Raw genomic sequence first — 57,249 nt, 5'->3', positions numbered from 1 at the left:
TCGCGGTGGCTCTCGAGGCGGCGGTGGCCGGGCAGCGTGAGCACGCCGAACGGATCGGCGCCCTGCGCGACGATCTGGTGGCCCGGGTGCTGGCGGTCGCGCCGGGGTCGGTGCTCAACGGCGACCCGGTCGACCGGCTGCCGGGGAACGCGCACTTCTCCTTCCCTGGCTGCGAGGGCGACGCGCTCCTGCTGCTGCTGGACGCCCAAGGCATCGCCTGTTCGACCGGATCGGCCTGCTCCGCCGGCGTCGCCCAGCCCTCACATGTGCTGCTGGCCATGGGCGCCGACGACGAGCGGGCCCGCGGTTCGCTGCGCTTCTCCCTCGGTCACGACTCCACCCGGGCCGATGTGGACGCCCTGGTGGCCGCGTTGCCGGGCGCGGTGGAACGGGCGGGGCGCGCCGCGGCGCTGCGCCGCTGACCAGGTGGCCTCATCGGGCTGGCCTCACTGGGCGTGAGACGGCCAGCGTCCCTCACGGGTGGGACAGCGCCGGCGGCTGTCCGGGCTCCACGACGACGAACTGGCCCATCATGCCGTGGTCCTCGTGGGTGAGCTTGTGGCAGTGGTACATGTACGGGTGTTCCGGGTCGGCGGCGCCGTCGAATCGGATCGCCAGCCGCAGCGTGCGCCCTGGCGGCACGTACACGGTGTCCTTCCAGCCCCGGTAGGACTCGTCGGGGGGATCGAGCACCCGGAAGCGCACGTCGTGGATGTGGAAACTGTGCGGCATCCCGTCAGTGTTCTCGATCTGCCAGATTTCCACGGCGCCCCGGGTGACGACGGTGTCGATCCGGTCCATGGCCATCTGCCGGCCGTTGATGGAGTGGCCGGCGAGCCGGAACCTCCGGGTCTGGGCGGCGGTCGCCGGGTCGATGTCGACCGGCGCCGCCAACCGGTTCGCCAGCGCGGCGGCCGGGCGCAGGGTGGCGGCGGCGCGAAGCTGGAGGACGTCGAGGGTGTCGTCGCCGCCGTGGAAGCGGTCGAAGAGAGCGGGGGTGGAGCCCAGCCGGGGCGGGAAGCTGCGCAGCGTCACCGACTCGCCGGGTCGGACGCGGACGAGGATCTCGGCACGTTCGCCCGGGGTGAGCCGGACATCGGTCACCGTGGCCGGGCTTTCCAGCAGGCCGCCGTCGACGCCGACGAGGGTGACCGGCCGCCGGTCGGCCAGCCCGAACCGGTAGCTGCGGGCGGTGGAGGCGTTGAGCAGCCGGAGCCGGACCAGTTCGGCGTCGACGTTCAGGTGCGGGGTGGGCGTTCCGTTGACGAGGACGGTGCGGCCGAGGACGCCCAAGTCGGTGAAGCTGGCCGGGGTGTCGTCGAGGCCCCTGTCGTCGAGGTTGACGTCGCTGACGATCGCGGGGATGTCGTCGACGCCGTACCGCGACGGCAGTCCGGTCCGCTGGTCGTCGTCGAGCAGGAACATGCCGGCCAGGCCCCGGTAGACCTGCCGGGCGACGCCGTGGTGCAGGTGCGGGTGGTACCAGAGGGTGGCGGCCGGCTGGTCGACCGTCCAGGACGGCGACCAGGTGGCGCCGGCGGCGATGGGCTGGTGCGGCCCGCCGTCCATTACGGCGGGCAGGCGCATTCCGTGCCAGTGCACGGTGGTGGGCTCGCCGAGGGCGTTCCGAATGTTGACCAGGACCTTCTCCCCGCGCCGGGCCCGCAGCGTCGGGCCGAGGTAGCCGCCGTTGTAGCCCCAGGTGGACACGGCGCGGCCGGCGAACTCGTGGGTTCCGGGGGCGGCGGTGAGGTCGAAGACCCGCCGTCCGGCGGCGTCGAGACGCGACGGGGCCAGTGGGGGGATCGCCAGCGGCCATTCGAAGTCGACGGCCCCGGCGGTGTCGAGCCCGGCGCGGCCCCACACGGTGGTGACAGCGGCGGTCGGACCGCCGCAGCAGACCAGCAGAATGCCGATCAGCGAGCCCATGACGACCTTGTGCCGCCTGGCCATCAGCGGGCCGTCCGGGGCAATGCCGGCCAGACCGGCGCCGGGCGCCGTGGGCCGGTCGGGGTGAATCGGGGGGCGGTAGTCGCCATCTGCCGTGTCTCCTTCGGGCGCCCAGGCGAGCCGGGCGCTGGCGACGGCTCGGCTCACCGCCACTATCGGCCATCAGAGCAGCGACCTTATCGGCCATCTGCTCAACGATCGGCTGGCGTGGCCGCGGTCGGGTCCGCCCGGCTTGTTACCGTTGGCCGCGTGAGAGTCCTGGCCGCCATGTCCGGTGGGGTTGATTCGGCGGTGGCCGCGGCCCGCGCCGTCGCTGCCGGGCACGACGTGACCGGCGTGCACCTGGCCCTGTCGCGCAACCCGCAGACGTACCGCACCGGCGCCCGCGGCTGCTGCACCCTGGAAGATTCCCGGGACGCCGGCCGCGCCGCTGACGTGCTCGGCATCCCGTTCTACGTCTGGGACATGGCCGAGGAGTTCCACGCCGACGTGGTGGACGACTTCGTGGCCGAGTACGCCGCCGGCCGTACCCCGAACCCGTGCCTGCGCTGCAACGAGAAGATCAAGTTCGCCGCGGTGCTCGACCGGGCGGTCGCCCTCGGCTTCGACGCGGTCGCCACCGGCCACCACGCCCGGCTCGGCGCCGACGGCCTGCTCCGCCGCAGCGTCGACCACGGCAAGGATCAGTCGTACGTGCTCGCCGTGCTCACTCGCGCCCAGCTCGACCGCTCGATGTTCCCGTTGGGGGACACCACCAAGGAGCAGGTCCGGGCCGAGGCCGCCGCCGCCGGCCTGGCGGTCGCCGACAAGCCCGACTCCCACGACATCTGTTTCATCGCCGACGGCGACACCGCCGGCTTCCTGCGGCAGCGGCTCGGCCAGAGCCCCGGCGACATCGTCGACGCCGGCACCGGCGAGGTGCTCGGCGAGCATGACGGCGCGTACGCGTACACGGTCGGACAGCGTAAGGGGCTGCGTCTGGGCCGTCCGGCGGCTGATGGTCGTCCCCGGTACGTCCTGTCGATCACGCCGGTGACGAACACAGTCACCGTGGGCCCGGCGGAGGCGTTGGAGACCACCGAGGTGCGGGCGAGCCGTCCGGTCTGGAGCGCTGGTGGGCTGCCCGACGCGTCGGTCGGGTGCGAGGTGCAGCTGCGCGCCCACGGCGAGGCCGTTCCGGCCGTCGTGTCCGTCCATAACGGACGTTTTTCGGCCACGCTCCGCCGGCCGGTGCGGGGCGTCGCCGCCGGTCAGACCGTTGTCGCCTACCAGCCGTCGCCGGACGGCGACATCGTGCTCGGCTCCGCCACCATCGACTGACCCCTACGGCGCGGTAACCTGCCGCTCATGAATGAGCAGTGGCCGTGGCCGGCTGGCGCGGCGACCGGGATCGGCTCGCTGCCCGGCGTCGACATCACCGAGGCCCAGAAGATCGTGCTGGGGGAATTGCCGGACCTGCCCCACCTGCCGGAGCTGCCGGCCCGGGGGCCCGGGGCCGACCTCATCGGCCGCGGCGCCGGGCTGCTGGTCGACCTGCCGGTCGAGCTGTACGCCGGGCGCTGGCAGGTGACGTCCCGTCCCGGCCGGGATCTGCGGCGCGCCCACGACCTGCTGGACCGCGATCTCGACCAGCTCACCGAGCAGGCCGACGGCTACCGCGGCGTGCTGAAGATCCAGGCGGCCGGCCCGTGGACGCTGGCCGCGAGCGTCCAGCGTCAGCTCGGCGGCCCGTTGCTCGCCGACCCGGGCGCGGTCCGTGACCTGGCCTCCTCGCTGACCGAGGGTCTGCGTAGGCACGTCGCCCAGGTGCGGGCCCGGGTGCCGGACGCCGCGGTGATCCTCCAACTCGACGAGCCGTCGCTGCCGGCCGTCCTGGCGGCCAGGGTGCCCACCGAGAGCGGGCTGGCCACGCTGCGTGCGGTCGCCGCGAACACCGCCGCCGAACGCCTGCGCGATCTCATCGGGGCGGTGGACGCGCCGGTGGTCGTGCACTGCTGCGCCCCGGACGTCCCGTTGGCGTTGCTGCGTTCGGCGGGGGCGGCGGCTGTCGCCGTCGACCTCGATCTGCTGAAAGACCTGGACGCGCTCGGCGCGGTCCTGGACGACGGGATGGGCTTGTTCGCCGGTGTGCTCGCGCCCGCTGGCGATACGCCTGTCGAACCAAAGGCCCTGGCAGAGCGTGTACTCACGGTATGGCGTGACCTCAGTTTTGCCCCGGATCGGCTCGCTCGTCAGGTGGTGCTGACCCCGTCGTGCGGGCTGGTCGGGGTGTCGGCGCCCCGGGCCAGGGCCGTCCTCGCCGCGTGTCGGCAGGGCGCCGTGGAGCGCGCGACAGGATTGGCGGTTAGCCAGGCAGGCCGCTAATGTTCACGACCGTCTATGGAGGGAGTTGCGGTGATTGGCCGCTTGCACTCGATTGCGCTCGACTGCCCCAGTCTGGGCGGTCTGGCCAACTTCCGCCGCTCGCCCGTCGGACCAACGGTGATCCAGCCCCATCCGGTGCGGGGTGAGCCGTGCGGCGGGTAGCGGGCTCGCTGTTCGGCCTTGCCTACGGGGACGCGATCGGCGGACCGGTCGAGTTCTGCGCCTTCGAGGAGATCGTCCGCAGGCACGGCCCGGACGGGCCCCGGGAGCTGCCCGGCGACCCGGCGCCGGTCACCGACGACACCCAGCTGGCGCTCGCGGTCGGCTGGGCGCTGTACGACGCGGACGGCCCGACGGCCGAGCTGCTGGAGCCGCACCTGCGGGAACGGTTCGTCGCCTGGTTGGTCAGCCCCGACAACGACCGCGCCCCGGGGCTGACCTGCCTGCACGCCTGCGAGGGCCTTCAGGCCGGCCGGCCCTGGCAGGAGGCCACCATCGTGGGCGCCAAGGGCTGCGGGGCCAACATGCGGGCCACCCCGATCGGACTGGTTCCCGACATCGACGAGGAGCTCGTCGCGGCGATGGCCCAGTTCCAGGCCGCGATGACGCACGCCCACCCGACCGCCCTCGCCGCCGCCGAGCTGACCGCGCTCGCCGTCTGGCTGCTGCGCGACGACCATCCGGTGGACCGGCTGCCGGCGATGCTGCGCGAGCGCTGCGACTCACAACGTCAGGTGTACCGGCAGGACTGGCTCGGCGGTCTGTGGGAGCGGGCCGGCGCGGCCAGCGCCGTCGACTTCATCGCCCACGGCTGGGACGAGTGCGCCGGGGCCCTGGACCGGTTGACCGACGCTCTGGGCAAGCCCGACGACGGCGGCGACGCCTGCCTGGCCACCGGCGCCGGCTGGGTCGCCGAGGAGGCCCTGGCCACGGCCCTGTACTGCGCGCTGCGCCATGCTGACGATCCGGTGTCCGCACTGGCCAGGGCGGCCCGTACCAGCGGCGATTCGGACTCGGTCGCCAGCCTCGCCGGCGCCTTCCAGGGGGCCGCCCACGGGATGGGCGCCTGGCCGCCGCAGTGGGCGGAGCGGATCGAGTACGCCGACCAGTTGCGCCGCCTCAGCCAGGCGTGGGAGCCCGCCTGAGCCCTCGGGGGCGTGTCGTACCGGTTGCCTAGGCTGCCCGATGCGGCAAGATCGCCGCTGGCGGGGCCGGTCCGGACGGCCCGTGGTGGGAGGTCTCTGGTGTCTGAAGCCCCGCAGGTTTCTGAAATCGCGCAGGTCGCCGTCCGGCATGCGGCGCTGGCCAGCGAGGTGGCCGACCACCAGTTCCGTTACTACGTCCTGGATGCCCCGACGATCCCGGACGCTGACTTCGACGCCATGTTCCGCGAGCTGGAAGAGCTGGAACGGCAGCACCCCGCGCTGCGTACCCCGGATTCGCCGACCCAGCGGGTCGGCGGCACGTTCTCCACCGACTTCGCCCCGGTCGAGCACGCCGAACGGATGATGTCGCTGGACAACGCCTTCGACGACGCCGAGCTGGCGGCCTGGGCGCAGCGGGTCGAACGGGACGCCGGCCAGCCGGTGGCCTACCTGTGCGAGCCGAAGATCGACGGCCTGGCGATCAACCTCACCTACGAGCGTGGTCGGCTGACCCGGGCGGCGACCCGTGGCGATGGCCGCACCGGCGAGGACGTCACCGCGAACGTGCGCACCATCGCCGACGTCCCGTCGTCGCTGGCCACCGACGATCCGCCGGAGCTGGTCGAGATCCGGGGCGAGGTGTTCTTCCCGATCGCCGGGTTCGCCGACCTCAACGCCGGTCTGGTCGAGCTGGGCAAGGCGCCGTTCGCGAACCCGCGCAACGCGGCCGCCGGGAGTCTGCGGCAGAAGGACCCGCGGGTGACGGCCGGCCGGCCGTTGCGGATGGTCGTGCACGGTATCGGGGCCCGGTCCGGGTTCGCTCCGGCGGCCCAGTCAGTGGCGTACGAGACCCTGCGCGGGTGGGGGCTTCCGGTGGGCGACCGTTGGGCGGTCAGGTCCGACCTGGCCGGGGTGCGCGAGTACATCGCCTACTACGCCGAGCACCGGCATGACGTCTCGCACGAGATCGACGGCGTCGTGGTCAAGGTCGACGCGGTGCCGTTGCAGCGGCGGCTCGGCTCCACCAGCCGCGCCCCGCGCTGGGCGATCGCGTTCAAGTACCCGCCGGAGGAGGTCACGACGCTGCTGCGGGGGATCGAGGTGAACGTCGGGCGCACCGGTCGGGTGACCCCGTTCGCGGTGTTGGAGCCGGTGCTGGTGGCTGGGTCGACGGTGGCGCTGGCGACGTTGCACAACGCGCAGGAGGTTCGCCGCAAGGGCGTGCTCATCGGCGACACCGTGGTCATCCGCAAGGCCGGCGACGTCATTCCGGAAGTGTTGGGCCCGGTGGTGGAGCGCCGCCCGGTGGACGCCCGCGAGTTCGTGATGCCCAACCACTGCCCGGTGTGCGGATCGGCGCTGGCGCCGGCGAAGGAGGGCGACGTGGACATCCGTTGCCCGAACAACCGGACCTGCCCGGCGCAGCTGCGTGAGCGGGTCTTCCACATCGCCGGCCGGGGCGCCCTGGACATCGAGGTGCTGGGGTACAAGGCGGCGGCGGCGTTGTTGGCCTCGGGCGTCATCGCCGACGAGGGCGACCTGTTCGACCTGGACGAGGAGCGGTTGGCGCGCTGTGACTTCTTCGTCAATAAGGACGGATCGTTGCGCAGCAATGCCGCCAAGCTCGTCGAGAACCTGGCCCAGGCTAAAAAACGACCACTGTGGCGGGTGCTGGTGGCGCTGTCGATCCGGCATGTGGGTCCGACCGCCGCACAGGCTCTGGCCAGGCAGTTCGGCTCGTTGGAAGCCATTGAGGCAGCCCCTGTTGACGATTTGGCCGCGGTAGAAGGGGTCGGTTCGACTATCGCGGAAAGCCTCCGGCAATGGTTTGCTGTGGATTGGCACCGTGAGGTGATCGCCAAGTGGCGGGCCGCTGGCGTTCAGCTGGCCGAGGAGCAGGTCGCGTACGGACCTCGCCCATTGGCCGGGCTGACGGTGGTGGTGACGGGGACGCTGGCGACCTACTCGCGGGACCAGGCCACCGAGGCGGTGACGGGCCGCGGTGGGAAGGTCAGCGGCTCGGTGTCGAAGCGGACGAGCTTCGTGGTGGTGGGGGACAACCCGGGCAGCAAGCACGACAAGGCAGTGTCGTTGGGGGTGCCGGTTCTGGATGAGGCCGGCTTCGGGGTGCTCCTGGAGCAAGGCCCCGAGGCGGCGTTGGCGGTCGTTCGCGAGGTCCGATAGGCGTCGTTTTGTCGGCTATCGCATATTGCAATTTTGTCACAGAGGCAACCGCTTAGTCTGTTTATGCCCTTAGATCCGTAATGTTCGGTTGATGGTGCGACGCCCGGGGGCGCGCAGCCGGATGAGGTGTCGGGGGGTCCCATGGAGCCGGAGTCGTCGCGGAACTCAGTGCCCCGCGACCGGGCGGTGCCGTTCTACGGGTTCGCCACGCTCACCGTCGCCGCGGCCATCGTCGTCTGCGCCGGACCCCTGCTGCGGTTCACCCGGTCCGCTGTGGAGCTGCCGCCGGCCTTCTGGCTCATGGCCGCCCTGGCCGTGATCAGCGACGCCCGTCCGTTCACCCCGCCCGGCCGGCGCCAGAGCAGCGCCATCTTCCCGTCGGTCTGCTTCACCTTCGCCATCCTCATGGCCTGGGGGCTCGGCGCCGCGGTCGCCGTCCAGGCCGCCGCCGCGGTCGTCGCCGGCGTGCGCGGCCGGCACACCCTGATCCGGGCCGGCTTCAACGTGGGCCAGTACACCCTGGCGCTGGCCGCGGCCAACGGTGTGTTCCGGCTCGCCGGCTGGTCGCCCGAACCCGCCTTCAACCGGTGGAGCGACGTCCTCGTCGTCGCCGCCGCGGCCGTGGTCTGGTTCATCGTCACGTACGGCGCCGTCACCTTCGCCGTCTACCTACGCTTCGGTGGGCGCTGGTCGCCCCGGTTCGTCGACGGGCTGGCGGTCGAGGCCCTGGCCAGCGGTGCGCTGTTGCTGCTCAGCCCGATCATGCTCGCCGCGGCGCACGCGACCGCGGCGCTCATCCCGCTGGTGCTCGTGCCGCTGTACGCCGTCTACCGGATGACCAGGCTCACCGCGGAACAGGACGAGCTGGCCCGCATCGACAGCCTCACCGGCCTGGCCAGCCGCAAGGCACTGGTCGCCGAGGTCGCCGAGCGGGTCGCCGACCGCTCCCGCCGGCCCCGTGTCGGCGCCGGCATGGCGCTCATCCTGCTCGACCTGGACCGGTTCAAGCACGTCAACGACGCGCTCGGCCACGCCGTCGGGGACCGGCTGCTCATCGAGGTCGGGCGCCGGCTCACCACAGTGGTCGGACCCGGGGACATGGTCGCCCGGCTCGGCGGCGACGAGTACGCCGTCCTGTCCGGCGACGCCGCCGACGTCGCCGGCGCCCGTGCCCTCGCCGCCCGGCTCACCGAGGCGCTGCGCGCCCCGGTCATCCTCGACGGCCTGCCGCTGGACGTGGACGCCTCGATGGGTGTCGCGCTGTACCCGCAGCACGGCACGGACGTCGCCGCGCTGCTGCGCCACGCCGACGTGGCCATGTACGAGGCGAAGCAGACCGGCAACAGCCCTGCCTTCTACGCGCCCGAGTCCGATCACCACTCCGCCGAGCGGCTCGGTCTGCTGGCCGATCTGCGTCGGGCCCTGGAGAACCCGGACTGCGCCGAGATCGCCATGTACTACCAGCCGCAGATCGACATCCCCACCGGCGAGGTCGTCGGCGTGGAGGCCCTGCTGCGCTGGCGGCACCCGCGCCGGGGCCTGGTCGACCCGGAGGTTCTCATCCGGGTCGCCGAGCAGACCGCGGTGATGTCGCTGCTCACCCGCCGGGTCATCGCCGACGTCGTCGCCCAGGTCGGCCGCTGGCACGCCGGGGGCGTCAGCCTGCGCGCTTCGCTCAACGTCAGCGTGCGGGACCTGCACAGCGGCGACATCGCCGACTACATCGTGGCGCAGCTGGCTGAACACAACGCCCCGCCGTACCTCGTCCAGCTGGAGATCACCGAGGGCGCGCTCATGGCCGACCCGCACCGGGTGCTGGCGACGATCGGCCGGCTCGACCGGATCGGAATCGCCATCGCCCTGGACGACTTCGGCACCGGGTACTCGTCCATGCAGCACCTGCGCCGGCTCCCGCTCACCGAAGTCAAGATCGACCGTTCCTTCGTGCTGGGCATGGCGACCGACCCGGACGATGCCGCGATCGTCCGATCGATCATCGAGCTGGCCGGGGCGCTCGGCCTACGGGTGGTCGCCGAGGGCGTCGAGGACGACCCGATCTGGCGGGCCCTGCACGCCGCCGGCTGCCACGTCGCCCAGGGCTGGTTCTACGCCCGACCGATGCCCGCCGACGACCTGCGCGGGTGGCTCGCCCGCTACCGCCCCATCGTCCCGTTGCCGGTCGCCTCCGTGGTGGACAGCGTGCCGACCACCCGTCCGGCGCCCGGGGGCGACACCGGCGCGCCCACCACCCCGACGGTCTCCGGGACACCCCTGAGCCAATAGACTCACCCGGCCGGACACCACTGCGACCCGAGGGGGCCCTTCGATGGCAGCCATCTCCCGCGAGGAGGTCGCGCACCTGGCGCGACTGTCGCGGCTCGCCGTCACCGACGAGGAGCTGGACCAGTTCGCCGGTCAGCTCGACGTCATCCTGAACGCGGTCGCCCGCGTCGGCGAGGTGGCCGCCGATGACATCCCGCCCACCTCACACGCGGTGCCGCTGACCAACGTCCTGCGCGAGGACGTGATGCGCCCCGGCCTGGAGCGCGACGCGGCGCTCGCCGGCGCCCCCGACTCGCAGGACGGCCGCTACCGCGTCCCGCGGATCCTGGACGAGGAGGTCTGACATGACTGATCTCACCACCGCCACCGCAGCGCGCCTCGGCGCGATGATCGCCAGCGGGGAGACCTCCGCCGAGGACATCGCCCGCGCCCACCTCGACCGGATCGCCGCCGTGGACGAGCGGGTTCACGCCTTCCTGCACGTCGACGCCGAGGGCGCCCTGGTCGCGGCCCGGTCTGTCGACGCCCGGCGCGCCGCCGGCGAACGGCTCGGCCCGCTGGCCGGCGTCCCGATCGCCGTCAAGGACGTCGTGGTCACCAAGGGCGTCCCCACCACCGCCGGCTCCAGGATCCTCGAAGGCTGGTTGCCGCCGTACGACGCGACGCTGGTCACCCGGTTGCGTGAGGCCGGCATGGTCATCCTCGGCAAGACGAACATGGACGAGTTCGCGATGGGCTCGTCCACCGAGTACTCCGCCTACGGGCCCACCAACAACCCGTGGGACCTCGGCCGGATCCCCGGCGGCTCCGGCGGCGGCTCGGCCGCGGCCGTCGCCGCCTACCAGGCCCCGTTGGCCATCGGCACCGACACCGGAGGCTCGATCCGCCAGCCCGGCGCCGTCACCGGCACCGTCGGAGCCAAGCCCACCTACGGCGGCGCCTCCCGCTACGGCCTGATCGCTTTCTCGTCCTCACTGGACACCCCCGGACCGTGCGCCCGCACCGTCGAGGACGCCGCCCTGCTGCACGCGGTGATCGCCGGCCACGACCCGATGGACTCCACCTCGATCCCCGCCCCGATTCCCGCGGTCGTCGAGGCCGCCCGACAGGGGGCCTCAGGCGATCTCACCGGCGTCAAGCTGGGTGTGGTGCGCGAGTTCGCCGGAGACGGCGCCGAGCCCGGCGTCCTGGCCGCCTTCCGGGACGCGGTCGAAGCGCTCACCAAGGCTGGCGCCGAGATCGTCGAGATCTCCTGCCCGCACTTCGAGTACGCCCTGCCGGCGTACTACCTCATCGCTCCCAGCGAGTGCTCGTCCAACCTGGCCCGTTTCGACGGCGTCCGGTTCGGCCTGCGCGCCGGCGACGACGGGCAGCGCTCGCTCGAAGAAGTCATGTCGATCACCCGCGAGGCGGGCTTCGGGCCCGAGGTCAAGCGGCGGATCATGCTCGGCGCGTACGCGCTGTCCTCGGGGTACTACGACGCCTACTACGGCCAGGCGCAGAAGGTCCGCACGCTCATCTCGCGGGACTTCACCGCCGCATTCTCCCAGGTGGACGCTCTCATCTCGCCGACGACGCCATTCGTGGCGTTCCCGTTCGGGTCCCGCACCGCCGACCCGTACCAGATGTACCTGGCCGACCTCTACACCATCCCGACCAACCTCTACGGCGGCCCGGCCATCTCGGTGCCGTGCGGTCTGTCCGAGGGGCTGCCGGTCGGTCTGCAGGTGATGGCGCCGACGATGGCCGACGACCGGATGTACCGGGTCGCGGCGGCGCTGGAGGCATCGGTCGGGACACTCACCCCGCCGACGCTCTGATCCGTTACCTACCCGGCGCCATCGGGGTGACCTGCACATCGCCCGCGAGCCGCCCGTGTGCCGGCTCACGGGCCACCTGCCCGGCTCCGACGAGGTGGGTCAGCTCGTGGGTCACATCGACCGCGCGGTAGATGGTTTCGGCGAGCGCGAAGTCGCGCAGCTCGGTGACGGTCCCGCCGCCGGTGACGGTCAGTCTGGCCAGCAGCTCACGCCGCAGCGGACCCGGCCGCGGCGTGAGGCTGATCGCGATCGGGTCGCCGTGCGGATCGGCCGGATCCCGGTAGCGGACCCCGGTGTCCGCGTCGACGGCCCACAACTCGTCCTTGAACGCCGCCAGCCGTTTACCGGCGCCGGTCCCGAACGCCAGCAGCCGTTCCTCGGCTTCGCCGACCAGGCCCACCCCGCAGCTGAGCCAGCCGTGCCCGCGCAGGCTGTCCCGGCATTCGGCCCAGCCCGCCGCCGGCCCCACCAGCAGCGCGTCCGCTGACCGGGCTGGACCCAGCGCCGTCAGCGGCGGCGTCGGAGCGGCGTCGGCGAACAGGAACACCGGCGCGCCCGCCGCCTTGGCGGCGACCAACGCCGCCGGCAGCATGGTGGCGACCGGCCCGGCCAGGGCGTGGACGGCCACCTGCGCCGGCAGCGTCGCCGGGTCCGGACCGGGGACCGCGGCCGGCGCGACCACCACGAGCGTCAACGACCGCCGGCCGAGTCGGTCGGCGAACTCGGTCATCGTCTCCACCGTGGCCGCCACCACCGCCGCGGGCTTGGCGGACCTCTCGTCGAAGCACAGCGCGACCGTGCCGCGCCGGGCGCCGTGGACAGCCTCCGCCAACCACAGGTCCAGACAGCGCACGAGCAGCTCACGGGTGACAGCGGCAACCGACATGGCCATACCGTAACGACCGGCCGGCGAGGCGATATCATCCACGCCGTCCGCCCGTCGCGGCCGGCCTCCGCTGGACCACCGCCCGGCCACCAGCACCCTGACAGGAGCGCCATGCGCGACGTGCCAATCGATGCCGACATGATCCGACTGGGTCAGTTCCTCAAGCTCGCCGGCCTGGTCGACACCGGCGGCGAAGCCAAGGAGCTCATCGCCGACGGCGAGGTCCGGGTGAACGGCGCGGTCGACCTGCGCCGCGGTCGTCAGCTCCACGTCGGCGACGTGGTGGCGGTGGGGACCGCCCGTGCCCGGGTGAGCTGACGTCACCGCGCCGGTCAGGTGACGGTGCGGCCACGGCCTGGGTGGCGTCGCGCGACGTGTGTCGCCGGCGGGCGATTAGGCTGTACCTGTCTGCCGACCACCACCGCGACCTGGAGCGACATGAGCGTGACGACGCTGCCCCCGTACGACTACGTGACCGCCCGCTACGAGCCGGTGATCGGGTTGGAGACGCACGTCGAACTGGGCACGAACACCAAGATGTTCTGCGCCTGCCCGACCGGGTTCGGCGCCGAGCCCAACACCCAGGTGTGCCCGGTCTGCCTCGGCCTGCCGGGGTCGCTGCCGGTGGCGAACAAGGCCGCGATCGAGGCCACCATCCGGATCGGCCTGGCGCTCAACTGCTCGATCGCGTCCTGGTGCCGTTTCGCCCGCAAGAACTACTTCTACCCGGACATGCCGAAGAACTACCAGATCAGCCAGTACGACGAGCCGTTGTGTGTGGACGGCTGGCTGGACGTCGAGGTGGTCAACGACGCCGGTGAGCCGGAGACGGTGCGGATCGGCATCGAACGGGTGCACCTTGAGGAGGACACCGGCAAGACGCTGCACGTCGGCGGCGCCACTGGGCGTATCCACGGCGCGACCGAGTCGCTTGTCGACTACAACCGGGCCGGAATTCCGTTGGTGGAGATCGTGACCAAGCCCGTTCCGGGCATCGGGGCGGCCGCCCCGCAGGTCGCCAAGGCGTACGTCGCCGAGCTGCGGGACGTCATCCGCTCGCTGGGCGAGTCAGATGTGCGGATGGAGCAGGGCTCGCTGCGCTGCGACGTCAACACCTCGTTGAATCTGCCCGGCGCCGAGTGGGGCACCCGCACCGAGACCAAGAACGTCAACTCGCTGCGCAGCGTCGAGCGGGCGGTCCGCTCCGAGATGATCCGGCAGGCCGCGGTGCTGGACGCCGGCGGCGCCATCACGCAGGAGACCAGGCACTTCCACGAGGACACCGGCGACACCACCCCGGGCCGTTCCAAGGAGACCGCCACCGACTACCGGTACTTCCCGGAGCCGGATCTGGTCCCGCTCGCCCCCGACGCCGCGTGGGTCGCGGAGCTGAAGGCCGCGCTGCCGGAGCTGCCCCGGGCGCATCGGGCCCGGATCCAGGCCGACTGGGGCCTGTCCGACCTGGACATGCAGTCGGTGGTGAACGCCGGGGCGATCGAGCTGATCGAACAGACCGTGGCCGAGGGCGCCACCCCGGCCGCCGCCCGCAAGTGGTGGCTCGGCGAGCTGGCCCGCCGGGCGAACGAGAGCGGCGTCGAGCTGTCCGTCGTCGGGGTGAGCCCGGCGCACGTCGCGCAGCTCCAGCGCCTCGTCGACGAGGGCAAGCTCAACGACAAGTTGGCCCGGGTGGTGCTCGAAGGCGTCGTGGCCGGCGAGGGTGATCCGGCGACCGTGATGTCCGCGCGTGGTCTGGGCGTGGTGTCGGACACCGGCGCGCTGACCGCCGCCGTCGACGAGGCGATCGCCGCGAACCCAGACGTGGCGGCGAAGGTCCGCGACGGCAAGATCGCCGCCGCCGGCGCCCTCGTCGGCGCCGTCATGAAGACCACCGGCGGCCAAGCCGACGCCCAAACCGTCCGCAACCTCATCCTCGAACGCCTCACTACCCCCTAAACCTCGTTGATCATGACTTCTGCGCGTGAATTCACCGACATTCATCCGCAGAATTCATGATCAACGCCCAGCCCAGCCCAGCCCCGAGCCGGGGCTGGGATTAGTGGCAGAGGGGTGGGGTCTGGCGGGTGGCGTAGAAGACGACTTCGGCCGAACCGAACGGGTCGGCCCGGCGGACGTCGATGACGAACGTCGCGCTGTCCCGGTCGTTCACCGTCATCGTTCCGGCGGTGTACCCGGTGTGCCGGGTGAGGCCGTCAGCGTCGGGCAGCGGTCGCGGCTGGCGCAGCGGCCGCTCGCTGCGCCAGGTCCGCCCGCCGAACCGGGCGTGCTCGATGCCGCAGTGCGTCAGGAGGTCGAACGGGTAGGCGACCCCGCGCGTCGGCCGGGCCGGGCCGCCACGCAGCCGTTCGAGGTCGACCGGGTCCACCAGCGCGCGTCGGCCGCCGCCGGCCCCGGGTGTGCCGGCGCCGGCCCGGGACCCGTCGATCCCTGACGGGGCGCTGCCTGGCAGGGTCGGACCGGAGGTCGCCGCCGCGATGCCACAACCGGCATTGAGCCCGATGGTCCCGGCGGCGAGCGTGACCACTCCGAGCGCGTGCCCCCATCGAAGCCCTCGTCGCGCCATGACGACCTCCGGGCGAGCGGCGCTCACGGGTAGATGACCCGGCGCAGCAGGTTGAAGTCAGAGGGGTGGGGCCTGGTGGGGTTGGCGTTCGTGTCCTTGGCGAACATGCAGCTCGCCTGGGACAGGTTGTGGCCGACGCCCAGAGCGTGCCCCAGCTCGTGGCAGGTCGACGAGCGTCGGTCGGCCGCGCCGGTGGCGTACCGGTCGTTGAGCCTGACGACCACGGTGCCGTCGACGAAGTTGCGTCCGTAGGTGATCGTGAACGATGTCGCGCCGGACCAGCCCGTCCCGCCGTAGTCGGCGGAGTGCACGTTCACGCAGTGCCGATCATCCGGACAGGCGCCCGTCGTCCAGTAGGAGTCGATGCCGACCGCCTGGTTCCAGTCCCGCACCGTCTCGCGCACCGGCCAGGCCGGTCCGGTGCGGTCGCGGAAGTAGACCTGCGGATCGTAGTACCCGGCCCAGGTCCACCGGATCGGCGGGCACCGGCCGTTGTCCAGCGCGTACGCAGTGCCCAAGAAGCAGCTGTACGGGTCCTCGGTGGCGGTGAGGGCGGACGGATCAGCAATGCCGCGCACGCCGTCGCGGGTCAGTCGCTCGCGCAGTTGGCGGGCGGTGACCCCTGGCGCCGCCCGGTAGGAGGTGCGTTCGAGTCTCCCGCCGGGCAGGGGGCGCACCGCGACCACCTCGACATCCGCGTCGCTGATCGCGGCCGGCGTGGCCACCGGCCCCGCGGCCCGGCCGGCGTCGGCAGTCTCGGCCGTCGCCACGTCCGGCGCCGTGCCGGCCATGAACGCGACTACGAGAGTCGCCACTGCTATCCACACACGCTGCGGGGTGGCCACCCTTACCTCCGGCCGCTGGCTAACGTTCGTCCCGGCGGCCCAGAACGGACCATCAAGCTGCGTGGAATATCCATGTTGGACGCCGAGCACCTGCTGACAGTAATCCTCACGTTGCGCACAGGCAATACCCGGAGGACGTCAGCGACCCGGGGGCGAGGGCGGCCGCCGACCTGCCGGCGACGGGGACGGTCGCCCGTTCGAGGTGGCCGCCGACGTCGGCATCGGCGCCAGCACATGCCGTTCCAGCGTCACCTGTGACTGACCTGTCCCGCCGACCCGGATGTCGTCGTAGGCCTGGATGTTCCGTTCGTCGTCGAAGTAGAGCACCGACATCGCCAGCGGGGTCGGCTCGGCCGCCTCAAGGCCGCGCAGGCCCGCGCCGCCGGTGGAGCCGGAGACCATGAGCCGGGTTTCCGGCGAGCCCGCCGGCGCCGCCAGCGACCGGACTTCGCGGCGGTGGGTGTGCCCGGCCAGCACCAGCGGCGCGCTGCCGACCAGGCCGTCGGCCGCAGCCGGATCGTGGACCAGCGCCACATCGACCGGCTGGCCGCTCGCCGCGATCGCCGCCGCGAGGTCGACGCCGTTGTCGATGACCCGTTCGACCGCCTGCTTGCCCTGGCCCTCGGTCTCCTTGTCGGGAGTGAAACGGGGATCGCCGATGCCAGCCACCCACAAACCCGCCACCTGTTCGACCTGCCCGTCGAGCACGACCGCCCCCGGCTGGCGGGCGACGGCTGCGGCGGTCGCCGCCGAGTCGTGGTTGCCCCGGATGTAGACGTACGGGACCTTGAGCCGGCTGATCGCGGCCACGTACTCGGCCTCCTGCTCCGAGCCCCAGTCGGTGATGTCGCCGGTGTCGATGACCAGGTCGATGTCGAACTGGGCGACGACGGTCTGCATGAGCGACCAGGCGGCGGGGTTGAGATGCAGGTCGGACACGTGCAGGGCCCGGATCGTCCCGGGCGCGGCCTCGTAGACCGGCAGCGTGGATACTGTCGCGTACAGTTTCCCGACGTTTGTCACCAGTTTCTGTAGCTGGCCGGCGTAGGCGTCGTACCGGCCGGCGATCCGTCGGGCGTCGCCGACCACCGCCGGGGCGTTCACCAAGAGCCCTTCGTACCGGGGCTCCTCGATGGCCTGCCGTCGGAAGGTCGCCGCGCCGCTGAGCAGGCCGGCGGCGGTCACGCTCAGCGCCAGGCCGCCGCACCAGGCCGTCCGCCGTACGCTGCGGAACACCAGCGCGCCCAGCAGCAGACCGGCCAGCGTGGCGACCGCGACGACGCGCAGGCCGAGCCGGATCAGACCGGCGCCCAGGTCGGTCAACGCGGTGGCGCTGGCCTGCGCCACTCCGTCGGGGGTGGTGATGAGCTGCTCGGTGCGGCGTTGGTCGAGCTGGGCCAGTCGCACGCTCAGGTGGGCCGGTCCGTCGTGGCTGTCCAGGTGCAGCTTTCCCAGGGGCGGGATGTCGATCTCGACATCGCCGACCAGGGACGGCGTCACGGCGAACTGTGCCCGGAACGGCCCGATGTCGGCGTCGGCGCGACCGGCGAGCAACACCCCGAGGATCGCGCCGAGGATCGCCACCAGCGCCACCGCGGCGCCCGTGCCCGCCCGCCGGGGCCACCGCGAGCGCCGAAGCCACCGTCTGGCCCCGTCCTGCGGTCGCCCGATCCCACCGAGGCGCCGGCCGGCCGTGGCGAGCCGTCGCCGTAGGCGCCGGGCGGTGGCCGGGAGGTCGGGCGATGGCATCAGCTGCGGCCGACCCCGCCGCCGCCGGCGGGAACGAGCCGCAGGATCCGGTCGTCGTCCGGGGCGGGCGTGCCGCGGCCGTCATGGTTGGAGGTGGTCACCCACAGCGAGCCGTCGGGGGCCCGGACCGCGGCGCGGAGCCGCCCGTAGCCTTCGACGAGCATCGGCCGCGGCGCGCCGAACACGTCGCCGTCGGGGGTGAGGTCGACCGCCCACAGCCGACGCCCGCGTAGGCAGGCCGCGAAGATGGTGCTGCCGACGATCGCGGCGCCGGAGCAGGACGCCTCGTCGGTCGTCCAGGTGACCAGGGGGTTGATGTACCGGCTGTCGGTCCCGGTCCCTTCCACGATCGGCCAGCCGTAGTTGCCGCCCTTGTCGATCCGGTTGATCTCGTCCCAGGTGTTCTGGCCGAACTCGGTGGCGTACAGGCGTTTTCCCGCGTCCCACGCCAGACCCTGGACGTTGCGGTGGCCGTACGACCAGATCAGCTTGCCGGGGAAGGGGTTTCCCGGCGCCGGTTGACCCAGCGGCGTCATCCGCAGGATCTTGCCGCCGAGACTGTTGAGGTCCTGGCTCAGGCCGGTGCGACCGGCGTCGCCGGTGCTGGCGTACAGGTGGCCGTCCGGGCCGAAGGCTAGCCGGCCGCCGTTATGCACCCCCGAGATGGGGATCCCGGTGACGATCGGGGTCGGCCGTTGGCCGAGGGTGAGCTGGGCGATCCGGTTGTCCCGCGCGGTCGTGTAGTAGATGAAGATCTTTTTGTCGTCGGCGTAGCGGGGGGAGACGGCGATGCCCAGCAGGCCGCCCTCGCCGCCGGCGTCGGCCTCGGTGATCGTCTGGACCGGGCGGACGACCGGGCCGCCGGCATCCGAGTCCGGGCCGACCCGCAGAATTCGCCGCGTGTCACGTTCGGTGACCACGGCAGCGCCATCGGGCAGGAACGCGACGCCCCAGGGCACCTCCAGGCCCCGCGCCAGGACGGAGGCGGCGGGGTCGTCGTCCGGGGGCGTCGCCGTCGGGACGGGCAGGGCCGGCGCGTCGATCGTCGCGTCGGCGTCCGGCGGGCCGAAGCCACAGGCCGTCGTGGCCAGCAGCATGGCGGCGGCGAGGGCCCCGGCCAGCGGCCGGACCAGGCGTTGTGGCGAAGGGGACATCGGCCAAGCCTAACCCCGATCGCAGCCGACGGGTCCCCCCGAACGGGGCGCACGGGTGGCGCCGACAGCCGTCGCCGGAACCCGGCCGGCCGGCGGCTAGGGTCACCGCCATGAAGGTCTGGATCGCGCACGAACGTGGCCGCCCCCTGCTCGGCGAGCTCCCGTCGTCGGTGACGGTGGAGGTGCTGGCCGATCCGGCCGCGCCGCCGTCGGACCCGGCCGGCGTCCGGCTGTGGACCCCGCCGTTCCTGGCCGCCTCCGGGGCGCTGACCGGCCTCGCCGCCACCATGCCGGATCTGGAGGCCGTCCAGCTGCTCACCGCCGGCGCCGACGCCTGGATCGGCAGGCTCCCGCCCGGCACGCGCCTCTACGACGCCCAGGGCGTGCACGACCCGGCGACTGCCGAGTGGGCGGTCACGGCGACACTGGCCAGACTGCGCCGGTTCGACGCGTTCGCCCGCGAGCAGGCCGCCGGACGCTGGTCGTTCGCCGACCACGTCCCGACCGACGAGCTGACCGGCAAGCGGGTGCTCGTCGTCGGCGCCGGTTCGATCGGACGGGCGATCGGTGCGCGGTTGGCCCCGTTCGAGGTGGCGCTGACCTGGGTGGCGCGCTCGGCCCGCCCGGCCGATGGCGTGCACGGCGTCGAGGAGCTGCCCGAGCTGTTGCCGCACGCCGACGTCGTCATCCTCGTCGTTCCGTTGACCGCGGCGACCCGAGGCATGGTCGACGCGGCGTTTCTGGCCGCGATGCCGGACGGGGCGCTGCTGGTCAACGCCGCCCGCGGCCCGGTCGTCGACACCGACGCCCTCGTCCGGGAGCTGACGCGAGGACGGCTGCACGCCGCCCTCGACGTCACCGACCCGGAGCCGTTGCCGGCGGAGCACCCGCTGTGGCGGTTGCCGAACGTGCTCATCACCCCACATGTGGCGGGCTCGGTCCGGGGGATGTTCCCGCGCGCCTACGCCCTGGTCGGCGCACAGATCCGCCGGCTCGCGGCCGGCGAGCCGCTACGCAACGAGGTCGTCGGCGACTACTGATCGACCGCTGGCGGCCACCAACCGCGGCAGGTCCGCCTCGCGCACCGCGGGCAGCGGCAGCGTGCTGCCGTCGACGAGCCGGACGGACGCCCCGCCGCGACCGTCCGGGCCCAGCGCGGCGACCTGCGCCCAGGCGACCCGGCGCCGCCCGACGACGGCGCGCACGACCAGTCCCTCGGCGGTGCCGTCGACGCCGCTGCGCCAGGCCCACACGATGATCCCCAGCGGAATGAGCAGCAGCGGGCTGAGCGGCCAGGACGATGTCGCCACCGGGGCGGCGCCGACGAGTCCGACGATTCCGGCGGCCGCGATCGCCCCGCTGCGTCGGAACCGGACCGGCGCCGGTCGTGTCGCCTCACCTGCCGTCTGGTCAGTCACCCCCGCATCCTCTCACCAGCGCCTGGGCCCCGGACCGACGGGCGTTCCCCCGGCCGACTGGAGCCGCCCCGCCTGTCGCGCCGTGGCAGCCGGCGTTCGCTAGTCGTGGAGCCGTCGGCTGACGCCGACGGTGGCGGGCCCGGCGAGGCCGGCGAAGGCGGCGAGCGCGGCGGACCAGGGCCGACGGCGACTGACGGGCGTGTACGGGTGGTCCTTCTTCTCCTCCAGCACCTGCCGCAGGGTCAGCTCCTCGGGGGCGAGCACCAGGGTGAGGCTGCGGGCGCTCACGTCCACGGCGATCTCGTCGCCGTCCTGGACCAGCGCCAACGGGCCACCCTCGGCGGCCTCCGGGCTGACGTGGCCGATGGCCAGGCCGTCCCCGTGGTCGCCGAGCCGGCCGTCGGTGATGACCGCGCAGTCGTTGGTCCGGCCCTTGCCGGCCAGGGCCTCCAGAACCGGGCCGATGTCCGGCATGCCGGGGCCGCCGCGTGGGCCCTCATACCGGATCACCACGACGTCGCCGGGCAGGATCTGGTTGTCGGCGATGGCCGCGACGGCGTCAATGGTCGCGTCGAAGACCCGGGCCGGCCCCTGGAGGCTGAGCGGACGGTTGCCCGCCCGCGCGACACAGCTGTCCGGGCTCAGGTTTCCGGTGAGCACGGCGAGTCCGCCGTGCGTGGCGTGCGGGTGGACGGCGTCGCGGATGCAGCCGGAGGTGGGGGCGGTGTCCAGCTCGGGGGAGCGGGCGGAGGTGGCGAACGCCTGGGTGCTCGGCGAGTCCAGCGGGGCGGCCCGGAACAGGTCGACGGCGGCGGCGCCGGCGTGACCGCCGCGCACGTCCCAGGCCTCCAGCCAGGCGTCCAGGTCGGCTGAGTGGGTCGGGCCCACCGCGTCGTCGCCGGCGTCGGCCACCGCCGGGCGTGGCGCGGGCGCCGTCGTGTCCAGCAGCCCGGCCCGGCGCAGCTCGCCGAGGAGCGCCGGCACGCCGCCGGCCCGGTGCAGGTCAGCCATGGTGTGCCGGCGCCCCGGTTTTCCGGCCGGGTCCAGGCGGGCCAACCACGGCGTGTCGCGCGCGATGGCGTCGAGGTCGGCCAGGCTCAGCGCGACCCCGGCCTCCGCCGCGGCGGCCAGGAGGTGCAGAGCGACGTCAGGGTGGCCGCCGAGCGCGGCGTCGACAAGCGTCGCCTGGCGGAACGCGGCCGTGTTGGCGATGAACCGGGGCAGCGCGCCGGGGTCCTGCCGTCGGTGCCAGCGGTCGGCGAGGTCGACGACGAGCGCGCCGCTGGCCTCCACCAGCCGGCGGCGGGCGACGTGGCTCAGCGGCGTGGTCCCATTGCCTGGCACGGCCAGTCCGAGCGCCTCGACCAGGCAGGCCATCGCGTTGCCGGCGGTGTAGGTGGCGCACTCGCCGTAGGTGGGGTAGGCGACGAGCTCCATCGCGGCGAGCAGGTCGTCGCTAACGGCGCTGTCGCCGGCCGCGACCGCGAGATCGGTGCGGGTGACCGGCGCGCCCGGCCCAGAGGAACGGCTGCCCAACTGACCGGGCGCCATCGGCCCGGCGTTGACGATGATCGCGGGCAGGTTGAGGCGCAGGATCGCCTGGAGCATTCCGGCGGTCGTCGCGCCGCCGGCGGCGACGCAGATGACCGCGTCCGCGTGATGGGCGGTGACGGCCTGTTCGATCGTGTCGGCCACGTTCTCGCGGCTCGGCAGCAGGTGGCGGGCGGCGTCGTCGCCTACGGCTATGCCGGCGTCGATGGCCGGGACGCCGAACTCGCGTCCGGTCCCGCCGGCGCGGGCGATGGCGTCGGCGGCGAGGTCGCCGAGGTGTCGCAGCGCCGCGTGGGCTGGGGAGAAGGAGGTGAAGCTGTTGGCGATGGCCACGATGGGGCGGTCCGCGGCCGGGTCGATCCCGGTCGCGCGTTGGCGCGCGCGGGCGCCGGCCATGCTTCGGCCGGTGAGGATGGTCCTGAAACGCAGTTCAGGCATCACGACAGTGTGGCATTATGTCTAGTTTTATCCGTTTATAAGGGTGTGGCGTGGCGACCGCCCGGACGGGTGAGCCCCCGCTGACCGCCGGCCCCGCCACCGCTGGCGCAGCGCGGAAGCCGCCCGTGTCCACCAAGCGACACGCGTGGTTGGTTAGTGTGCGCAGTGTCCCGCGCGCCGGCCGAGGCGCGCCGGCGAGAAGAGGACCGATGAGCACGCCTGTCTACCACGACGATGACGCCGACCTGTCGGAGCTCAACGACCGCAAGGTCGCCATCATCGGCTACGGCGACCACGGCGCAGCCCAGGCGCTGTCGCTGCGCGACTCCGGTGTGGACGTCCGGATGGGCCTGCCGCCAACCTCGGTCAACCGCGCCAGGGCCGAGGACCAGGGGCTACGCGTGCTGACCCCCGGCGAAGCCGCCGCCGAGGCCGACCTCACCGTCCTGCTCGCCCCGCTGGCGTTGCAGCGCTTCGTCTACACCCAGTCCATCGCCCCGGGCCTGGCTGAAGGCGACGCCCTGCTGTTCACCGACGCCTTCCCGATCCATTACGGCCTCATCGACCCGCCCGCGGGCATCGACGTGCTGTTGCTGGCCCCGATGGCCGACGGCGAGCAGCTGCGCCGGCAGTACCACGACGGCAAGGGCGTCCCCAGTTTCGTCGCCGTCGAACGGGACGCCTCCGGCGGCGCCTGGCGACTTCTGCTCGCCTACGCCAAAGGGGTCGGCGCCACCCGCGCCGGCGCGCTGGCCACCACGTTCAGCGCCCAGGCCGAGGTCGCCCGCTTCGGCGAGCAGGCCGTCGTCGGCGGGGCCGCCGCTCTCGTGGCCGCTGGCTTCGACACGCTCGTCGGCGCCGGCCTGCCCGCCGAGGCCGCCTACGTGGCCTGTGTGCACCAGCTCAAGACCGCCGTCGACGCCCTCTACGCCGGCGGCCTGGCCGGCTTGCGGGAGATCGAGTCCGACGTGGCCCGCTACGGCTCGCTCACCCGCGGGCCACGTGTCGTCGACGAGCAGGTCCGCCAGGCGATGAGACAACTCCTCGACGAGATCCGCGACGGCCGTTTCGTGGCCGAGTGGATGGTCGACGAGAACGCCAACCGCCCCACCGCCACCGCTCTGCGGGAGCAGTCGGCCCAGCACCCGGTCGAGCCGGCCGGCGATGCGGTCCGAGCGATGTTGCCCTGGCTGGGCGGTCCGATCCGCTGATCAGCCCCGCCCCGGCGCTCCGGGCAGGAGCAGGCTCGCCAACGGCGGGCGTTCGGTGACGCCGACATCGACGGTCTGGGCCTCCCGGCCGGCCGGCCCGTCGGCGTCCCGGACGAACTGGGTCAACAGCCGCCCCGGCTCGGCGTCCGTGCTGACCCACCCCTGCCGGCGCAGCCGGCTCCACGCCGCGAGGACGATCTGCGCGGACATCCTGCCCAGCGCCTGGTTGCTCTGGTTCCGGTGACGGCGCTCGCCCAGATCGACCTGGGCCAGGGCCTCCAGGCCCACCAACTCCAGCAGGTCGATCATCATGGCGGTCTCGACGCCGTAGCCGGAGACGAACGGCACCCGGCTCAGCACCTCCCGCCGGCCGGCGCACTCGCCGCTCAACGGCTGGATGAAACCCGCCAGGCGGGGCCAGAACAGGTTGAGCAACGGCCGGGCGACCAGCTCGGTGACCCGCCCGCCACCGTCCGGGTCCGCATGACCCTCGATCGTCAACGGTCGGTGGTAGAAGCCCTTGACGAAGGCGACGCTCGGGTCGGTGAGCAACGGCCCGAGCAGGCCGGTCACGAAACGGCTGGAGAACGCGCGCAGGTCGGCGTCGAGGAAGACGACCAGATCCCCGCGGCTGGCGGCCAGCCCCGCCCACATGGCGTCGCCCTTGCCGTCCATCGGGGTGAGCCCGCGGGTCACCTCGTCCTGCCGCACGACTCTCGCCCCGGCCGCCGCGGCGATCCGCGCGGTCGCGTCCGTGGACCGGGAGTCCACCACCAGGATCTCGTCGACGAGCCCACCGGGCCCGGTCAGATCCCTGCCGATGGCCCCGACGATCGCCCCGATCGTCGCTTCCTCGTCGCGCGCCGGCAACACGACGCTGATGACGTGGTCGGCCTTGGCGGCGGTCAGCTCGGTGGGCGTCCAGGCCGCCGCGTGGCGGGTGCGTCTGGCCGCCCAGTCCGCCACCACCGGGTCGGTGCCCTGCATCTCGCGCCGCTGCTCCACTCGCCTCCGGGCGCACGGATGGTGGCCCTCCTGGTGTGCCCTGCCCTGCCGGGATGGCCCAGTGTGCCTACGATCGCACAGGCGTCCGGGGCTAGGTGCCGTGGGCGTGAGACCGGGCGGTCCACACCGCCACCCGACACCGAGGAAAGGGCGCCCCCGTGCCGCCTGTTGTGATCGTCGCCGAGGAGCTTGCGCCGTCCGCGATCGAGGTGCTCACCGAGGATTTCGCGGTGCGTCAGGTCGACGGAACCGACCGCTCCGCCCTGTTCGCGGCGCTCGCCGACGCCGACGCCGTCATCGTCCGCAGCGCCACCATGATCGATCAGGCGGCGTTGGTCGCCGCGCCGTCGCTCAAGGTTGTCGCCCGGGCCGGGGTGGGCCTGGACAACGTCGATGTCGCCGCCGCCACCGAGCGGGGGGTGTTGGTCGTCAACGCCCCCACGTCCAACATCATCTCGGCGGCGGAGCAGGCGGTGGCGCTGCTGCTGGCGGTGGCCCGTCACACCGCCTCGGCCAGCGCCGCGCTCAAGCACGGCGAGTGGAAGCGGTCCAGGTACACCGGCGTCGAGCTGTACGACAAGACCGTCGGAGTGGTGGGGCTGGGCCGGATCGGACTGCTGTTCGCCCAGCGGATGGCGGCCTTCGGGGTGCGCCTGGTCGCCTACGACCCGTACGTGCAGCCGGCGCGCGCCGCCCAGCTCGGGATCACCCTGTTGACGTTGCCCGAGCTGCTGGCCACCAGCGACTTCATCTCACTGCACCTGCCCAAGACCCCGGAGACCGTCGGCCTGATCGGGGCCGCGGAGCTGGCGATCTGCAAGCCCGGCGTCCGGATCGTCAACGCCGCCCGCGGCGGTCTGGTCGACGAGCAGGCCTTGGCCGACGCCATCGCTGAGGGCCGGGTCGCCGGCGCCGGGGTGGACGTGTACGTCAAGGAGCCGTGCACGTCCTCGCCGCTGTTCGCTTTCGACGCGGTCGTGGCCACCCCGCACCTGGGCGCCTCGACCGTCGAGGCGCAGGACAAGGCGGGCCTGGCGGTGGCCCGCAGCGTCGCCCTGGCGCTGCGCGGCGAGTTCGTGCCCGACGCGGTCAACGTGCAGGCTGGCGGCGCGGTCGACGAGGAGGTGCGGCCGCTGCTGCCGTTGGCCGAGCGGCTCGGTCGGGTCTTCACGGCGGTGGCCGGTGGGGTCGCCGCCAGCGTCACCGTCGAGGTCCGTGGCGAGGTGGCCGCGCACGACGTGTCGGTGTTGCGGCTGGCCGCGGCCAAGGGCCTGTTCGCGACGGTCACCGAGGACCCCGTCAGCTACGTGAACGCCCCGATGCTGGCCGAGCAGCGCGGCGTCGACATCGCGTTGGCGCCGATGCCGGACTCGCCCGACCAGCACGAGTTGGTGGTGATCCGTGGCGTGCTCCCGGACGGCCGGCAGCTCAGCGTCAGCGGCGCCATCGCCGTCGCCGGGCCGCGCGAGACCCTCAAACTCACCGGCGTCGACGGGTACGACCTGGAGCTGGACGCCGACGGGGTGCTGCTGTTCCTGCGCTACGCGGACCGGCCCGGGGTGGTGGGCACGTTCGGCACGATTCTCGGGGAGGCGGGCGTCAACATCGCGTCGATGCAGGTGGCCCGGCGGGCGGCCGGCAGCGAGGCGCTCATGGCGATCGCCGTCGACGAGCCGGTCTCAGGTGAGCTGTTGGCCAGGGTCGCCGCCAGCATCGGGGCGACCGCCTGGAGCGTCACCGACCTGTCCGACATCTGATCCCCGCACGGCACTGTCCTTTTCGGACGATGTTGTGCGCCTGTCAGTCTTGCGCGGGCCCCCGGAATATCGCTAGCGTATCGACGCGGTTACACCGTGAAGTCTCACTGGCGTCCCGGGCCGAACAACAGGGTCAATCTCAGGGCGCTGGGTCGAGCGACCCGGAGCTGGTGGGCCTGTGCGCGTCACGTCTTCGGGTGGCGTCGTCGGGCACGTTCGGGGTAACCGCGCAGTGTTACTGGCGCGCCTACAGCGCGTCGACGGTGGGTTCTGCCACGCCCAGGCGGAGCAGGGCCCACCGACAACTTTTCCGTGATTTCTCCCATCCGATTGATGGGCTCTGCGCGCCGACTGGGGCATTTGCCGCCCCCTCGGCAGTCGATCATGCGCGCCTGGCGGATGTCCGGGCCAACCCACGCGCGCTATGGTTTCTGCACATTCCCCCAGATCCTGACCTGCTCGGCGTCCCCACGTCGAGCCGCGGCCGATCCCGGACCGGCAGATCAGGCTCCCATGACATGGAGGTCCGCGCGATGAACGGCGGCGACAGTCTTGCCTTCGACGTGCACCCGCACCCCGCGCCGGTGACCGCCGCCGAGCGCGCCGCTCTGCTGGCCAACCCCGGCTTCGGGCGGGTCTTCACCGACCACATGGTCACTGTCCGTTACGCCGACGGGAAGGGTTGGCACGACGCGCGGGTCGAGGCACGCGCCCCGATCCCGATGGACCCGGCCAGCGCCGTCCTGCACTACGCGCAGGAGATTTTCGAGGGTCTCAAGGCCTACCCCACGGCGGACGGCGGCGTCACCCTGTTCCGCCCGGAGGCCAACGCCCGCCGGTTCCAGGTATCGGCCGCCCGGATGGCCATGCCCGAGCTGCCCGAGCAAATCTTCCTCGACTCGCTCACCGAACTGATCACCATCGACGGGCAGTGGATTCCGCAGGCCGAGGGCGGCAGCCTCTACCTGAGGCCGTTCATGTTCGCCAGCGAGGTGTTCCTGGGCGTGCGTCCGGCCAGCGAGTACCTCTACTGCGTCATCGCGTCGCCGGTCGGCTCCTACTTCTCCGGCGGGGTCAAGCCGGTCACCGTCTGGGCCTCCCGGGAGTTCAGCCGGGCCGCGCCCGGCGGGACCGGCGTGGCCAAGTGCGGAGGCAATTACGCCGCCTCGCTGCTGGCCCAGGCTGAGGCGATCGCCGCCGGCTGCGACCAGGTCGTCTTCCTCGACGCGGTGGAACGCCGGTACGTCGAGGAGCTGGGCGGCATGAACGTCTTCTTCGTCTACGACGACGGCACGATCGTCACCCCGGAGCTGACCGGCACGATCCTGCCCGGCATCACCCGTGAGTCCGTCATAGTGCTCGCCCGGCAGGCCGGGCGCCGGGTGCTCGAACAGCCAATCTCCTTCGACCAGTGGCGCGCCGACGCGGCCAGTGGCCGACTACGCGAGGTGTTCGCGTGCGGCACGGCCGCGGTGATCACCCCGATCGGGGCGGTGCGTCACCCGGACGGCGAGTTCGCCATCGGTGGCGGCGAGCCCGGCCGGGTGACGACGTCGCTGCGCCAGTCGTTGGTGGACATCCAGCGTGGCGACGCTCCGGACCCGCACGGCTGGGTCCGCCGGGTCGCCTGACCTAGCCGGTGAGCAGGTGGCCGCGCATCGCGGCCACCTGCTCACCGCTGAAGCCAGCGTGCGTCGCGTATGCCTCGACAGAGCCGTGCCGGCCGCGCAACTCGGCCAGGAACAGCAGGATCGCCTCCGGTGGGGAGTCCAGCCATGCCGGCGGCAGCTCCGGCGTCTCAACCCGGGCCGACCGCGCCCAGGCCAGGAACTGCTCCGCCGCCGCCGCGCTGCGCGCGTAGTCAGCGGCGATCGTCGGATCATCGACACCGAGCAGGGCCAGCGTGATGGCGATGACCACACCGGTGCGGTCCTTGCCCGCGACGCAGTGCACCACCAGCGGCGCGGATCGCTCGTCGGCGATCATCCCGAGCGCCTGTGCGATCCCGAGCCGTCCCTCCTCCGCGAGCGCCAGGTAGCGGTCAGCCAGCCACCGCCCGTGGCCGTCGTCGCCGGGCAGCCGCTCAAGCCGCCAGTCGGTGTGCTCGGGATGGATGTGGTGGTACCGCAGCTTCGCGTGCTCGGGCACCCGACCGTCCCGGTCGATCTCCTTCGGACGACGCAGATCGATGACGGTCCGGACACCGAGCGACTGGAACGCGTCCCAGTCGGCGCCGGCGAGCCGGTGCAGCGAGTCGGAACGGTAGAGCCGCCCGCGGCGCACCAGGCGTCCGTCCAGGCCGGGGTGGCCGCCGAGATCACGGAAATTGAACACTGACGTGAAGGCGAGGGCGCGCGGGTCAACGGTGTCCACGCGATGACGCTACCGAGCAACTATCCCGTTCGGAAGAGCGCCGACGTGCCGGCGGCATCCCGCCGCAGGCGAAGGCGCACCGCGGCCGGCGCGCCTTCGCCACGCCGGTGGTCAGACCTCGCCGCGCCAGGCGCCGGTCGCGGTGCCGCGCTGCTCCACGAATTCCTTGAATCGCTTCAGATCCCCTGACATCCGGTGCTCGACCAGGCCGAGCTTGTCGCCGGCGGTCTCCACGAAGCCCTCGGGCTTGAACGCCATCTTCGCGGTGACGCGGGTCTTGCCCGCGTCTACCGGCTCGAAGGTGACCTCACCGGCATGCGCCATGTCCGCGGACGCCCACGCGATCTTCCGGTCCGGGACCTGCTCGGTGATCTGCGCGTCGAACTCCCGTTCCACCCCTGCGATCTTCGTCTTCCAGTGCGTAGTGGTGTCCGAGATCTGACGAATCTCCTCTACGCCGTCCATGAACTGCGGAAACGACTCGAACTGCGTCCACTGGTTGTAGGCGGTGGTAACCGGAACGTCAACGTCCACAGACTCTTTCATCGTGCTCATAACAACCTCCACACTCTGGCATCAGCGTCCTACACCCTGCGTGCCCCGTGCTGACTTCGCGAAACCAGGCGCCCTCGGCTAGTTCGTACGGCACGGTCCCCGTGACGGCCGTGGCGTCGGGGTCCCGCCGGCCGCTGGCCGTCGTTACCGGCTGTCGCGTCCGGCGACGCTCGGGCACACTTACGGCGATGAACGCCGACCTGATCGTCAACGACCGCCTGGTGGTGCCCGACCGGGAGCTGCGCGAGCGGTTCTCCCGCAGCTCCGGCCCCGGAGGTCAGGGCGTCAACACCACGGACAGCCGGGTCGAGCTGTCCTTCGACGTCGCCGACTCGCCGTCGCTGGCGGCGCCGATCCGCGAGCGCATGCTCGCGCGGTTGGCCGACCGCCTCGTCGACGGCGTGCTCACCGTCGTCGCCAGCGAGAACCGGGCCCAGTTGGCGAACCGGGCGGCCGCCCGCCAGCGGCTGGCGGCCCTGCTGCGGGACGCCGCCGCGCCGCCCGCCCCGCCCCGGCGCCCGACCAGGCCGAGCCGGGGCTCCAAGGAACGACGGCTGGACTCCAAGCGCCGGCGCTCGTTGGCCAAGCGCGACCGCCGCACGCCGCCAACCGACTGACCGGCGCTACCCTGGGCCGGTGGCGCTGGAAGTCCTGGACCGGCCGGCCTGGCAGGCGCGCCAGGCGGCGCACGAGTCGCGCGTTGACCAGTGGCTCACCCCGCACCTGCGCCGACGCGACCGGGGCCTGAAGCACCCCGTCCACGATTTCCTGTTCACCTACTACTCCCTGCGGCCGGGCCAGCTGCGGCGGTGGCAGCCGGGCGCCGGCGTCGTCCTACTCGACGCCGACGGTCTCGGTCCCGGCTACCGCCGGCAGTCCGGCGGCCTGATCCTTGATGTCGGGCAACTCGTGGCCCGCCGGGGCGACTCGCTGCGGTGGATTCTCGATCTGCTGCGTGCCACTGCGGCGCGCCCCCCGCACCTCGGCTGCTTCGGTATGCACGAGTGGGCGATGGTGTACGAGCAGAGCCAGGCCGAGGTCCGCCACAACGCCTGGCCGCTGCGACTGTCGCCGCAGGACACCGCCGCGGTGGTGCGCGAGCGCGGAGTCCGGTGCAGTCACTTCGACGCGTTCCGGTTCTTCACGCCGTCAGCGCGTCCGCTCAACGTTCTCCAACCCACCCGCGAGCGCCAGCGCGACCTGGAGCAACCCGGCTGCCTGCACGCCGGGATGGATCTCTACAAGATGGCCTACAAGGTCGGCCCGCTGGCCTCCGGCGAGCTGGTCGCGGACTGTTTCGCGTTAGCCCGCGACATCCGCGCCCTGGACATGCGCGCGAGTCCGTACGAGCTGGCCGGGCTGGGGTTTCCGCCGGTGCGGGTGGAGACGGCCGAGGGTCGGGCCGAGTACGTGGCCGCCCAGCGGGGTTTCGCCGCACGCGCGGCGCCGATACGGTCGGCCCTCATCGCGTTGGTCGGAGAGGCCCTCGACGGCGTTGGGCTTCCTGGCACGGTCTAGATTCGGTGCTGTTCCGCGATCCCTGACAGTGAGGACGGCCGTCCAGTGCGTATCGCCCGTTTCGCCCATGCCGACACGATGGCCTTCGGGGTTGTCGAGGGCGACCTCGACGCCGGCGCGCAGGCGCTCACCGTCGCCGCGATCGAGGGCCACCCGTTCGGCGCGATTCGGTTCACCGGGCAGCGTTGGGCGTTGTCGGACGTGCGGCTGCTGTCGCCGATCCTGCCGAGCAAGGTCGTCTGCGTCGGCCGCAACTACGCCGACCACGCCGCCGAGCAGCACGCCGCGGCGCCGACCGAGCCGCTGCTGTTCCTCAAACCGTCGACGTCGGTGATCGGGCCGCTGGACGCGATCCGGCTGCCCACCCAGTCCAAGCAGGTCGACCACGAGGCTGAGCTGGCCATCGTCATCGGCGCCCCGGGCGCGCGGCGGGCCGACCGGAGCGCGGCCGAGCGGGCGATCTTCGGCTACACCTGCGCGAACGACGTCACCGCGCGCGACCTGCAGGCCACTGACGGCCAGTGGACCCGGGCGAAGGGCTTCGACTCGTTCTGTCCGATCGGGCCGTGGATTGTCACCGACTTCGACCCGGCCGACCGCGAGGTGCGTTGCGAGGTCGGCCCGGATCCGGAACAGCGCGAGGTCCGTCAGCTCGGTCGGACCCGCGACATGACGTTCGACCCGGTCACCCTGGTGTCGTACATCTCGCATGTGATGACGTTGTTGCCTGGTGATGTCATCCTCACAGGCACTCCCGCAGGCGTTGGCCCGTTGGCCGCGGGAGAGTCTGTGATCGTGCGGATCGAGGGGCTCGGCGAGCTGGTCAATCCGGTGCTTGAGCTGGGTTGACACACGGGGCGATACCCGATTTGGCGGGGACCTTCCGGTCGGGTAAAGTTCCTCCTCGTGCGGGAGGCAAGCCAAGCCGAACCACGTCGCAAGTCCAACGAAGCATCAGTCGCAAGTCCAACGAAGCATCACCAGAAGCGTCGAATTCGTCCGTCGCACGTATACCAGACGGGCGGACGGGTTAGCGTTTCTGAGGCGCCGTAGGGCGTCATTGGGGTATGGGGTAATTGGCAGCCCGACGGTTTCTGGTTCCGTTAGTCTAGGTTCGAGTCCTGGTACCCCAGCGCTGATGCCCGAACGGATCGCCGGTTTTGGCTCTGATAGAGTCCACCGCGTTCCGTTCACGGAGCGAAGCAAAGAAAGTCCTGGCCCCGTCGTCTAGCGGCCCAGGACGCCGCCCTCTCAAGGCGGTAGCGCCGGTTCGAATCCGGTCGGGGCTACAAACACTGATCCCGGTTCATCAATTGATGAACCGGGATCAGTTCATTCTACGGCATTTCTGTTTTCGCCGTTTTCGAGTTTCCCCAAAAGTCGGGTGGTCTGAGCCACGTTGCCGGTGATCGGCGCCGAACGAATCCAGTCGGAGTCGCCCCACTGTCGGTTATGGAGTCAAGCACGGCTGGGTAGGCAGCGGCCGAGGCTGGGTGCTGGGTCGGCGCTGCGCGGGTGTCGGCCACCGCAACCGCCACCGACTGGCGACGGCGGTGGCGGGAGCGGCTCCGATGGTCGCAAGGTGCGGGCCCGCCGGCGGACGTGGCCGGCAGGGGTCAGAGCGCGACAGCGGCGGGCGTGGGAACCCGTTACGACACAATGTATTTTTCGCCCATAATGGTTGTGTGCCTGCCTAATAGGGCATACGGTGCGCGCAGATTGCTTGATTGTTTGACCTAGTTGCAGGAGGAAACGTGAACAAGGCCGAGCTCATCGAGGCGCTCGCTGTTCGCCTGGGCGACAAGCGCACCGCGGCCGAGGCCCTCGACGCGGTCCTCGTGGAGATCCAGACCGCGGTGACCAGGGGCGACCGGGTGGCCATCACCGGTTTCGGGGCCTTCGAGAAGCGGGTCCGAGGAGCGCGCACAGCGCGCAACCCGCGTACCGGCGAGACCGTCAAGGTGAAGAAGACCTCGGTGCCTGCCTTCAAGGCCGGCGCCGGCTTCAAGGAGATGGTCGCCAGCGGCAAGGCGACGAAGGTCGCCGCTCCGAAGAAGACCGCGGCCGCATCACGCACCACCGCAGCGAAGCCGGCGGCCGCCCGCGCGACCAGGGCCGCCACGAAGACCACCCCGGCGGTCAAGGCGACGGCGGCGAAGACCACCGGCCGCGCGGCCACGAAGACGACGGCCGCGGCAAAGGCCACCACCGCACGCAAGGCGAGCGCCGCCAAGACCACCACCGCCAAGACCGCCACGGCGAGGGCCGCCAAGGTGACCAAGGCGACCGCGACCAAGGCGACCGCAACCAAGAGCACCGCCCGCAAGACCGCAGCCGCGAAGCCGGCCGCGGCCAAGAGCACCGCCCGCAAGGCGCCGACCAAGACGGCCAAGGCCACCACCGCGGCGCGCAAGACCACCGCCAAGAAGCGGTGACCCGCGCCGGGGTTCCCGGCGAGGATCCAGACGGGCGCCACCGTATCCCGCGGTGAGCGCCCGTTCGGCGTCCGATGTGTCCGTCCCGGTCCGGAGCCGCCTCAGCCCGGCGGGTGGTGCGCGGTCGGCGTCGGGTCGAGACGGCCGATGGTCAGGGCGATCCGCAGACCGAACGCGTCCCGCGGCTGGAACGGGGAGAGCCCGGTCACGTCGGCGATCCGTCGCAGCCGGTATCGCACAGTGTTGGGGTGGACGAACAACGCCCGTGCTGCGCTCTCCAGAACCCCGCCGGCCGCGTAGAACGCGTCCAAAGTCTCCAGCAACTCCCCACCGGTGCGCAGGAGCACCGCGAAGACATCGTGTCGCAGCATGCGTCGGGCTTCGGCGTCGCCGGCCAGCGCTCGTTCCGGCAGCAGGTCATCGGCCAGCACCGGCCTGGGCGCGTCAGGCCAGGCCGGCGCCGCCCGGAACGCGGCCAGCGCGGCCCGCGCGGACTCCGCGGCCTCGTCCAGCGACGGCGCCGCCGGTCCCACGACGACAGGACCGTCGCCGAAGCTGGCCAGCAGCTTGGTCGCGGTGGCCAACGGATCCAGCGCGCCACCGACAACGACGACCAACCGGTCCCCATGCACCCCGCCGATGACGTCCGCGCCGATCCGACGGGCGGCCCGGGCCACGGTGTGCAGCACCGCGTTCGCCTCCCCGCCGGGGGACCGGCCGACCACCACTGCCACCGGCGGCGCGTCGGTCCACCCGAGGGCGGCGGCCCTGCTGGCCACCACATCGGAGGAGTCGCCGCGTAGCAGGGCGTCGACCAGCATCGCCTGTAGCCGGGCGTCCCACGCGCCCCGGGACTCGGCGGCCCGGGCGTAGACGCGCGCGGCGGAGAAGGCCACCTCGCGCGAGAAGCGCAGCACCCCCTCCCGCAGCGCCGCCTCCTGACCGGGGGCGGCGAGCCGCGGGACGTGTTCCTCGACCAGATCGATGGTCACCTGCACCAACGCGACGGTCTGCGGCAGGCTGATCGAACGCGCCAGCGCCCTCGGGGCGGCTTCGAACACCTCGTCGGCCAGTTCCTCGCTGCCCCCGGCGCCGCCGCTGCGCAGCCAGGTGACGAGCGAGCGCACCCCGGCCTGCGCCACCAGCATCACCCAGGACCGCTGGTCAGCCGGCAGCTCGCGAAACCACGGGAGCGTATCTTCCATCCTGGCGACGCTGGCGGTGGCCAGACCGCCGGCGGATCGTTCGATGGTCCGCAGGGTCGCGGTGAGCTCGCCGCCGGGATGGGTCATGGCCCCATGATGCCGGTAACCTGCGGACTAATCACTCGACAGCGGAGGACGACGCGTGCGAAGCGTGACCAGGGCCCTGGCCCGTGGCGTGGCAGTGCTGATGGCGGCCAGCGTGGCTCTGGTGGGGGGCGCCGGGCCGGCCGTGGCGCACAACACTCTCGTCAGCAGCGTCCCCGCGAAGGGGGCGAAGCTCGCCGTGGCCCCGAAGTCGGTCCGGCTGACGTTCCTGGAGGCCCTCGACCCGCCGTCCACCAAGATCACAATTATCGGCCCGGGTGGCGTCAATGCCCTCGCCGGCGCCCCGAGGTTCACCAGGAACGTCGTCGACGTCGGCCTGACCGCCGGCGCCGCCGGCGGGTATACCGTCGCCTATCAGCTGGCCTCCGACGACGGACACCCGATCAGGGGCAAGGTGACGTTCACCCTGACCCAGGCCGCCGCCCCGAGCCCCACCGCCGCCCCGGTGGCGACAGGAACCCCGTCGGCGGCGCCGTCGTCCACACCCGCCGTCGCCGCTTCTCCCGCGAGCCTGACGGACGACGAGAAGGACCCGTACTCGGTGCTGTGGTCGGTTCTCGGCGCGCTCGCCGCCGCCGCCGCGCTCATGTACGCCCTCAGGCGCCGCCGTAAAGCGGACTCACCGGGCCGCTAGCGGCCGTATCCGGCAACCTCGTAGTCAGCCAGAGCATCCCGAACCGGGCGCCCTGGCCCGTCGTCATCGGCCTGCGCCTCGTGCCGGCGCTGGTCAGGCAGTCAGCTTCTGCCGGGCCGCCCGCAGCCGGGCCAGCGTGCGCTCCCGACCCAGCAGCTCCATCGACTCGAACAGCGGCAGCCCCACCGTCCGACCGGTCACGGCGACCCGCAGCGGGGCCTGCGCCTTGCCGAGTTTGAGACCGCGTTCGGCGCCGACCGCCTCCAGCGTGGTCTTGAGGGTCTCAGCTTCCCAGGCGGCGGTCTCGTAGGCGGTGATCGCCGCGCCCAGCAGTTCGGCGGCGCCGTCCTTCATCGCCTTGGCCCACGACGCCTCGTCGGCGGGCGGCTCGGCCAGGAAGAAGAAGTCGACGTGCGGGACGATCTCGGCGAGCACCCCGATGCGGGTCTGCGCCAGCGGGGCCACCGCGGCGAACAGCGCCGGGGCGAAGTCCTCGGCCCGCCACGGCGGGGCCGCGATCGCGCCGGGGGAGTCCGGCGCCACCGGCGCCTCGCCGACCAGCCACGGCTGACAGGCGGCGACGAACTCCTCGGCGCCCAGCGCGCGGATGTACTCGCCGTTGAACGCCCGCAGCTTCTTCTCGTCGAAGAAGGCCGACGACGGGGTCACGTCGGCGATCTGGAACTCCGTCTCGATCACCGACCATGGCACGATCTCGCGGTCGTCCGAGGGCGCCCAGCCCAACAGCATGAGGTAGTTACGCATGGCCCCGGCCAGGTAGCCCTCGGCCCGGTACTGCTCCAGGGCGACCTTGTCGCGACGCTTGGACAGCTTCTGCCGCTTCTCGTTGACCACCAACGGCACATGCGCCCACGCTGGCGGGGTGTGCCCGAGCGCCGTCCACAGCAACTGCTGCTTGGGCGTGTTCGACAGGTGGTCCTCGCCGCGGATGACGTGGGTGATCCCCATCAGCTGGTCGTCGACGACGTTCGCCAGCAGGAACACCGCCGACCCGTCGGCGCGGGCGATGACGAAGTCCTCGATGAGCTGGTTGTCGAAGGTCGGCTCGCCGCGGATGAGGTCGACCACCCGGGTCTCGCCGTCGTTGGGCGTCCGGAACCGCAGCGCCCGGCCCGGACCCGGGCCGAGCCCACGGTCGCGGCAGTGGCCGTCGTAGCCGCGGTACGCCTCGCTGGTGCGGGCGGCGACCATGTCGCGGTCGCACTCGCAGTAGTACGCGTTCCCCGCGGCGTGCAGCTTCTCGGCCGCCGCGCGGTGCTCGGCGGCGTTCGCGGACTGGAAGCACGGCCCCTCGTACGCGCCGCGGGCGATGCCGATCCACTCCAGGGCGCTGAGGATGCCCTCGGTCCACTCGGGCCGGTTACGGGCCGCGTCAGTGTCCTCGATCCGCAGCACGAACACGCCACCCTGCTGCCGGGCGAACGCCCAGTTCTGCAGGGCCACCCGGGCGCTGCCGACGTGGAACATTCCAGTGGGGGACGGGGCGAAGCGTACGCGAACAGTCACCGGTCCAGCCTACGCGCAGGGGGCGCGGCCGGGACCGGCCACGCCCCCTGTCGAGCCGTCGGAGGGGGCTAGGATTCGCCGCCGGTCTCGCCGACCGGGGCGGCGTGCACGTCGGCGATCGCGTACTTCTGCGCCGCGGCCGCCGGCACGTCGGCCGGCACCTCGCCGCGCCGGGCCAACTGCCGCAGCGTCGCCACCGCGATCGACTCGGCGTCGACGTGGAAGTGCCGGCGCAGCGCGTGTCGGGTGTCCGACAGGCCGAAGCCATCGGTCCCCAGCGAGGTGTAGTCGCCCGGGACCCAGCGCGCGATGAGGTCCGGCACCGCGCGCATGTAGTCGCTGACCGCCACGAACGGCCCTGGCGAGTCAGCCAGCGCCCGCTGCACGTACGGCGCCCGCTGCTCCCCGCCCGGATGCAGCAGGTTGTGCTCCTCACACAACACCGCGTCCCGACGCAGCTCGTTCCACGAGGTCACCGACCACACGTCCGCGGCCACGCCCCAGTCCTGCCGCAGCAGCTCCTGCGCCTTGAGCGCCCACTGCATCGCGGTGCCCGAGGCCAGCAGGTTCGCCCGCGGGGCGCCCCGCCCGGCCGCCCCGGCCGGGCCGTACCCGTCAGCGCCGCTGATCGACGGCGCCGGCGAGTACCGGTACACGCCGCGCAGCAGACCCTCGACGTCCAGGTCCGCCGGCTGCGCCGGCTGGAAGATCGGCTCGTTGTAGACGGTCAGATAGTAGATGAGGTCCTCGGGCGCCTCGCCGTACATGCGCCGCAGACCGTCCCGCATGATGTGCGCGATCTCGAACGCGAACGCCGGGTCGTACGAGACGATCGCCGGGTTGGTGGCGGCGATGAGGTGCGAGTGGCCGTCCTCGTGTTGCAGGCCCTCGCCGTTGAGCGTGGTGCGCCCGGCGGTGGCCCCGATGAGGAACCCGCGCGACATCTGGTCCGCGGCCGCCCACAGCCCGTCGGCGGTGCGCTGGAACCCGAACATCGAATAGAAGATGTACAGCGGGATCATCGGCTCGCCATGGGTGGCGTAGGCGCTGCCGGCGGCCGTGAACGACGCCACCGACCCGACCTCGTTGATGCCCTCGTGCAGGATCTGCCCGGCGATCGCCTCCCGGTAGGACAGGAACAGCTCCCGGTCCACCGGCGTGTACTGCTGGCCGTGCGGTGAGTAGATCTTCAACGTCGGGAAGAGCGAGTCCATGCCGAAGGTGCGCGCCTCGTCCGGGATGATCGGCACCCAACGGTGGCCGATCTCCTTGTCCCGCATGAGGTCCTTGAGTAGGCGCACCAGCGCCATGGTCGTGGCGACCTTCTGCTTGCCGGAGCCCTTGGCGACGTCCTGGTACGTCCTGTCCGCCGGCAGGTTCAGCGGGATCGTCGTCGTCGTCCGGGACGGGATCGGCCCGCCGAGGGACTTGCGGCGCTCGCGAAGGTACTCCATCTCCGTCGAGTTCTCCGCCGGCTTCAGGTACGGCGGCAGGTACGGGTTGGCCTCCAGGGTGGAGTCCGCCACGTCCAGGTAGAGACGGTCCCGGAACGTCTTGAGATCGGCCAGGGTCAGCTTCTTCATCTGGTGGGTGGCGTTGCGGCCCTCGAAGCCCGAGCCCAACGTCCAACCCTTGATGGTCTTGGCGAGGATGACCGTCGGCTGACCGGTGTGCTCGGTGGCAGCCCGGTACGCCGCGTACAGCTTGCGGTAGTCGTGCCCGCCGCGCTTGAGGCCCCAGATGTCGTCGTCGGACAGGTGCTCGACCATCTTGCGGGTGCGCTGGTCCCGGCCGAAGAAGTGCTCCCGCACGTACGCGCCGGACTCGGCCTTGTACGTCTGGAAGTCCCCGTCCGGGGTGGTGTTCATGAGGTTGACCAGGGCGCCGTCGCCGTCAGCGGCGAGCAGCGGGTCCCACTCCCGGCCCCAGACCACTTTGACGACGTTCCAGCCGGCGCCCCGGAAGAACGCCTCCAACTCCTGCATGATCTTGCCGTTGCCGCGGACCGGACCGTCGAGGCGCTGGAGGTTGCAGTTCACCACGAAGGTGAGGTTGTCCAGCTCCTCACGGGCCGCCAGGCCGATCGCGCCCAGGGTCTCCGGCTCGTCCAGCTCGCCGTCGCCCAGGAACGACCACACCCGCTGCTGCGAGGTGTCCTTGATGCCACGGTGTTGCAGGTAGCGGTTGAACCGGGCCTGGTAGATGGCGTTGAGGCCCCCCAGACCCATCGAGACGGTGGGGAACTCCCAGAAATCGGGCATCAGGCGCGGGTGCGGGTACGAGCTGAGCCCGCCGCCCGGGTGCGACAGCTCCTGGCGGAAGCCGTCCAGGTCGTTCTCGCTGAACCGGCCCTCCAGGAACGCCCGCGCGTAGATGCCCGGCGAGGCGTGTCCCTGGAAGAACAGCTGGTCCCCGCCGCCTTCGTGCTGACGGCCGCGGAAGAAGTGGTTGAAACCGACCTCGTACAGGCTGGCGCTGGAGGCGTACGTGGAGATGTGCCCGCCGACGCCGATCTCCGGGCGCTGCGCGCGGTGCACCAGCATCGCGGCGTTCCACCGGATGTAGGCCCGGATGCGCCGTTCGATGTGCTCGTCGCCCGGGAACCAGGGCTCCCGCTCGGGCGGGATCGTGTTGATGTAGTCGGTGGTCGTCAGCGGCGGCACGCCGACCTGGCGCTCGCGGGCGCGTTCCAGCAGGCGCAGCATGACGTACCGGGCGCGCTTGGCGCCGCGTTCGTCGATCACCCCGTCCAGCGACTCGATCCACTCGCTGGTCTCGTCCGGGTCGATATCCGGGAGCTGGCTCGGCAGGCCGTCGCTGATCACCGGCCGTTTGCGTTCCGTGGCCACAGGCGTTCCTCGTGTCTGTCTCGGTGCGTCTGGTGTTTCGGCGCGTGGACGTATCAGCTCTATCCTGCCTGCTGCCGCGCGCCGACGTCACGCAGTCCGGCCGGTGATCTGCCTCGCCCGCCTGTCCGCCGTCCCAGTCGGAGGACGGTCAGTGGTCCGCGGACTCCGACGCGACGGCGGTCGGCTCACCGGAGGCGACCCCCAGCGTGAACGGGTCGGCGCGCAGCGGATCGACCCGCCGACCGGTCCGGGCGTGGACCGGCCTGGGCGCCGCCCCCACCCCGCCGGCGGCGGCGACCGCCACGCTGAGGGCCGAGGTGGCGACGAGGCGGCGGCGCGTCAGGAACATCTGATTCCTCCAGCGCGGGAGACGTACGGGCCGTCGGCCGCCATCACCACCGGCCATCGATGAAGGGAGTCTTTCGAACGTCGGTCCGTCAGGTGACCGTCCAGCTTGACCTATCGCCGGCACCGCGATCCCGCGGCTGGCCGAGCACCGAATCGTCGGTCATGCTGGGACACCGTGACGACCCCTCACGATCTGGACGAACGGTTCCGGGCCGCGGTGACCGCGCTGCCCACGCCGGCCGCCCGCCGCGACCCAAACCTCCCGCTCGCCGACGACGGCCCATTGACCGGGGCCGACGCGCTCGACCTGTTCGGCGCCCAACTCGTCAGCCGGCACCTGGACCTGGCCGCGCGGTGGCTGCGCAGCTTCGGCGAGGGGTTCCACACCATCGGAGCCGCCGGCCACGAGATCACCGCTGCGCTCGCCCACGCGCTACGCCCCACCGACCCGGTGCTCGCCCACCACCGGTCCGCGGCGCTGTGGCTGGTCCGCGCCGCCCAGCACGGCCGTCCGGAAGCCGCGCGTGACCTGCTGCGCGGCATCGTCGCCGCCGCGACCGACCCGGCATCCGGGGGCCGCCACCGGTCCTACGGCTGCGTCGATCTGCACCTGCTGCCCACCACCGGCCTCTACGGCGCGCACCTGCCACGGGCCCTCGGCGTCGCCTTCGCCATCGAACGCGCGCCCCGCCTCCGGGCCGCCGGCGGGCCCCGCTCGCCCTGGCCCCAGGACGCGATCGCCGTCGCGGGCTTCGGCGACGGCGCCCTGCATCACACCAGCGCGTCCGCCGCGCTCACCGCCGCCGGCTGGTGCGACCGTTCCGGCCTACGGCTGCCGCTGCTGCTGGTCTGCGAGGACAACGGCATCGCCGGATCAGTCCGCTCGCCCGACGGCTGGACGGCCGACCTGCTGCGGTCCCGGCCCGGACTGCGCTACTTCAGCCCCGCCGGCGCCGACCTGCCCGCCGGCCACGCCGCGGCCAGCGAAGCCGTCGCCTGGGTGCGTCGCCACCGGCGACCCGCGATCCTGCGGCTGCGGACTGTCCGGCTCATGGGGCACGCCGCCGGCGACCCGGAGCGCAGCTACCGCCCCGCCGCCGACATCGCCCACGACCTGGCCGCCGATCCCCTCGTCGCCACCGCCAGAATCCTCGTCGCCGCCGGCATCATCACGCCGGAGGACGTCATCGCCCGCTACGACGAGGTCGGCTGGCGGATCCGAAAAGGCGCCGAGGAGGCGCTCGCGGAACCGAAGCTGGCCGATGCCGCCGCTGTCGCCGCGCCCATCGCGCCCCGCCGGCCCGTACGCGTCGCCCGGGAGATCACCGACGCCGCCAGGCACGCCGACGCCGGCGTCGAGGCCCGCAGCGTCGCGTTCGGCGGCGAGCTTCCCGAACACGCCGGCCCGCTCACCCTCGCCGAGACGATCACAGCGGCGCTCGCCGACGCGCTCCTGGCCAACCCCGCCGCGGTGCTGTTCGGGCCCGACGTGGCCGGCCGCGGCGGCGCGTACGGGATCACCTGCGGGCTACGGGACCGCTTCGGCCCGTCCCGCGTCTTCGACACCCTCTGCGACGAGACGGCGGTGGTAGGGCTCGGCCTAGGGGCCGCGGTAGGTGGGCTGCTCCCCATCGCCGAGCTGTCCCACCTCGGCTACCTGCGCGGCGCCGACGAGCAGCTCCGCGGCCAGGGCGCCACCGCCGGGTTCATCTCGGGCGGCGCCATGCGCAACCCGATGGTGCTGCGGGCGCCGGGACTCGCCTACGACCCGGCCGGCGGCGGGATGCTGCACAGCGACACCTCGCTGGCCGCGCTGCGGGACACCCCGGGACTGATCGTGGCCGTGCCGTCGCGGGCCCAGGACGCCGCGCCGATGCTGCGCGCCTGCGTCGCCGCCGCCGCCGTCGACGGCAGCGTCTGCGTCATCGTCGAGCCGGCCGCCCTGTACGACGTCCGTGACCTGCACGCCGACGGCGACGACGCGTGGACGAGCCGGTACGCGCCGCCCGCCCGGTGGGCCGCCGCCCACGTGCCGGTCGGCCGGGCACGGGCCTACCAACTGGGCAGTGGCGCCGACCTCACCATCGCCACCTTCGGCAACGGGGTCCGGATGTCGTTGCGGGTGGCCCGGGAGCTGGCCGACGACGACATCGGCGTCCGGGTGGTCGACCTGCGCTGGCTGTCGCCACTGCCCACCGCCGACCTGGCCCGCGAGGCCGCCGCCACCGGCCGGGTCCTCATCGTGGATGAAACACGCAGGTCAGGTGGGGTGGGGGAGGGGATCATCGCCGCGCTCCTGGACGCCGGATTCGTCGGCGCCGCCCGTCGGGTCGCCGCCGCCGACTCCTTCATTCCGATGGGTCCGGCTGCGAGACATGTGCTGGTCGGGGAAGATGCCATCAGGGACGGCGCGCTTGCCCTCGTGGGCAGGTAAATTGCGGTCCACCCGGTGCGCCACTTGCGTGACGGCGGACAACTGTGTGGACTACCCGCACCGACATCATCCGATGATGATCACTGGCCGGTCCTCCACGGGGAGAACCGGCAGGCGGTACCGGGGCGTCATCGTGGCGTCCTGTGTGCGACAAGGAGGCACCCGAGAAGTGAGCGCGACCGCAGGCCAGGCAGCCGACCCAGCGCGGAGCCTGGTGGACCGGTTCGGTGTCGAGCCGAGCATGGTGGTCATGGAGATCGGCTACGACGACGACGTCGACGCGCAACTCCGCGACGCCCTGATCGACCGCTGTGGGGAGCTGGTCGACGAAGACACCGACGAGGTCGTGGACGCTGTCCTGCTGTGGTGGCGCGACGACGACGGCGACCTGGTCGAAACCCTCATCGACGCGCTCGGCCCCCTGGCCGAGGGAGGCATCGTGTGGCTGTTGACCCCGAAGGCCGGACGGGACGGCCACGTCGAGCCGAGCGAGATCAGCGAAGCGGCGCCCACCGCCGGCCTCCAGCAGACCTCCACCCTCAACGCCGGCCGTGACTGGAGCGCCGCACGCCTGGTGCCCCGCGGCAGCGCCAAGGTCCGCAAGTGACGATGACGATCGACGTGGGGGCCAAGGCCCCGGACTTCAGGCTCAAGGATCAGAACAACCAGATCGTGCGGTTGGCTGACTTCGCCGGTCAACGGCCGGTGCTGCTGGTCTTCTACCCGCTGGCCTTCACCGGCGTCTGTAGCGGCGAGCTCCGAGAACTCCAGGACACTTTCGCCGACTACGCCGAGCAGGGTGTGGCCGTGCTCACGGTGAGCGTCGACTCTGTCTACAGCCACAAGGTCTTCGCCATGCAGGAAGGGTATGAGTTCCCCATGCTGGCCGACTTCTGGCCGCACGGCGACGTCGCCCGCCGCTACGGGGTCCTCAACGCCGACGCCGGCTTCGCCGACCGGGGCACCTTCCTCGTTGACCGCGACGGCATCGTCAAGTTCGCCGAGCACGCCGGACCGGGCGAGTCCCGTGACCAGGAGCGGTGGCGCAAGGCGGTGGCGGCGCTGGCCGACTGACCGGCCCGGCGTTCTGTCGGCTGTGGCGGCGGGAGGTACTATTGCCGCCGTCGCTGGGGCGCGTAGCTCAGTGGGAGAGCATCCGCCTTACAAGCGGAGGGTCAGGGGTTCGAAACCCTTCGCGCCCACCAGCAGGGTCTTATTACGCAGGTGTCCCCTCGGACATCGACGATGCCACCCGTGCGGATTGTGTCGGGTATGCGACAGAGGGTGGCGATCGAGCAGATTGCACCCCACCCTGGGGCAGATCCAAGCCGACAAGGGGACAGTCATGCAACGACTCTCGCGCACCACCACCCTCCTCACAGTCGCGGCGGTCAGCGTCGCCACGCTGACCGGGCTGACGGCTCTGCCTGCCGCCGCCCAGCCTGACAGCACGGTCCCGGCCCAGGAGCTCAACAACGCGACCCTGAGCATTCCGCCGCTGGCCGGCGAGCCGCAGTGCCCGAGCGGCCAGGTGAAGTTCACCAACGGACGGGCGACGGCCGGCGAGCTCGTCGAACTCGTTCTGGGCAAGCCCGTCAACACCAACCTGGACGGAGACGCCGCCGGCGAGACAGCGGTGCTGGTCACCTGCGCCGGCGTCACCAGCGTTGGCCAGATCATCGCCGTCGAGCGCGCCGATGCGGGCATCGTCGCCCTCGGCCGCGTCGTCGGGCCCCGTGCTGACGTCCGCGATGTGACGGGCGTCAAGGCGGCCAAGGACGGTGGTGTCGTCGCTACTGTCGCGGATCACGCCCCGCTCGACGGCGACAGCGCCCAGCCCCAGACCCAGGGCCGCACCTTCATCTGGAAGGCCGGCCGCTACGTCCAGTCCGCCGGGCCGAAGCACTTCCCGCTCCGTGATGACAGCACAGATATCGGGCTCGTCACCGGGGGTGTGGTCACCAAGGTTGTCGGCGGCGTCGTCAGTGGAAGCCTGACCGCCGTGGTTTCCAATGTGGGGCCGCGCGCCTCGACCGGTCAGATGATCGTCCTAGATGTTAAGGGTTGGAAGATCACCAGCGACGACGTCACTTGCCAGAACCCGGACGTCGGGACGCAGGTCTGCCGTCGTGAGGAGCCGCTGGAGCCTGGGGAGAGTGCCAGGCTGCGGTTCGCGATGCGCGCCGAGGCTGGTTCTAAGCCCGCCGCCACGGGCACCGCTCGGGTCAAGCTCATCGAGGGGATGACGGTTGACACCAACCTCGACAACGACATGTCCCCGATCCGCACCAGGGCGGCTTGAGCGGCGGTGGGGTCTCAGCGGCGGAAGGTCGTGGTCCGCTGGTCCTCCACCGGCGCCGCCCCGGTCCAGCGGTCGACGGTGTGGCGGGCGGCCCGACGGAGCCTGCCCAGGTCGTGGCGGGCCACCTCGATCCGGTAGCGCAGCAGGTCGCCCGTCTTGGGCCGGGAGCTGGCGTCCGGTTCGGCCGGCGGGTAGCCGTTGACTGCCAGCCGGCGTCGCAGTGTCGTCTCGCAGAGGCCCAGCTCTGTCGGGGTCAGCCGGCTGCGCCACGACTGCACCCGGGCCGTGGAGACGGCCTGGTGGGTTCGTTGGTGCCAGGTCTTGTGCTTGGGAACGGCGATCTTGGCGACCTTTGCCGGTTCGGTCATCGCCGGGTCGTATGGTTCGTCGAGGAATTCGCAGATGGCGCGCAGCGAGGTCTCGGGGTCGCTGACAAGGTCTTCGTACCGCAGTTGGTGGTAGGTGGCGGCGGGTAGGCTGCGGGCGGCCTCCGCGGCGCGGTCGACCGCCCGTGCCCAGGCCGCGGCGGCCGCCGGAACGCCGCGCTTGTGCCAGCTCATCTCCTTGAGCGAAGAGACGCAGTCGCGGCCGTCGCGGGTGATGTTGATGATCTGCGCGGTGGGGAACAGCCGCAGGATGACGTCGAGATGTGCGATGTACGCGGGACGCTTGTCGCCCCAGCGGGGTTTGTCGAACCGGCGTGCGTAGGCGCGGAAGACGGCGCCGACGGCCGATCCGAGGGTGGGCGGGCCGTCAACGATCTCTGAGATGACGGTTTCGGGGTCGAGGCTGAGGTCGTCGAAGCGGCTCTGCTTGCGCCTGACGATCCATTCGGCGAGCCGTCGGCGGTTGCCGGGGTTAGTGAGGTCGCCGAAGCGGCGGCGCTCGCGGTAGCCCTCGAGCAGGAACCGGGTCTCGGGCGGGATGGCGATGCGCGGGTGGGCGTGCAGCATGAGTTGGAGCATGGTGGTGCCGGACCGGGGGCAGCCGACGACGAAGATGGGGCGGTCGTTGTCCATGGCGCGCCTCCTGCGGTGCGCGGCCAGGGTGTTCGGGTAAGCCTGGCCGCCGAGCGCCGCCGCCGGCGGCGGCGGGAATCGTCTGCAGGACGTAACGACCTAGAACGGACAAAAGTTCCTATTTGCTAAACGGACAAAAGTCTCTCCGAGTGGTGGGAGCGACGGCTCAGGCGGCGAGCGTCGCCCGCACCGGCCGGCTGGCGGCATTCGCATCAACGTCGGCGGGGCCTGCGGTGTCGGGGGGCGTAGGCGTGTCGGTGGGGACGGCGGTGAGCGCGTCGGCGATGAGGGCCTGGAGCGCGTACGGGTCGGGCAGCCGCCACTCGACCTCATTGGGCGCGATGGACCAGCGCACCTGGCCCTCCGGCAGCCGGGTGGGCGGCGCGGGCACCCAGGAGCCGGCGCCGTGGAGGAGCACGTCGGGGTGTCCGTCGAGTTCGGGCCGTAGCCGGGCGCCGGGCTCGACGAGGAACATCCAGCGGCCGGTGGGGGTGACCGCCAACGGGCCGCGTAGTCGCCGCCGGCTCGGGCCGAGGACCTGCCCGTGCGCCTTGGCCAACCGCAGCACCCACAGGCCGAGGTAGGCGGGGACGTCGAGCACGTCGAGCGGTCCGCCGGTGGCGAGCAGGACGGTGTGCGGGCGGCGGCGCCACCACTGGGAGATCTGGGCGCGTTCGGTGCTGGCGTCGGCCTGCCAGCAGGCGAGGGCGGGATGGCAGGCCAGGGTGGGGCAGCCGGGACGGTCGCAGGCGTACCGGTCGCCGGTCAGGACGGCGCCGGGTGTGACCGACCAGCCGTGGCGCGCGTACCGCAGCGCGGCGCGGCGGAGCCGTGGGAGATCGACGAGTCGCGTGTGAAGCTGCTGACGCATCTGGGATTACCCCTTTCGTCACAGGGTGTGCCGCGGGAGCGCCACATCACCGTTACCGCGTTGGCCAGTGCTCGTTGCGAGTGACAGGAAGGCGTGTGCAAGTTGCACACGGGCCTACGACATACAGTCATACGTCCGGCCTTCCGAACGGTGACGCACAAACTGTGTGGTACCGGTTCTCATGTGACGTGGTCCACAAGCGGGTGTCCAGTTCGAGCACTGCGGGGGCGGTGTGTGTCGGACTCTCGACGTGTGGAGCACAGGGGGAGGGACGCACCATGGACGAGATGCCGATCGGACGGCGGGTGGCCTACTGGCGGGGGCGGCGCAAGATGTCCCAGCAGGTCTTCGCCGATCGCCTGGGCAAGTCCAAGAGCTGGGTGGACAAGGTGGAGCGTGGCGTTCGCCGGCTCGACAAGTTCTCCGTCATCTACGAGATAGCCGAGGTGCTGGGGGTCGACGCTCAGTTGCTGCTGGGCAAGGAGCCCGAGCGCCGACCGGACAGCGTCAACTGCATCGACCAGATGGAGGTCGAGGAGATCCGCTCAGCGCTGGAGCGGTACGACCAGATCAGCGCGTTCTTCTACGCAGCCCCTCAGCCGCCACCCCTGGCTGAGGTGCGCAAGGCCGTCAGCCACGCCTGGCTGACCTACCAGCACGCCAAGTACGGCGTCCTCGCCCGGACCCTGCCGCGGCTGCTGCGCGAGGCGCAGAGCGCCGACACCGCCTACGCCAGGTCCGACGGCGCGGAGGAGGCCGCCCACCTGCTCGGGCAGGTCTACCAGATCGCGTCGTCGGCGTTGCGTAAGCTCGGCGAGCACGAGCTGTCCTGGCTGGCCGCCGACCGTTCGATCGCGGTGTCCCAGCGGGCCGGGGACTATCTGCTGGCCGGCATCGCCAGCTACCGGGTCGGCAGCGCGCTGCTCGCGCTCGGGCGCGCCCGGCCGGCTCTCGAAGTCAATATCAACATCGCCAACCGCCTCGCCACCGATCTCGGCGGCGACGGCGCGAACCCGGAGCGGCTGAGCGTCTACGGCATGTTGCTGCTCAACGGCGCCATGGCCGCGGCCCGGACCGGTTGCAGCGCCACCGTGCGCGACCTCATCGCGGGCGCCGAGGAGGCCGCCAACCAGCTCGGCGGCGACTACAACCATTACTGGACGTGTTTCGGGCCCACGAACGTGCAGCTGCACAAAGCGGCGGCCGCCGTCGAGATGGGGGAGGGCCGCGTGGCGGTCCAGACCCACCAGGAGATCGACCCGGCCGGATTCGCGGCGCTGCTGCCGGAGCGCCGGGCCCACCACTTCATCGACGTCGCCCGCGCGTACACCCAGATGGGCGACGTCGAGAAGGCCGCGGAGCTGCTGCTGGAGGGCGACAGGCTCGCCCCGGCCGAGATTCGGTGCCGTCCGGCGGCCCATGAGATATTGACCGATGTGCTTCGTCGCACCCGGGGCACGCCGGCCGCGCCGATCGCCGAGCTGGCAGAGAACATGGGGGTGGGCGTGTGACAGCGGCGCCGCTGCGATGACCGAAACCAGCCGGGTGCTTTACAGCATCGTCTGCGGATCACCACCGGCACACGACGTCGGTCGGTTGGTCACGCTGGGCCAGCGGGCCGGTTGGCGGGTGTGCGTCATCACCACACCCGCCGGTCGGCGTTTCGTGGACGTGGACGCGCTGGCCGCGCAGACCGGGCACCCGGTACGCAGCCATTACAAGGAGCCCGACGCCGCGGACGTCCTGCCGCCGCCCGACGCGCTGGTCGTGGCCCCGGCCACCGCCAACACGATGAACAAGTGGCGGGCTGGCATCGCCGACACTCTCGCGCTCGGCCTGCTCGTCGAGGGGCTGGGGCGTGGGCTGCCCATCGTCGCCGCGCCGTCGGTCAACAGCGCCCTGGCCGCGCACCCGGCGTTCGGCCAGAGCGTCGCGATGCTGCGCGAGTGGGGGGTACGGGTCCTGTTCGGCGAAGGCCCGCACCAGCCGCACCCGCCCGGGGCCGGCGACCCGGACGATTTCCCTTGGGAGCAGGTCGTCGCGGCGCTGGGCGCCCTGGTACCGAGGCCGCCCGCGACGCCCGCCACTTGGTAGCCTCGCGGCCGTGACCGCCGCCAATCCAGCCGACGCCCCGACGCGCTCCGTCGCCGAGGTCGTCGCCGCGCTGGAACACCGTTACCCGACCGCCTGGGCCGAGACCTGGGACCGGGTCGGCCTGGTCCTCGGCGAGCCCGGCGCCCCGGCGCGGCGGGCGTTGTGTGTCGTCGACTGTGTGCCGGAGACGGTCGGGCAGGCGCTGGCCGTGGGCGCGGACCTCATCGTCGCCCACCACCCGCTGCTGCTGCGTGGCGTGTCCTCGGTGGCGCCCACGACGTTCAAGGGCCGGATCGTCCACGATCTGATCCGGGCGGGCGTAGCCCTGTACGTCGCGCACACCAACGCCGACGTCGCCAACCCCGGCGTCTCCGACGCGCTCGCCGCGCGGCTCGGCCTCACCGGTCTGCGGCCGCTGCGTCCGGCGGCCCCCGGCACCGCCGCCGCCGGCGACGGCCGGGGAATCGGTCGGATCGGACGCCTCCCCGAGCCGATGTCGCTGACCGACTTCGCCAAGCTCGCCGCCCGCCAGCTGCCGGCGACCGCCTGGGGCGTGCGGGCGGCCGGCGACCCTGACCGCGTGGTGCAGCTGGTGGCGGTCAGTGGCGGGGCCGGCGACAGCTACCTTGCCGACGCCGCGGCCGCCGGGGTCGATGTCTTCCTCACCTCGGACCTACGTCACCACCCCGCTGGCGAACACCTGGCCGCCGGCGGACCGGCCCTGGTCGACGCCGCGCACTGGGCAACCGAACTCCCGTGGCTCGACGCGCTCGCCGGTCAGTTGCGCGATCTGGGCCTGGACGTTGTCGTCTCCGACCTCGACACCGACCCGTGGACCATCCACCATCCCAGTCCCTTGAAGGAGACCCTGTGAAGGCTGCACCCGCCGCCCAGCTACGCCTGCTCGACCTCCAGACCGTCGACACGGCCCTGGCGCAGCTCGCGCACCGGCGGCGCAGCCTTCCCGAGATCGCCGAGCTGGACGCCCTGGCCCGGGAGCTGTCGAAGCTGGAGGACGAGCGGGTCCGCGCCCAGGTCGCCGTCGATGATCTCGACCGGGACATCGCCCGGCTGGAGTCCGACACCGACCAGGTCCGGGCGCGCAAGCGCAAGGACGAGGACCGGCTGGTCGGCGGCGGATTGCCGGCCCGGGAGCTGACCGCCCTGCAACACGAGGTCGAGTCACTGACCCGCCGCCAGGGCGAGTTGGAGGACGCCGAGCTGGCGCTCATGGAGCAGCGCGAACAGGCCCAGGCCAACCTCGACGGCGTCACCGAGCGGCTCTCCGCCACCCGCGCCAACCGGGACGAGGCACAGCGCCGCCACGACGAAACGCTCGCCGGCATCAGCCGCGACGAGGAGTTCCATCGGACCGCACGTCAGGCCGTCGTCGCGGATCTGCCCGGGGATCTGGTGAGCCTGTACCTGAAGGTGCAGGACAGCGCCGGGGTGATGGCGGCGGCGTTGGTGCAGGGCGGTCGGTGTGGCGGTTGCCGGATCGAGTTCTCCGGCAGCGAGCGCGCCCGACTCAAAGCCGCCGCCGCCGACGAGATCACGCGCTGCGAGGACTGCCGTCGGATCATGGTGCGTACCAGCGAGTCCGGGCTGTGACAGCGGCCGGCCGTCGGGTCGTCGTCGAAGCCGATGGCGGCTCCCGGGGGAATCCGGGACCGGCCGGTTACGGCGCGGTCGTCCGGGACGCCGGGACCGGCGAGTTGTTGTCCGAGCGGGCCGAGGCGCTCGGCGTCGCCACGAACAACGTGGCCGAGTACTCCGGACTGGTCGCCGGCCTGGAAGCGGCGGCTGAGGTGGGCGCCGCCGAAGTTCATGTTCGGATGGACTCCAAACTGGTCGTCGAGCAGATGTGCGGCCGGTGGCAGATCAAGAACGCCGGCCTGCGGCCGCTGGCGGCGCGGGCCGCCGCGCTGGGCCGGCGGTTCTCGACCGTGTCGTACGAGTGGATCCCGCGCGCCGAGAACATCGAAGCCGACCGGCTCGCCAACGAGGCCATGGACGCCGCCGCCGGCAGGGCAGTCAAGCCGAGGACGCCGCTGGAGGTCACCGAGCCGCCTCCGCAACGGACGTCGTCCGTCGGGGACGCCACCACCCCGTCCCTGGCCCCACCGGCGGATCCCGCCGACGCGCTGACCGGCTGGACCCCGCCGCCCAGCGACGAGCGGCTGCGCCTCATCATCGTCCGGCACGGCGAGACCGACTGGACCAGGCAGGGACGGTACGCCGGCCGCGCCGACATGCCGTTGAGCCGGCACGGCCGGGCCCAGGCCGCGGCGCTCGCCCGGCGCGTCGTCGCGCTCGACGACCGGATCACCGCGGTGGTCAGCTCCCCGCTGGGCCGGTGTGTGGCGACGGCGGAGACGATCGCCGCCGCCAGCGGCGGCGGGCCCGTGACGGCCATGGCCGACCTGGTCGAGTGCGACTTCGGCGACTGGGACGGTCTCACCTTCGTCCAGGTCGGGCAGAAGTGGCCGGCTGAGCACCGGGCGTGGCTGGCGTCCCCGGCCGTGGCCCCGCCGGGAGGCGAGTCGTTCCAGCAGGTCGCCGTTCGCGCTCGCCGGGCGCTGGCCGCGATCCGGTCCCGGCATCACACCGGGACGGTCGTGCTGGTCAGCCACGTCTCGCCGATCAAACTGCTGCTGCGCGACGCGCTCGCCGCTGGTGACGCCTTCCTGCACCGGCTCTACCTGGAGCCGGCCGGCATGTCCATCGTCGACACCTGGCCCGACGGCGGGGTGGCCGTCCGGTGTGTCAACGACACCGCCCACCTGCCGCCACGGGCCGGCTGAGCGCCCGGCCGTGCCTGGCGGCGGCAGCGTGTCACGGACCGAGCAGGATCTCCAAGTCTCGTACGGCGATCTCGGCCAGGTCAGGCAACTGCTCCGGGTCGAGGCGGACGCCGCGAAGGCTGATGAGCCCTGACAGCTCGGCGACCCTGCTCCCACGCAGGTCGGTTCCCCGCACGTCGGTGTCGTCGAGAGCCAGTCGGGTGAGCGTGCATTCGTCCAGGACGACGTTCGGCAGCCGGCACGCGGTCAGGGCGGCGTCGACCAGCACGCAGTCGGTGAAGGCGACCGGTCCGGCGGCCTGTACGTGGTCGAGGACGGCGTAGTCGAGCCGGCAGCCGTCGAACACGACGTTCTTGAGCGTGACCTCACGCAGCCGGATGCCGGTCATGCGACAACCGGTGAACGTGGCGCGGTCGACGGTGACCCTGTCCCACCGCGCCGACGACAGGTCGCATCGGACCAGCTCGGTGCGGTCGAGGGCCGTCGCCCTCCACTCGCTGTCGCTCAGGTCGACGCCGACGAGGCGGCTGCCTGTCACCCGCCCGCCCGCCATCGTCGTGTGCGACCAGTCGTCGCCGTCGTGCAGCTCCTCGAAGATCTCGTCTTCCGGCGCGCCTTCCACCGGGTCGAGGTCGTCATCGTCCAGCCCCGGCAGCAGGATGGTCAGGTCGCGGATCTGGCGGTGCTTCACGCTCGGTCTCCTTCGGTCGGGTCCCAGCCAGTGTGGTCCTGCCCGGCTCGGTAGCGCGACGGCCCTGGCGCGCCGTCCCCGGGTTGGAGGAACTGGGCGTAGTGGGCCCGGCGGCGGATGATGGTTTCGGCGTGACTGCACGGGATCGGCTGGCCGCAGGAGCAACAGCGGTGTGTGCCCGGCCGGTGTTGGCTGAGCAGTTCGTCGGCGGCGGCGACCTGCTCGCCTGCGAAGACGCGAAGCTCATCGCGGGTCATCGGCATTTCGCGTCCCTTTCCATCGGCGCGCGGCGCCGTGCGCTGGCGTGGGATGACCGGGCTCCGTCCGATCACCCGGCCAGCTGGGGCGGGTCCCGGAGATGCTGCGGCGGCGAACATGACTACCTCCACGGCCGGCTGTCCACGCGAGGGGTGGCGCTGGGTTCGGAGGCGCTGACCAGCCCGGTCGCGGGGGACCGCGGGCTGATCGGCGCCGGCTCATCAGACCCGCGTGATCTTGACTACAGAACGCCACTGGCCTGTCACCATTCAACTGTGAGTCTGCCCAAAAGGCAATGCCATGTCTGATGTAGATAATCTAGTCCGTCTACATTAAGCGGGCGTGTTTCGAGATGTTGCATTCAAGTGTGGGCCTCTGTCCCCCACCCATGCCGCCGTGTTTTACTTGGGCATCACATCTGCCCATCCCCTGGGAGGTGAGCGTGACCGACCTACATGGATCGACATTGCTTCGCAGGCACATCGGGCGTCGGTTCGAGGCGCTGCGGTTGCGGGCCGGCCTGACTCAGGCGCAGGCCGCCGAAGCTTTGGAGCGGGGGCGCGCCACGATCGGGCGGATCGAAGACGGCGACGAGCGGGTGCGCTTCCGGACCAACGACGTCAGGGCGATGCTCGACCTCTACGGAGCGCCTGAGGCCGAACGTGAGGTGCTGCTCGGCATGACGGCCGAGACCCGCAACGGTCGGCACAAGAGCTGGTGGCACGACTACACCGAGACAGAGCTTCCGAACTGGTTCGGGCTCTACGTCTCGCTCGAAGACGGCGCCGAGACCATCCGCCAGTTCGAGGCCGAGCTGGTGCCCGGCCTGCTGCAAACCCGCGCGTACGCGGAGGAGCTGACCGGCATCCCCGACGGGTACCTCGATGCGCAGGAGCGCGAACGTCGGGTCAACGTCCGGATGGAACGGCAGTCTGTCCTGACGCGCCCGCGGGCGCCCCGGTTGGACGTCATCCTCAGCGAGGCCGTGCTGCGACGCGAGGTCGGCGGCGCTGCCCGGATGGCGGACCAGCTCGACTCACTCATCGAGTCGAGCAAGCAGGCCAACATCTCGGTACGGGTGGTTCCGTTCGCGGCCGGAGTCCACGGCGGCATGGCCGCCGTTGCCCCATTCACCATCCTCGATTTTCCCGTAGACCGGCTCAGCGGCGAGCCGATCGAACCGCCAATGGCCTACGCCGAGTCTCTAACGGGAGCCATGTACCTCACGCGGAACGATGAAGTCCGCGCCTACCAGGGTGTCTGGAACGATCTGGAACGCCGAGCTCTGGACGAAACCTCGTCGAAGGACATGATCACCACCATCTGTAAGGAGTACACCAGTGGCTGACCTCACCGGAGCTGCCTGGCGTAAGAGCCAGCGCAGCGGCAACGGCGGCAACTGCGTCGAGGTCGCGGACAACCTGCTCGCCAGGGAGGGTCGGGTCTTCGTCCGCGACAGTAAGGAACCCGACGCCGGCACGCTCGCCTTCACCCGCGCCGAGTGGACCGCCTTCATCGGCGGCGTCCGCGACGGCGAGTTCGACCTGTAGACCGCCCACTCTGGCGCACGGCGCCCTCGCCTAGCGAGGGCGCCGTGGCGCACCAATCGCATCGCCGCTCCTGGACTGGACGTACCGTGAGCCGGTGACCAGCTCCGTCACGGCCGACACGGCCGCCTTGACAGGGTCATCGCTGAGTGGTCAAGATCCGCTGTGGATGACGTCCCACGTATCGACGCTGCGGTGCTTCGGGTCAGCGCCGAAGTGAGGGCAGCGGCGGCGGAGTGTCCGATGAATGGACAGTCCCCAGCCCAGCATCAAGATCGAATTACGCTACGTGGCATTGGGTAAGTCCGTTGCTTCGTCGATGGGTCCCCGTGATGCTGTCCAGATGGACGTGGACGCTGCGGTGCGGGACTGGCGAAGCAATGGTTTTGTGATCCTTCCGGGTTTTCTGGATGCGGAGGAGGCCGGGCCGGCAGCCGCTGAGCTGGGCCTGATGTTTCCGTCGGCGGAGGGCTTCCACAGCGGGAGTGACCCACGCCGGGAGCGGTTTGTTGGTGAGGAGTTCGCCGGGATCGACACCTTTCCATTCGCGAGCGCCGAACTCAACTTGCTCGCCGTACACCAACGCATCCTTGGCCTGGCCGAGGCGCTGCTGGGAGATGACGACCTGCTCATTTACGGGGCCGAGGCCTGGGCCAAGTACACCGGGCCTGCGACTACGACCAGGACATGCATCGGGACTACCTCAACCACACCCTCCTGGTGCCCAGCACCGCTCCCGGTTGCCGACAGCTGGAGATGTTTGTGTTCCTTACCGATGTGCCGGAGACACTCGGCCCGCCGCACCTGGTCTCTCGCCGGCACAGCGCCCACCTACCGTCCATGCCGAACTGGTACCTGCGGCCGGGACGGGGCGGTTCCTCCTTCGAGGCTGACGGCGGCGGCGCGGAGCTCTATCGGGCTGCGGTCTCGGGCGCCGGTCCGGCGGGCACCGCCATCGCATTTGAGGCTGGAACCTTCCACCGAGGTACGCAGCTGACCGCGCCTGGGGGTGCCCGGTACAGCATGCATTTGTGCTTCCGTCCGGCCCACCTCCACTGGGGCCAGCGCGTCGGTTGGGCCGCCCGTAGCTACTCGCGCGAGTGGGTGGAGTTCATCGGCCGGGCCACCCCGCGCCAATTGCAGGTCTTCGGATTCCCACCCCTGGGGCACCCGTACTGGACGCTGGAAACCCTCGCCGGCATGGCCCAGCGCTACCCGATGCTCGACCTCACCCCCTGGCACAACCACCGCCAGGCGTAGCCCCAATGCGGCTACTTGAGCGCAGCTGATCTTGGTATGGAGCGAAGCCGGAATGCGAATCAGAACGGTGCGGGGCCGCTACCGGTGAGTGTCAGGAGGATCTGCGTCGCGAGCAGCTTCCGGACGCCGGTGACGGACACCGACCCGATCTGGTCGTACGGCAGTTCCAAGGAAAGCCCCTCGCCAGCGTTGCGGATGTCTGCGCTGGTCTGGTCCGGACGGAACGTGCCACCCCAGCCCTCGATACCTCCGCGCTGATTGGTGCTGAGCGAAGCCGTGCCGGCCACCTGGGTGCCGTCGGCGCGGGTCAGCCTCGCCGGACCGGAGTAGGTCGTCATGATGGGCAACGGTAACCGGGGCTCCCGCAGCATCGCGGCCCACCCGTGGGTGATCTGGCGAGCATCTGCCCCCCGCCTCGACGAACATTCGATGCACGACGGCCCCAGGCAGCGCGCACGCTCTGTCAAGCGCCGGGTTTGATGGAGGGTGTGATCACCCGCTCGTGACGAGTTCGGGCGCGGTCTGTTGGTGGTAGTTGATCTCGTGCTCGACGGGCGGGAGATGGCCGAGTTCGCCGTGGAGGCGTCGGTGGTTGTACCAGTCGATGTACTCGGCGACGGCGATCTCCACATCGTCGACGCTGCGCCAGGGCCCTTTGTTGCGGATCAGTTCGGCCTTGAAGAGCGAGTTGAACGCTTCGGCCATGGCGTTGTCGTAGCTGTCACCGACGGTGCCGACTGAGGCGACCGCGCCGGCCTCGGCCAGCCGGGACGTGTAGCGAATCGCTACATATTGGACTCCGCGGTCGGAGTGGTGGACCAGTTCGCTGGTGTCGTGGCCAGCCCGATCGCGGGTCCATAAGCCCATCTCCAGGGCATCAATGGCCAGATCGGCGCGCAGGCTGGTGGACACCTGCCAGCCCACGACGCGGCGGGAGTAGACGTCCAGGACGAACGCGGCGTACACCCAGCCGTTGAAGGTGCGAATGTAGGTGATGTCGGCAACCCACAGCCGGTTCGGTGCCGCCGCGGTGAACGCCCGTTTGACCAGGTCAGGGCGAGTGTCCGGGCCGGTGCCCGAGTGGGTGGTGCGTGGCGGACGTCCGCGCCGGATACCGCGTAGGCCAGCGGCCTTCATCAGCCGTCCGACGGTGCAGCGGGCCACCGGCTGCCCGCCGACACCACCCTGGCGGGCCAGCTCCGCATAGACCTTCCGGACGCCGTAGACGCTGTAATTGCGCTCGTGTACCTGCTCGATGACCTCAGTGACCTGCACGTCCCGGCGGGCCCGCGCCGACGGCGGACGTGACCGGGCTGCGTAGTAGGTGCTCGGGGCGATCTTCACACCCGCGTCGGTGAGCGTGGCGCAGATCGGCTCGACCCCGAAGGTGTCCTTGTTCGCGTCGATGTAGTCGATGATCAGCGGGCGGGGCGGTCGAGCTCCGCCGCGAAGAAAGCCGACGCACTACGCAAGATCCCGTTAGCGCGGCGTAGCTCCCGGTTCTCCCGTTCCAACTCCGCGATCCGCTGCGCGTCGCTGCTCGTGGTGCCCGGCCGCTGCCCACCATCGATCTCCGCGCGCTTGACCCAGCCCCGCAACGCCTCCGGATGAACACCAAGCTGACCAGCGATCCGCCCAATCGCGCCAGCCGCCGCGGCCGGGTCCCGGCGCACCTCCATCACCATCCGAACCGCACGCTCACGCAGCTCATCGGGGTACTTCCTCGGTGCAGGCATCGCTGTCGTTCCTCCCAGGTTTCGATGCCTCCATCAAACCCGGCACGCAACACATCGTCCGCGCAGCCGTCCACCTCACCCACTTCGAATACCGGTACCTACCGAACCCTCGTTGAGATCACCTCAGTGGGCATGCGTCCTATTGGCGACGCTGGCGACGCTGGCGGCGTGGCCTTGGCGAATGGCATCTGGCAGGTGGCCTGTCGTGGCCTATCCACTGAACGTCCCCGACCACCACGACACCCTCATCTGGCTCCCTTCTGTGTCAAGCGGCTAGCCGTTGTGGTGTTTTAGGGTTGGTGGTGGCGGGTCCGGGGTGTGGCTTGTCCGAAGTGCCGGTGTG

General features: G+C 71.7%; 52 protein-coding genes, 3 tRNA genes and 1 other annotated feature (1 of these 56 only partly in view). Of the genes, 34 read left to right on the top strand and 21 right to left on the bottom strand.

The window, feature by feature from the left end; genetic code table 11:
* On the top strand, positions 1–422 hold the 3' portion of the coding sequence (locus tag ABD287_RS09860; protein WP_344171474.1) for a cysteine desulfurase family protein. It extends 841 nt beyond the left edge of the window; 422 of the gene's 1,263 nt are visible here — the last part of the coding sequence; its start codon lies beyond the left edge, outside the window; it ends in the stop codon at positions 420–422.
* A gap of 52 nt (positions 423–474) precedes the next feature.
* Here ABD287_RS09860 and ABD287_RS09855 read toward each other — a convergent pair whose 3' ends face one another.
* Positions 475–2,097, bottom strand: a complete 1,623-nt coding sequence (locus ABD287_RS09855) for a multicopper oxidase family protein (protein WP_344171472.1) — start codon at positions 2,095–2,097, stop codon at positions 475–477.
* Between the two features lie 102 nt (positions 2,098–2,199).
* On the opposite strand from ABD287_RS09855, the gene mnmA reads away from it, so the two are divergent.
* The 7 genes from mnmA (at position 2,200) to gatA (ending at position 11,746) form a co-directional block, all read left to right on the top strand.
* Complete coding sequence (gene mnmA, locus ABD287_RS09850; RefSeq protein WP_344171470.1) at positions 2,200–3,270, top strand: tRNA 2-thiouridine(34) synthase MnmA; 1,071 nt, start codon at positions 2,200–2,202, stop codon at positions 3,268–3,270.
* A 27-nt stretch (positions 3,271–3,297) separates the two neighbouring features.
* On the top strand, positions 3,298–4,314 hold the full coding sequence (locus ABD287_RS09845) for a uroporphyrinogen decarboxylase/cobalamine-independent methonine synthase family protein (protein WP_344171468.1): 1,017 nt from the start codon (positions 3,298–3,300) through the stop codon (positions 4,312–4,314).
* Positions 4,315–4,463: 149 nt separating this feature from the next.
* A complete protein-coding gene (locus tag ABD287_RS09840; protein ID WP_344171466.1) occupies positions 4,464–5,459 on the top strand; it encodes an ADP-ribosylglycohydrolase family protein in 996 nt (331 codons plus the stop codon).
* A 99-nt stretch (positions 5,460–5,558) separates the two neighbouring features.
* The gene (gene ligA, locus ABD287_RS09835; RefSeq protein WP_344171464.1) at positions 5,559–7,643 is read left to right on the top strand and encodes an NAD-dependent DNA ligase LigA; all 2,085 of its coding nucleotides are present in this window, start codon (positions 5,559–5,561) and stop codon (positions 7,641–7,643) included.
* 141 nt (positions 7,644–7,784) lie between these two features.
* Positions 7,785–9,926 carry a putative bifunctional diguanylate cyclase/phosphodiesterase gene (locus tag ABD287_RS09830; protein ID WP_344171462.1) on the top strand — a complete coding sequence of 714 codons (2,142 nt, stop codon included), beginning with the start codon at positions 7,785–7,787 and terminating at the stop codon, positions 9,924–9,926.
* Positions 9,927–9,969: 43 nt separating this feature from the next.
* On the top strand, positions 9,970–10,269 hold the full coding sequence (gene gatC, locus ABD287_RS09825; RefSeq protein WP_344171460.1) for an Asp-tRNA(Asn)/Glu-tRNA(Gln) amidotransferase subunit GatC: 300 nt from the start codon (positions 9,970–9,972) through the stop codon (positions 10,267–10,269).
* Between the two features lies 1 nt (position 10,270).
* A complete protein-coding gene (gene gatA / locus ABD287_RS09820) occupies positions 10,271–11,746 on the top strand; it encodes an Asp-tRNA(Asn)/Glu-tRNA(Gln) amidotransferase subunit GatA (RefSeq protein ID WP_344171458.1) in 1,476 nt (491 codons plus the stop codon).
* 4 nt (positions 11,747–11,750) lie between these two features.
* Here the strand turns inward: gatA and ABD287_RS09815 are convergent, their stop codons facing one another.
* On the bottom strand, positions 11,751–12,632 hold the full coding sequence (locus ABD287_RS09815; RefSeq protein ID WP_344171456.1) for a hypothetical protein: 882 nt from the start codon (positions 12,630–12,632) through the stop codon (positions 11,751–11,753).
* A gap of 111 nt (positions 12,633–12,743) precedes the next feature.
* On the opposite strand from ABD287_RS09815, the gene ABD287_RS09810 reads away from it, so the two are divergent.
* A complete protein-coding gene (locus tag ABD287_RS09810) occupies positions 12,744–12,950 on the top strand; it encodes an RNA-binding S4 domain-containing protein (protein WP_344171454.1) in 207 nt (68 codons plus the stop codon).
* A gap of 120 nt (positions 12,951–13,070) precedes the next feature.
* Positions 13,071–14,585, top strand: coding sequence for an Asp-tRNA(Asn)/Glu-tRNA(Gln) amidotransferase subunit GatB (gene gatB / locus ABD287_RS09805; RefSeq protein ID WP_344171452.1), 1,515 nt, complete (start codon positions 13,071–13,073; stop codon positions 14,583–14,585).
* A gap of 100 nt (positions 14,586–14,685) precedes the next feature.
* On the opposite strand, the gene ABD287_RS09800 is transcribed toward gatB, so the two are convergent.
* The 4 genes from ABD287_RS09800 to ABD287_RS09785 all read right to left on the bottom strand — a co-directional run bounded on the left by ABD287_RS09800 (position 14,686) and on the right by ABD287_RS09785 (position 18,961).
* The gene (locus ABD287_RS09800; protein ID WP_344171450.1) at positions 14,686–15,240 is read right to left on the bottom strand and encodes a hypothetical protein; all 555 of its coding nucleotides are present in this window, start codon (positions 15,238–15,240) and stop codon (positions 14,686–14,688) included.
* Positions 15,237–16,028 carry a zinc metalloprotease gene (locus tag ABD287_RS09795; RefSeq protein ID WP_344171448.1) on the bottom strand — a complete coding sequence of 264 codons (792 nt, stop codon included), beginning with the start codon at positions 16,026–16,028 and terminating at the stop codon, positions 15,237–15,239. The genes ABD287_RS09800 and ABD287_RS09795 overlap by 4 nt, the downstream gene beginning before the upstream one ends.
* A gap of 168 nt (positions 16,029–16,196) precedes the next feature.
* The gene (locus ABD287_RS09790) at positions 16,197–17,807 is read right to left on the bottom strand and encodes a metallophosphoesterase family protein (protein WP_344171446.1); all 1,611 of its coding nucleotides are present in this window, start codon (positions 17,805–17,807) and stop codon (positions 16,197–16,199) included.
* On the bottom strand, positions 17,807–18,961 hold the full coding sequence (locus tag ABD287_RS09785; RefSeq protein ID WP_344171444.1) for a PQQ-dependent sugar dehydrogenase: 1,155 nt from the start codon (positions 18,959–18,961) through the stop codon (positions 17,807–17,809). Before ABD287_RS09785 ends, ABD287_RS09790 begins: the two co-directional genes overlap by 1 nt.
* Positions 18,962–19,071: 110 nt before the next feature.
* Between ABD287_RS09785 and ABD287_RS09780 the strand changes: the two genes are divergently transcribed.
* Positions 19,072–20,001, top strand: a complete 930-nt coding sequence (locus ABD287_RS09780; RefSeq protein WP_344171442.1) for a 2-hydroxyacid dehydrogenase — start codon at positions 19,072–19,074, stop codon at positions 19,999–20,001.
* Here ABD287_RS09780 and ABD287_RS09775 read toward each other — a convergent pair.
* Both ABD287_RS09775 and ABD287_RS09770 read right to left on the bottom strand, forming a co-directional pair.
* Complete coding sequence (locus ABD287_RS09775; protein WP_344171440.1) at positions 19,972–20,379, bottom strand: PH domain-containing protein; 408 nt, start codon at positions 20,377–20,379, stop codon at positions 19,972–19,974. The genes ABD287_RS09780 and ABD287_RS09775 overlap by 30 nt on opposite strands.
* 99 nt (positions 20,380–20,478) lie before the next feature.
* Entirely contained in the window at positions 20,479–22,368 is a 1,890-nt protein-coding gene (locus ABD287_RS09770; protein WP_344171438.1) for a dihydroxy-acid dehydratase domain-containing protein, read from the bottom strand.
* A gap of 209 nt (positions 22,369–22,577) precedes the next feature.
* On the opposite strand from ABD287_RS09770, the gene ilvC reads away from it, so the two are divergent.
* The gene (gene ilvC / locus ABD287_RS09765; RefSeq protein WP_344171436.1) at positions 22,578–23,579 is read left to right on the top strand and encodes a ketol-acid reductoisomerase; all 1,002 of its coding nucleotides are present in this window, start codon (positions 22,578–22,580) and stop codon (positions 23,577–23,579) included.
* On the opposite strand, the gene ABD287_RS09760 is transcribed toward ilvC, so the two are convergent.
* Complete coding sequence (locus ABD287_RS09760) at positions 23,580–24,566, bottom strand: glucosyl-3-phosphoglycerate synthase (protein WP_425565579.1); 987 nt, start codon at positions 24,564–24,566, stop codon at positions 23,580–23,582.
* Between the two features lie 176 nt (positions 24,567–24,742).
* Between ABD287_RS09760 and serA the strand changes: the two genes are divergently transcribed.
* On the top strand, positions 24,743–26,341 hold the full coding sequence (serA, locus tag ABD287_RS09755; protein WP_344171433.1) for a phosphoglycerate dehydrogenase: 1,599 nt from the start codon (positions 24,743–24,745) through the stop codon (positions 26,339–26,341).
* Positions 26,342–26,874: 533 nt separating this feature from the next.
* A complete protein-coding gene (locus ABD287_RS09750; RefSeq protein ID WP_344171652.1) occupies positions 26,875–27,972 on the top strand; it encodes a branched-chain amino acid aminotransferase in 1,098 nt (365 codons plus the stop codon).
* Between the two features lies 1 nt (position 27,973).
* Here ABD287_RS09750 and ABD287_RS09745 read toward each other — a convergent pair whose 3' ends face one another.
* Both ABD287_RS09745 and ABD287_RS09740 read right to left on the bottom strand, forming a co-directional pair.
* Complete coding sequence (locus ABD287_RS09745) at positions 27,974–28,714, bottom strand: tyrosine-protein phosphatase (protein WP_344171431.1); 741 nt, start codon at positions 28,712–28,714, stop codon at positions 27,974–27,976.
* A 111-nt stretch (positions 28,715–28,825) separates the two neighbouring features.
* Positions 28,826–29,269 (bottom strand): SRPBCC family protein, encoded by a 444-nt coding sequence (locus ABD287_RS09740; RefSeq protein ID WP_344171429.1) that lies wholly within the window; start codon positions 29,267–29,269, stop codon positions 28,826–28,828.
* Positions 29,270–29,457: 188 nt separating this feature from the next.
* Between ABD287_RS09740 and arfB the strand changes: the two genes are divergently transcribed.
* From arfB to ABD287_RS09710, 6 genes are all read left to right on the top strand, one after another.
* A complete protein-coding gene (gene arfB / locus ABD287_RS09735; RefSeq protein ID WP_425565572.1) occupies positions 29,458–29,886 on the top strand; it encodes an alternative ribosome rescue aminoacyl-tRNA hydrolase ArfB in 429 nt (142 codons plus the stop codon).
* Positions 29,887–29,905: 19 nt separating this feature from the next.
* Positions 29,906–30,787: a 3-methyladenine DNA glycosylase gene (locus ABD287_RS09730; protein WP_344171427.1), complete on the top strand. Its 882-nt coding sequence runs from the start codon at positions 29,906–29,908 to the stop codon at positions 30,785–30,787.
* Between the two features lie 45 nt (positions 30,788–30,832).
* Complete coding sequence (locus ABD287_RS09725) at positions 30,833–31,636, top strand: fumarylacetoacetate hydrolase family protein (protein WP_344171425.1); 804 nt, start codon at positions 30,833–30,835, stop codon at positions 31,634–31,636.
* Positions 31,637–31,848: 212 nt separating this feature from the next.
* Positions 31,849–31,920: transfer RNA gene (locus tag ABD287_RS09720), tRNA-Gln, on the top strand.
* A gap of 83 nt (positions 31,921–32,003) precedes the next feature.
* Positions 32,004–32,076, top strand: a tRNA-Glu gene (locus tag ABD287_RS09715).
* A gap of 465 nt (positions 32,077–32,541) precedes the next feature.
* Positions 32,542–33,222, top strand: coding sequence for an HU family DNA-binding protein (locus ABD287_RS09710; protein WP_344171423.1), 681 nt, complete (start codon positions 32,542–32,544; stop codon positions 33,220–33,222).
* Positions 33,223–33,323: 101 nt separating this feature from the next.
* On the opposite strand, the gene ABD287_RS09705 is transcribed toward ABD287_RS09710, so the two are convergent.
* Positions 33,324–34,514 carry a PucR family transcriptional regulator gene (locus ABD287_RS09705; RefSeq protein WP_344171421.1) on the bottom strand — a complete coding sequence of 397 codons (1,191 nt, stop codon included), beginning with the start codon at positions 34,512–34,514 and terminating at the stop codon, positions 33,324–33,326.
* A 55-nt stretch (positions 34,515–34,569) separates the two neighbouring features.
* On the opposite strand from ABD287_RS09705, the gene ABD287_RS09700 reads away from it, so the two are divergent.
* Complete coding sequence (locus ABD287_RS09700; protein ID WP_344171419.1) at positions 34,570–35,166, top strand: copper resistance CopC family protein; 597 nt, start codon at positions 34,570–34,572, stop codon at positions 35,164–35,166.
* A 93-nt stretch (positions 35,167–35,259) separates the two neighbouring features.
* Here ABD287_RS09700 and gltX read toward each other — a convergent pair whose 3' ends face one another.
* From gltX to ABD287_RS09685, 3 genes are all read right to left on the bottom strand, one after another.
* Complete coding sequence (gene gltX, locus ABD287_RS09695) at positions 35,260–36,693, bottom strand: glutamate--tRNA ligase (protein ID WP_344171417.1); 1,434 nt, start codon at positions 36,691–36,693, stop codon at positions 35,260–35,262.
* A gap of 68 nt (positions 36,694–36,761) precedes the next feature.
* Entirely contained in the window at positions 36,762–39,542 is a 2,781-nt protein-coding gene (gene aceE, locus ABD287_RS09690; RefSeq protein ID WP_344171415.1) for a pyruvate dehydrogenase (acetyl-transferring), homodimeric type, read from the bottom strand.
* A gap of 148 nt (positions 39,543–39,690) precedes the next feature.
* The gene (locus ABD287_RS09685) at positions 39,691–39,891 is read right to left on the bottom strand and encodes a hypothetical protein (protein WP_344171413.1); all 201 of its coding nucleotides are present in this window, start codon (positions 39,889–39,891) and stop codon (positions 39,691–39,693) included.
* Positions 39,892–40,065: 174 nt separating this feature from the next.
* Here ABD287_RS09685 and ABD287_RS09680 point away from each other — a divergent pair, with 174 nt between their 5' ends.
* From ABD287_RS09680 to ABD287_RS09660, 5 genes are all read left to right on the top strand, one after another.
* Complete coding sequence (locus ABD287_RS09680; protein ID WP_344171411.1) at positions 40,066–42,324, top strand: transketolase C-terminal domain-containing protein; 2,259 nt, start codon at positions 40,066–40,068, stop codon at positions 42,322–42,324.
* A gap of 169 nt (positions 42,325–42,493) precedes the next feature.
* Entirely contained in the window at positions 42,494–42,931 is a 438-nt protein-coding gene (locus ABD287_RS09675; protein ID WP_344171409.1) for a DUF3052 domain-containing protein, read from the top strand.
* Positions 42,932–42,933: 2 nt separating this feature from the next.
* The gene (locus tag ABD287_RS09670) at positions 42,934–43,398 is read left to right on the top strand and encodes a peroxiredoxin (RefSeq protein WP_344171650.1); all 465 of its coding nucleotides are present in this window, start codon (positions 42,934–42,936) and stop codon (positions 43,396–43,398) included.
* Between the two features lie 56 nt (positions 43,399–43,454).
* Positions 43,455–43,529: transfer RNA gene (locus tag ABD287_RS09665), tRNA-Val, on the top strand.
* A gap of 140 nt (positions 43,530–43,669) precedes the next feature.
* The gene (locus ABD287_RS09660; RefSeq protein WP_344171407.1) at positions 43,670–44,626 is read left to right on the top strand and encodes a hypothetical protein; all 957 of its coding nucleotides are present in this window, start codon (positions 43,670–43,672) and stop codon (positions 44,624–44,626) included.
* A gap of 14 nt (positions 44,627–44,640) precedes the next feature.
* Here ABD287_RS09660 and ABD287_RS09655 read toward each other — a convergent pair whose 3' ends face one another.
* Both ABD287_RS09655 and ABD287_RS09650 read right to left on the bottom strand, forming a co-directional pair.
* Positions 44,641–45,645, bottom strand: coding sequence for a sulfotransferase family protein (locus tag ABD287_RS09655; protein ID WP_344171405.1), 1,005 nt, complete (start codon positions 45,643–45,645; stop codon positions 44,641–44,643).
* 166 nt (positions 45,646–45,811) lie between these two features.
* A complete protein-coding gene (locus ABD287_RS09650) occupies positions 45,812–46,516 on the bottom strand; it encodes a bifunctional DNA primase/polymerase (RefSeq protein WP_344171403.1) in 705 nt (234 codons plus the stop codon).
* A 278-nt stretch (positions 46,517–46,794) separates the two neighbouring features.
* On the opposite strand from ABD287_RS09650, the gene ABD287_RS09645 reads away from it, so the two are divergent.
* The 5 genes from ABD287_RS09645 to ABD287_RS09625 are packed head-to-tail and all read left to right on the top strand — an operon-like array spanning position 46,795 to position 51,414.
* A complete protein-coding gene (locus ABD287_RS09645; RefSeq protein ID WP_344171401.1) occupies positions 46,795–48,027 on the top strand; it encodes a helix-turn-helix domain-containing protein in 1,233 nt (410 codons plus the stop codon).
* A gap of 16 nt (positions 48,028–48,043) precedes the next feature.
* Entirely contained in the window at positions 48,044–48,610 is a 567-nt protein-coding gene (locus ABD287_RS09640; RefSeq protein WP_344171399.1) for a flavoprotein, read from the top strand.
* 10 nt (positions 48,611–48,620) lie between these two features.
* Positions 48,621–49,484 (top strand): Nif3-like dinuclear metal center hexameric protein, encoded by an 864-nt coding sequence (locus ABD287_RS09635; RefSeq protein ID WP_344171397.1) that lies wholly within the window; start codon positions 48,621–48,623, stop codon positions 49,482–49,484.
* Positions 49,481–50,221 carry a zinc ribbon domain-containing protein gene (locus tag ABD287_RS09630; protein WP_344171395.1) on the top strand — a complete coding sequence of 247 codons (741 nt, stop codon included), beginning with the start codon at positions 49,481–49,483 and terminating at the stop codon, positions 50,219–50,221. The genes ABD287_RS09635 and ABD287_RS09630 overlap by 4 nt, the downstream gene beginning before the upstream one ends.
* The gene (locus ABD287_RS09625) at positions 50,218–51,414 is read left to right on the top strand and encodes a bifunctional RNase H/acid phosphatase (protein WP_344171394.1); all 1,197 of its coding nucleotides are present in this window, start codon (positions 50,218–50,220) and stop codon (positions 51,412–51,414) included. The genes ABD287_RS09630 and ABD287_RS09625 overlap by 4 nt, the downstream gene beginning before the upstream one ends.
* A gap of 31 nt (positions 51,415–51,445) precedes the next feature.
* On the opposite strand, the gene ABD287_RS09620 is transcribed toward ABD287_RS09625, so the two are convergent.
* Both ABD287_RS09620 and ABD287_RS09615 read right to left on the bottom strand, forming a co-directional pair.
* Positions 51,446–52,105, bottom strand: a complete 660-nt coding sequence (locus tag ABD287_RS09620) for a pentapeptide repeat-containing protein (RefSeq protein WP_344171393.1) — start codon at positions 52,103–52,105, stop codon at positions 51,446–51,448.
* Complete coding sequence (locus ABD287_RS09615) at positions 52,102–52,368, bottom strand: hypothetical protein (protein WP_344171392.1); 267 nt, start codon at positions 52,366–52,368, stop codon at positions 52,102–52,104. Before ABD287_RS09615 ends, ABD287_RS09620 begins: the two co-directional genes overlap by 4 nt.
* Before the next feature lie 461 nt (positions 52,369–52,829).
* On the opposite strand from ABD287_RS09615, the gene ABD287_RS09610 reads away from it, so the two are divergent.
* The 3 genes from ABD287_RS09610 (at position 52,830) to ABD287_RS09600 (ending at position 55,170) form a co-directional block, all read left to right on the top strand.
* Entirely contained in the window at positions 52,830–53,711 is an 882-nt protein-coding gene (locus ABD287_RS09610; protein WP_344171647.1) for a helix-turn-helix domain-containing protein, read from the top strand.
* A complete protein-coding gene (locus tag ABD287_RS09605; protein WP_344171390.1) occupies positions 53,704–53,913 on the top strand; it encodes a DUF397 domain-containing protein in 210 nt (69 codons plus the stop codon). Before ABD287_RS09610 ends, ABD287_RS09605 begins: the two co-directional genes overlap by 8 nt.
* Before the next feature lie 684 nt (positions 53,914–54,597).
* On the top strand, positions 54,598–55,170 hold the full coding sequence (locus tag ABD287_RS09600) for a phytanoyl-CoA dioxygenase family protein (RefSeq protein WP_344171388.1): 573 nt from the start codon (positions 54,598–54,600) through the stop codon (positions 55,168–55,170).
* 59 nt (positions 55,171–55,229) lie between these two features.
* Here ABD287_RS09600 and ABD287_RS09595 read toward each other — a convergent pair whose 3' ends face one another.
* Positions 55,230–55,508, bottom strand: a complete 279-nt coding sequence (locus tag ABD287_RS09595) for a hypothetical protein (protein WP_344171386.1) — start codon at positions 55,506–55,508, stop codon at positions 55,230–55,232.
* Between the two features lie 154 nt (positions 55,509–55,662).
* Positions 55,663–56,906, bottom strand: a protein-coding gene (locus tag ABD287_RS09590; RefSeq protein ID WP_344171384.1) for an IS3 family transposase whose coding sequence is annotated in 2 segments (ribosomal slippage) — positions 55,663–56,627 and positions 56,627–56,906 — 1,245 coding nt in all. Because the reading frame shifts where the segments join, the coding sequence is not laid out codon by codon here.
* Positions 56,500–56,628: a sequence feature (AL1L pseudoknot), on the bottom strand. It overlaps the preceding gene by 129 nt.
* Positions 56,907–57,249: the final 343 nt, after the last annotated feature.

Origin of the sequence: Pilimelia columellifera subsp. columellifera, from assembly GCF_039532605.1 — a bacterium.
In the GTDB taxonomy this organism is placed as follows: domain Bacteria; phylum Actinomycetota; class Actinomycetes; order Mycobacteriales; family Micromonosporaceae; genus Pilimelia; species Pilimelia columellifera.
This window is presented reverse-complemented; position numbering and strand designations above follow the sequence as displayed.

Coding starts and splice junctions, on each gene's coding strand:
- ABD287_RS09810 (WP_344171454.1), top strand. CDS start 12,744: ATGCGCGACGTGCCAATCGATGCCGACATGATCCGACTGGGTCAGTTC.
- gatC (WP_344171460.1), top strand. CDS start 9,970: ATGGCAGCCATCTCCCGCGAGGAGGTCGCGCACCTGGCGCGACTGTCG.
- ABD287_RS09650 (WP_344171403.1), bottom strand. CDS start 46,516: ATGCGTCAGCAGCTTCACACGCGACTCGTCGATCTCCCACGGCTCCGC.
- ABD287_RS09750 (WP_344171652.1), top strand. CDS start 26,875: ATGAACGGCGGCGACAGTCTTGCCTTCGACGTGCACCCGCACCCCGCG.
- ABD287_RS09845 (WP_344171468.1), top strand. CDS start 3,298: ATGAATGAGCAGTGGCCGTGGCCGGCTGGCGCGGCGACCGGGATCGGC.
- ABD287_RS09595 (WP_344171386.1), bottom strand. CDS start 55,508: ATGACGACCTACTCCGGTCCGGCGAGGCTGACCCGCGCCGACGGCACC.
- ABD287_RS09660 (WP_344171407.1), top strand. CDS start 43,670: ATGCAACGACTCTCGCGCACCACCACCCTCCTCACAGTCGCGGCGGTC.
- ABD287_RS09615 (WP_344171392.1), bottom strand. CDS start 52,368: ATGCCGATGACCCGCGATGAGCTTCGCGTCTTCGCAGGCGAGCAGGTC.
- ABD287_RS09645 (WP_344171401.1), top strand. CDS start 46,795: ATGGACGAGATGCCGATCGGACGGCGGGTGGCCTACTGGCGGGGGCGG.
- ABD287_RS09790 (WP_344171446.1), bottom strand. CDS start 17,807: ATGCCATCGCCCGACCTCCCGGCCACCGCCCGGCGCCTACGGCGACGG.
- ABD287_RS09780 (WP_344171442.1), top strand. CDS start 19,072: ATGAAGGTCTGGATCGCGCACGAACGTGGCCGCCCCCTGCTCGGCGAG.
- ABD287_RS09685 (WP_344171413.1), bottom strand. CDS start 39,891: ATGTTCCTGACGCGCCGCCGCCTCGTCGCCACCTCGGCCCTCAGCGTG.
- ABD287_RS09600 (WP_344171388.1), top strand. CDS start 54,598: ATGCATCGGGACTACCTCAACCACACCCTCCTGGTGCCCAGCACCGCT.
- ABD287_RS09655 (WP_344171405.1), bottom strand. CDS start 45,645: ATGGACAACGACCGCCCCATCTTCGTCGTCGGCTGCCCCCGGTCCGGC.
- gatA (WP_344171458.1), top strand. CDS start 10,271: ATGACTGATCTCACCACCGCCACCGCAGCGCGCCTCGGCGCGATGATC.
- ilvC (WP_344171436.1), top strand. CDS start 22,578: ATGAGCACGCCTGTCTACCACGACGATGACGCCGACCTGTCGGAGCTC.
- arfB (WP_425565572.1), top strand. CDS start 29,458: ATGAACGCCGACCTGATCGTCAACGACCGCCTGGTGGTGCCCGACCGG.
- ABD287_RS09770 (WP_344171438.1), bottom strand. CDS start 22,368: ATGCCTGAACTGCGTTTCAGGACCATCCTCACCGGCCGAAGCATGGCC.
- ABD287_RS09670 (WP_344171650.1), top strand. CDS start 42,934: ATGACGATCGACGTGGGGGCCAAGGCCCCGGACTTCAGGCTCAAGGAT.
- ABD287_RS09830 (WP_344171462.1), top strand. CDS start 7,785: ATGGAGCCGGAGTCGTCGCGGAACTCAGTGCCCCGCGACCGGGCGGTG.
- ABD287_RS09785 (WP_344171444.1), bottom strand. CDS start 18,961: ATGTCCCCTTCGCCACAACGCCTGGTCCGGCCGCTGGCCGGGGCCCTC.
- ABD287_RS09640 (WP_344171399.1), top strand. CDS start 48,044: ATGACCGAAACCAGCCGGGTGCTTTACAGCATCGTCTGCGGATCACCA.
- ABD287_RS09760 (WP_425565579.1), bottom strand. CDS start 24,566: ATGCAGGGCACCGACCCGGTGGTGGCGGACTGGGCGGCCAGACGCACC.
- ABD287_RS09740 (WP_344171429.1), bottom strand. CDS start 29,269: ATGAGCACGATGAAAGAGTCTGTGGACGTTGACGTTCCGGTTACCACC.
- ABD287_RS09815 (WP_344171456.1), bottom strand. CDS start 12,632: ATGTCGGTTGCCGCTGTCACCCGTGAGCTGCTCGTGCGCTGTCTGGAC.
- gatB (WP_344171452.1), top strand. CDS start 13,071: ATGAGCGTGACGACGCTGCCCCCGTACGACTACGTGACCGCCCGCTAC.
- ABD287_RS09705 (WP_344171421.1), bottom strand. CDS start 34,514: ATGACCCATCCCGGCGGCGAGCTCACCGCGACCCTGCGGACCATCGAA.